Raw genomic sequence first — 54,440 nt, 5'->3', positions numbered from 1 at the left:
CGCCCGAGTCGTTGACCTTGTTGACGAGGTCACGGAACGTATCGGTCGCGGTGATCGTGACGGTGGCGGCGGTGCCTCCGGTCGGTGTCAGCGTGATCGTGCCGGCGGCGGCGACGGTATCGGCAAGGACGCCCGACCTCGTCGTCTCGGTCGAACCTGTGGCCGCGGTAAAGGCCGGACGGTTCTGGGCGGCGTCGGCCTGGGCCTGCTTGATCGTCGACTGGGCCGACTGGACCAGCTTGGTGATCGCGTCGATACCCTTCGAGGCGGCCGTGATGGTCTGGACGCCGTTCGAGATGCCGTCGAGCAGGTTGGTGAACTGGCCGGCGCGATCGTTCAGGCCGGCGGCGGTGAAGAAGTTGACCGCGTTGTCGACGGCGGAGTTGACCTTCTTGCCGGTGGCGAGACGGAACTGACCCTGCTGCGAGGCGGCGGTGGTCGAGGAGAGCGAGGAGAGCGCGTTGCGCACGCCAGCGGAGAGAGAGATCGTCGAGGCCATAATGAGAAACCCTTCTGGGATGATGCCTTCTGGCGCCGTGGCCGTTCTGGCCGCGACGAAAGGACCCTGCCGCGGCGCTTCGTAACGAGACGTAAATTTCGACGTTAGAATGCGCCGCTGACGGGGCAGCCTGCCGGTATGGTGAACGGCGGATTAAAGGCGGCGAGGGAGCCTGGAAACGACGAAGGCCCGCTTGCGCGGGCCTTGCGGGGGGCAACCGGGACGTCGTGGAGCAGGCCGGCTTCAGGCGGTCCGCTCGATCTGGTGGGCCTCGCTGGCCTCGCGCGCCTGTTCGCTGAGCTCGCGCGAATAGGCGCGGAGTTTCAGGAGGACTTCGTCCGGCAGTTGCGAGATCGTCTCGCCGGTGTGCGGGTCCTTCTTCTGCAGCACGATCGCGCGCGTCTTCGGGTCGATGATCAGCTTGCGCTCGACCGTCTCGTCGGCGGTGCGTGTGGCGGCGCGGTTGTTCCGGTCGTTGGCAAATGCCCGGCGCTCGCCATCGGCGCGGCTCTGGGCGTCGCGTGCCTCGGCGCGGACCTCGACATTGACGGCTGCGCCGGCAGAGGCGGATTGCACGGTCTTTTCGGGGGGAAGGTCCACGGCGACGCTGCCGGCCTGCGCCGTGACGTCCGAGCGGGTGACGGGCGGCGCGGCAGTTGCGGCTGCGAGCCTGGGGGCGTTGCCAAAATCCATGACCACTCCTTCTGGAGTCGTTCACGGCGCCGTTGCGCCGCTCTCGTCCGGTGCCGGGAGCAGGACGAGCCACCCGACGCTGCGAGGATTGGCAGAAAAGATTGAATCCGGCGTCAAGAAATTAGGTAAATCTTTAGGGTTTCCGGCGCAGCCGGCGCTTAAACCCTTTATATACCAAGGGGCTGGCCGTTGCTGCCATTCAGCTGGAGCCGACCTCTCCCAGCGGAAGCTGCTCAAAGCCGGCGCGAGACGACCAGCGGCCCGGAATTGGGACGGGCGAAGACACCGGCGCCGACGGTCGCGGCTGGACCGTAGCCATTGGCCCGCATCGGCCTGTTGGCATCGGCGGCGAGATCGCGCACGACCGATTCCGAGACGGCTCGCGCCGTGGCGAGCACGATCTGGTTGGTCTCGATCAGGCCCTGGAAGGCGTTGTGCGCCTCCTTCAGCCGCTTGACCTCTCCCGGCACGAAGCGGGCCAGCGCCACGGCGTTCAGCTTCACCTGCTCGACGCCGCGCATGTAGATGCCGGCGAGCTCGGTCTTGCGCGGCTCGCGGGTCATCGCTTCCGGCAGGCGGCCGGCACGGACCAGCTCGGTCTCCTCGCCGACGAGATGCGAGAGGGCACCGAGCGCCTCCAGGACCGCTTCGATCAGGGCGCGGGCACCAAGCGCGTCGGCGATGCGCGGGCGTTCGTCGAGGACAGGCTTAGCGACCGGCATTCTGGACTCCGCCCGCGGCCTGTTCCTGGAGATTGATCAGGTCGCGCATGATCTGGTTGGAGAGGCCGATGCCGCCGGCCTGCTGGATCTGCTTGGCGTATGCTTGCGTGAGCTGCGAGCGCCAGATGCCGCCGCCGGTGCCGTTCTCGCCGAGCGGGCCTTCGGTGCCTTCGCTGGCGAAGAGCTTCTCCGTCATCTGCTCGAGGAACATGGTCTCGAAATCGTCGGCCTGCTTCTTCGCCTTGGCCTTGGCCGGGTCGAGCGCATCGGCGATGCCGCTGGCGACCTTGCCGGCAACGCCGAGGGCGAGATTCGCGACGGGAAGCGCGAGGGCAGCAGTCATCACATCACCTCGATTTCGGCCTGCAGCGCGCCTGCCGACTTGATGGCCTGGAGAATGGAGATCAGGTCGCGCGGGCCGATGCCCAGCGCATTGAGCCCGTCGACCAGCTCGGCCAGCGTCACGCTTTCCTTGACCAGGGCGAGCTTGTTGCCGCCGCCGGTATCGACCTTGACGCTGGTCTGCGGCGTCACGACGGTGCGGCCGCGGGCGAAGGGCTCGGGCTGGGAGACCTGGGGCGTCTCGCTGATCGTGACGGTGAGGTTGCCCTGCGCCACGGCTACGGTCGAGACGCGGACGTCCTTGCCCATCACGATGATGCCGGAGCGCTCGTCGATGACGATGCGGGCGAGCTGGTCGGGTTCGACCCGCAACTGCTCGATATCGGTGAGCAGCTTGATCATGTTGCCCTTGAAGCGGGCCGGAATCTGCAAAGCCACGGTCGAAGGATCGGTCGGCTCGGCCGAGTCGCCGCCGACGAATTCGTTGATCGCGGCCGCCATGCGGCGAGCGGTGGTCAGGTCGGGATTGCGCAGCGACAGGCGCAGCGTCTGGAGCTTGTTCAGCGCGAAGTCGATCTCGCGCTCGACGACGCCGCCATTGGCGATGCGGCCGACGGTCGGCACGCCGCGGGTGATCTTGCTGGCCTCGCCCTCGGCCGAGAAGCCGGAAATCGCGACCGGACCCTGCGACACCGCATAGACCTCGCCATCGGCGCCGAGCAGCGGCGTGACCAGGAGGGTGCCGCCCTGCAGCGACTTGGAATCGCCCATGGCGGAGACGGTGACGTCGACGCGGGTGCCCTGGGTGGCGAAGGGCGGCAGGTTGGCGGTCACCATCACGGCGGCGACGTTGGCGGTGCGCATGTTGGCGCCGCGGGTGTTGACGCCGAGACGCTCCAGCATCGCCTGCAGCGACTGCTTGGTGAAGGGCGTGTTGTTGAGGGTGTCGCCGGTGCCGTTCAGGCCGACGACGATGCCGTAGCCGAGCAACTGGTTGGTGCGCACGCCCTCGACGGAGGCGAGATCCTTGATGCGCGAGAGCGCAAATACCGGCTGCGACGACAGGCCGACGACCACGGCCAGCAGAGCGGCCAGCGGCTTCAGCAGCGTCTTCAGGGCGGGGTTGCGGAACATGCGTCTGGCACCGGAGGTGGTTGAACTCAACCGACCCTTGCGAGGGCCATGCCAAATCGCTCGAATTTGAAAAGCCTTGTTTGTCAGTCCTTTGCAGTTCGTCTGCATGTTTGCGGAGGCTCCTGGAGCCTGCGCTTCCTGCCGGGGCGGCAGTTTTTGCCGGGTCATTTACCGGCTGTTAACCGTCTTCCGACAAGGTTTCATTAACCCTTCACGAGGCCGCCGATGATCAGGATCGACCAGCGCGCGCCCGTTTCGAATGCCGGCCCGGCCAGTTCCGCGAGGCGCTCGAGCGGCGCCGCCTTCACGCTTCCGACGCAGGATTCCGTCACCGCGACCCGCAGCAGCGGCGTCAGCGCGTCCGGGCCGCTCGATATGCTGCTCGCCGTCCAGGCGCAGGAGGATTCGCAGGAGCGCAAGCGCCGGCAGGCCAGGCGCGGACATGACCTGCTCGACGGGCTCGACCGGCTGAAGGCGGCGCTGCTCTCTGGCCGGGTGCTGCCGTCGGAACTGGAGCGGCTGCGCACGACGCTGGCGCTCAGGCGCGAGACCACCGACGACCCGCGGCTCGATGAGGTGCTGGCGCATATCGAACTGCGCGCCGCGGTGGAGCTGGCGAAGTTGAAGCGCTGAGGCGTTGGAACCGTCATGCTCGCCCTCGTGGCGAGCATCCACGGCTTGAACACCGTACGGTATCGCTGAAGACGTGGATGGTCGGGACAAGCCCGACCATGACGAAGCACTACCGAATGAACTGATCGACATAGTCCGCGCCCAACCCGTTCTGGGCGTAATGCGCGCGGCATTTGTCGATGCGGGTGAAGGTGTCGTCATAGCCGAGGCATTTGCCGTCCGGGTCGACATAGATCATCGCGCCGTTGACCTGGAACATGGTGATCATCTCTTCCGTCTCGGGATCGACCACCAGCGTGTGGGTCTCGCCGGGCGCCTCATAGACATAAGAGCCTTCGGTCGCGACCCAGTCATGCTCCAGATAGCGCCATTGCCCCTTGAGCACATAGCCGTGGACCGGCAGCGGGTGGCGATGGCGCGAGAGCACGCCGGCGCGGCGGACCTTGAGCAGGTTCATCCAGTAGCCGCGCGAGACGCAGAAGAGCAGGGGGCGGAACCAGACATTGTCGTCGACCGGAACCCAGACGCGCTCGTCGGTCGGGATCACGTTCGGGACGATCAGCTCCGGCGGCGATTCCTTCGGCTGGGGATGGCGATAGGGCGTCCAGCGCTCCTCCTGCGTGGCCGCGACGGGCATCGGGCTCGTCTTGTTCATGGCGTCTCTCCCGGGCTGATGTTCTGATTCAATGCGCTTGCAATTCGATTCAGGTTTCCGGCTCAAGTCGTTGGCCCGGAATCGCTTTCCTAGACCGCAAGATAGCCGCCATCGACCGGCAGGATCGCGCCGGTGACGAACTGGGCCGCGTCCGAGAGCAGGAAGGCGATGGCGCCGCCGACATCGCCGGGCTTGCCCCAGCGGCCCATCGGCGTGCGGGCGAGGATCGGCGCCGAGCGTTCGGCATCCTCCACCAATGGCCGGGTCAGCTCGGTCTCGATCCAGCCCGGCGCCACGGCGTTGACGCGGATGCCGTCCGGCGCCCAGGCGGCGGCGAGCGACTTGGTGAGCTGGCCGATGCCGCCCTTCGAGGCGGCATAGCCCGGCGCGAAGGGCGAGCCGTGGAAAGTCAGCATTGAGGCGATGTTGACGATGGCGCCGCCGGTCTTGTCCGCGCCCTTGGCTGCGAGCTTGTCCCTGGCGGCGAGGCACATCCGCATCGTGCCGTTGAGATTGACCTCGATGGTCAGGCGGAAGGCGTCGATCTCGAACTCCTTGCCGCCGCGCTGGATCATGCCGGCGCAGTTCACCAGCGCGTCGAGGCGCGGGCAGGTCGCAACGATGGCCGCGACCTCCGCGTCGCGGGTCACGTCGAGCCGGGCATGGCGGATGGCGGGATGGGCGGGGGCCACCGCCACCTCCTCCGCGGTCAGGCCGGTGGCAAGGACCTCGTAGCCGGCTTGTGCCAGGGCAAGCGCGGCGCCGGCGCCGATGCCGCGGGTGCCGCCGGTGACGAGAGCGAATTTGGTCGAAGTCGGATTTGTCATGGAGCGAAGCTAGAGCGCTCCGGGCCCCCGGGGAAGGCAGCATGATGCAGGCCGCCATGCGATGGCGGCCGCGCCGGTCAGTCCCATTTGTATTTGAAGGAGAGCAAGGCCCGGCCCTGCGTCTCGAAATCGCTGGCGACGAGCGGCACCTTGCGCGCCAGCGTCAGGTCGAAGGAGGTCTGCCAGGGCAGGTCGGCGAGTTTGGCGAGATCGACCGAGAGCTTCATCTCCGGCGTGAATGCCGTGTGGAAGCCGTCGCCCGGCGCGAAAACATAATTGCCAGCCATGGCGAGCCGGGAGGTCAGGGTGAGATGCGGGAACAATTCCTGCCGGTAGCCGATCACGGCCTCGCCGGTCTGTTCGGGATTGCCGTAGAGCGAGCCGCCGCCGCCGGTCGCGAGACTCCAGATGAAGCCCTTCCCGGCAACGGCCGGCTTGCCCAGCCGCCAGCGCAGTTCCGCGTCGCGCGTCGCTCCGACGCTCGCCGGATCGGAGAGCGTGGTCGAAAGCGAGAAGATGTCCCGTCCGAGCTTGAAGCCGACGGAGCGGTCCTGCGCCGCGCTGGTCATGGTTTGGCGCGCGGCGAAGCCCTTGCGGATGATGTCGACGGGGATCGGTGCCCGCGCCCGCAGATGGGCGCCGGAAGCAGCTGCCGCCCGGCCGAGTGCGGCCAGTCCCGGATCGAAGACGAGGGCATCGGGGTCATCGGCGGCAAGCGCCGGGGCCGCCATCGCGTCGGCATCGGGGTCGATCAGCGCACCGCGCGGGACCGGCAGCGGGGCGGTGGGTGTTTCCTCGGCCGTGAGCGGCGTCGAGGCCAAGGCGGGACTGAGCGTCGCCGCGAGAAGGATTGCGGCCGGCTGAAGACCGGCGCGGAGGTCGTGAATGAAGCGGAACACGTCGTTCGTCCTGTCGCTATGACGAGCGGCAGGACAGGCTAGGCCGGGAAGGTGCCGATTTTGCGGCAATGCAGCATAATCATTGTTGCATAAGATTGCCCGAAAGCCGCGCTTCCCCCGCCGGCTCTAACGAGCTAGGAAGCGACCCAGCCGCGGGCCGCGGCCAGAAGCCGGCCCCGGATCGTTCTATCTGGAGAGAACAGGGGTCATCGCATGAGCAAGATCAAGGTCGCCAACCCGGTCGTCGACATGGACGGCGACGAGATGACCCGGATCATCTGGCAGAAGATCAAGGACACCCTGATCTTCCCGTATCTGGATCTCGAGCTCGACTATTACGACCTCTCGGTCGAGAACCGCGACGCGACCGACGACCAGGTCACGATCGATGCCGCCAACGCCACCAAGAAGCATGGCGTCGCCGTGAAATGCGCCACCATCACGCCGGACGAGGGCCGCGTGAAGGAGTTCAACCTGAAGTCGATGTGGAAGTCGCCGAACGGCACGATCCGCAACATCCTCGGCGGCGTGATCTTCCGCGAGCCGATCATCTGCAAGAACGTGCCGCGCCTTGTGCCGGGCTGGACCCAGCCGATCGTCATCGGCCGCCATGCCTATGGCGACCAGTACCGCGCCACCGATTTCAAGTTCCCGGGCAAGGGCACGCTCTCGATCAAGTTCGTCGGCGAGGACGGCAACGTCATCGAGAAGGAGGTCTTCAAGGCTCCGGACGCCGGCGTCGCCATGGCGATGTACAATCTCGACGACTCGATCCGCGATTTCGCCCGCGCCTCGCTGAACTACGGCCTGATCCGCAAGTACCCGGTCTATCTCTCGACCAAGAACACCATCCTCAAGACCTATGACGGGCGCTTCAAGGATATCTTCGAGGAGATCTACCAGACCGAGTTCAAGGCCAAGTTCGACGAGCTCGGCATCACCTATGAGCACCGCCTGATCGACGACATGGTGGCCTCGGCGATGAAGTGGTCTGGCGGCTATGTCTGGGCCTGCAAGAACTATGATGGCGACGTGCAGTCCGACACCGTGGCGCAGGGCTTCGGCTCGCTCGGCCTGATGACCTCGGTGCTGATGACGCCGGACGGCAAAACCGTCGAAGCCGAGGCCGCCCACGGCACGGTGACGCGCCACTATCGCGAGCACCAGAAGGGCAAGGAGACCTCGACGAACTCGATCGCCTCGATCTTCGCCTGGACCCGTGGCCTCAGCCATCGCGCCAAGCTCGACAACAATGCCGAGCTCGCCAAGTTCGCGGCGCTGCTGGAGAAGGTCACGGTCGACACGGTCGAGGCCGGCGACATGACCAAGGACCTCGCCCTGCTGGTCGGCGCCGAGCAGAAGTGGCTCTCGACCACCGGCTTCCTCGAGAAGGTCAGCGACAACATGCGCAAGGCGATGGCCGCCTGATTTGGGGCGCATCATTGCGTGGAATGAGAAGCCCGGCCGAAAGGCCGGGCTTTTTTCATCAGCGGTGACGGCAGGACGTCATGACTTGAACCTGCCCGTCGCTGCGCGACCGGGTCAATTGACGGCGAAGCAGTAAAGGCGCCCGGCGCCGCCCGTGCCTTTCAGGGCGTCCTGGCTGCAGCCGCCGCGCGAGGCATGTGAGCTGTTCCAGGATTTCGCGGGTGGCGACTCGTCGAGCCCGGTGCGGTCATGGTGGCCCATCATCACCGCGCCCTCCGCGCCGCTTTTCGTATAGTTCCCGCAGGTGCGATCCTCGCCCGCGGCGAAGGCCGTGCCGTCGGGCTGCGAGCCCGTCAGGATGTCATGCTCGTTGGGCGTGTCGCCGCGGCCGTTGACGGCTGCGCCCTTCTCGGTGAGCGCCGTCTGCTTGGTGAGGTTCGCCGCGCCGCCATGCAGGTCCGCGACGCTGTTCGCGATCACCGCACCCTTGGCATTGCGCCAGGGGCCGGCGCCGATCCGATCGCGCGCATCGACCGCGGCGGTGCTGCCGGCTGCCTGCGTCGACAGATAGGCGTGCCAGGTCTTGCTGCCGGCGCCGGCCGCCTGGGCGAGGCGCTGGCAAATCGCATCGGCACCCGCCAGCCCGCCGAGATCAGCGCCCTTGCCGGAGCCAGCGCTCGTGATGAAAAAGGTCATATCCGAGGTCTGAGCCTGGGTGGTGCTGCCGGTTAGCGCCAGCAATCCGAAGGTCGCAGCAAGCGTGACGAATTTTGCGCTCATCGTTCGGTCTCCCTGGTCTTCTTCGCTCTTGGCTACGTTCGTTCAGCGACGCCCGCAGCCGGTGCAGGGGCAGCCTAACATGGCTTTCGGCCTGTTGGGGGCGGCCTCGGCATAGTCGCAAGGAAGTGACTGAAGGGGGGCAGTTCAGGCGGCCGGGGCGGTTTCGCTCACGCCGCATCGCGATGTGTCCGGTCATTCCACCCTGACCGGCCGCCGCGCCAGGATGCGATGCTCCGCCAGCGGCGCATGCAGGATGTAGCGCAATTCATAGACACCCGGCTGGTCCGGCGCTTCCAGCGTTGCCTCGACATTCTCCGCGGGGAAGAAGCGCGGGCCGTCCGTGTCGGCCGGCGCGTCCGGCTTCACCAGCATCACGCGGTCCTGCTCGCCATTGGGGCCGATGCCGCGCACCGGCACGCCCTGGCCGCGGCCGACACGCTCGGGCGCAGCGAGCGTCGCACTCGGCTCTGTCGTCGCGAGCGGCTGGCGCAGCAGGATCGTGGGCGCGCCGGCCTTTTCCACCGTCAGGCGCAGTTCGTAAGTCCCGACGGCGCCGGGGGTGGGGAGAGCCGGCACCGTGGTCCTGGGCTCGACGACGACGATCGCCTTGTCTGCCGGATCATCCGGGCGCGCGATGGCAAGGCGCGCGCCTTGCGGCATGCGGGTGAGGAAGACGCTGAGCGGCGCGCCGGCGACGATGGTGCGCGCCGCGGAGAGGGCGGGGGCATCGTTACGGCGTTGGGCGGGCTTCGTCTGCGCGGCGGCAAGCGCCGGCAGGAGCAGGGCGGCAAGCCCGATCAGGAAGCGGCGTTTCACGTTCATCCTCTCGCCAGCGTCCGGATGCGCTCGGCAAGCCGGGGATGGCGTGTGGTCAGTGCCCGGAAATCGATGGGGTCGAGCACCAGAAGCTTGGAAGGAGCCGTCGCTACTGCCGCTTGCGGGCAAGGCGAGTGGCTCGCGATGGCAATATCATCAAGCTGGAGTTCGCCGAAAAAATGGCCTTCGTCGAGCCGGTCGCGACTGTTGGCGAGCGCGACCTCGACCTCGCCGCTGGCGATGAAATAGAGCGCCCGGCCGGGCTCGCCCTGATGCATGATGACAGCGCCGCTGCGCACCGTCTGCGCGCGCAGGAACTGCATCACGGCAGCGATCTCGTTCGCATCCAGCGCGCCGAACAGCGGCACGCGCGCGATCATGCTCCAGGTGACGACGAATTCGCGCCGATGAATCTCCTGGGCGAAGGCGGTGGCGACGATGCCGACCGGCAAGGCGAGCATGACGAGGCCGAGCACGGCAGTGACGGCCGCTACCGCCTTGCCCGCCACCGTGACCGGAAAGACATCGCCGTAACCGACCGTGGTCAGGGTGATGATCGCCCACCACATCGCGTCGGGAATGGTGCCGAACTTGTCGGGTTGGGCCTCATGCTCGACCAGATGCATCGCGCTCGCCGCCACCAGCATCACGCCCATCAGGATGACGAAGCAGGCGACCAGCGCCTTGCGCTCGGAGGCCAATGCCGCCGCAAGCGAGGCCATGCCGGGCGAATAGCGGCCGAGCTTGAAGAAGCGCAGCAGGCGGAGCAGCAGCAGGATACGGATCTCGCCGAAGCCAAGCAGCGCAACCGCGAGCGGCAGGATCGCGAGCAGGTCGATGATGGCCGGGAAGGAGCGAAGATAGGCAAGCCGTGCGCGCGTCGCGCTGAGCCCGCGATAGCGGGCATGCTCGGGCGCGATCCAGATGCGGATGGCGTATTCGACCGTGAAGACCGCGAGCGAGATGCGCTCCAGCAGGTCGAAGGCAGGGCCGAACCGGGCGGCGAGCGCGGGAACCGATTCCAGCACGATCGCCAGCACGTTGGCGCAGATCAGGGCGACCAGCGCCCGGTGGATCACGGTGGCGACGAGATCGTCGCCGGCACCGTGATCGAACCACAGGTGAACTTGCCACCGCCAGCCCCGTCGAGGCGTGGCGGCGGCCATCTCTCGGTCAGCGCATCGCAGCCGCGACGGCATCGAGCGCGGCTTGCGCCTTGCTGCCGTCCGGCCCGCCGGCCTGGGCCATGTCACGGCGGCCGCCGCCGCCCTTGCCGCCGAGCTGCTCGGAAGCCGCGCGCACCAATGCGACAGCGTCGAAGCGCTCGGTCATATCAGGCGTGACGCCGACGACGACACCGGCCTTGCCATCATCGGCGACGCCGACGATGGCGACAACGCCAGAGCCGACGCGGGCCTTGGCCTCGTCGGCGAGGCTCTTCAGGTCCTTCATCTCGATGCCGGTGACGGCGCGTGCCAAGAGCTTGGCACCGGCGATCTCCTGAATCGGGTCCTCGGCCGCGCCGCCGCCGCCCATGGCGAGCTTCTTGCGGGCCTCGGTCAGTTCGCGATCGAGCTTGCGGCGCTCCTCGATCAGCGCGGCCAGGCGGTTGCCGGCCTCGGCTGCGGGGACCTTGAGCAGGCTCGCGAGCCCGTCGAGCAGGCGCGATTCCTCGTTGAGGCGCAGGCGCGCGCCATTGCCGGTCATCGCTTCGAGACGACGCACGCCGGCTGCGACGGCGCCTTCGCCGACGATGCTGACGAGGCCGATATCGCCGGTGCGCGAGGCATGGGTGCCGCCGCAAAGCTCGACCGAATAGGCGCGGCCGGCCGGGTTCTTGCCCATCGCGACGACGCGGACCTCGTCACCGTATTTCTCGCCGAAGAGCGCGCGGGCGCCCGAGGCGATCGCCTCGTCGACGCTCATCAGGCGGGTCGTGACCGGCTCGTTCTGGAGGATGATCGCATTGGCGATCTCCTCGACCTCGCGCAACTCCTCGGCGCTGATCGGCTTCGGATGCGAGAAGTCGAAGCGCAGACGATCGGCCGAGACCAGCGAGCCCTTCTGCGCGACATGGTCGCCGAGGACGAGGCGCAGCGCCTCGTGCAGCAGATGCGTCGCCGAGTGGTTGGCGCGGATCGCGGAACGGCGCTCGTGGTCGACGACCAGTTCGACGGCGGCGCCGAGCTTCAGCTCGCCTTCCTTGACCGTGACGCTATGGGCGAAAACGTCGCCGAGCTTCTTCTGGACATCGGAGACCTCGACCACCGTGCCCGGCGCCTTGACCTGGCCGGCATCCCCGACCTGGCCGCCGGACTCGCCGTAGAACGGGGTCTGGTTGACCAGCATGAAGCCGCTCTCGCCGGCCTTCAGCGAGGGGACCTCGACATTGTCGCGGATCAGCGCGGTGACCACGCCCTCGGCGGTCTCGGTGTCGTAGCCCAAGAACTCGGTCGCGCCGACCTTGTCGCGCAGCGGGAACCAGAGCGTCTCGGTCGCGGCCTCGCCGGTGCCGGCCCAGGCGGCGCGCGCCTTGGCCTTCTGCTGCTGCATGGCGGCATCGAAGCCCTCGGTATCGACCGTGATCTCGCGGGCGCGCAGCGCATCCTGCGTCAGGTCAAGCGGGAAACCGTAGGTGTCGTAGAGCGTGAAGGCGACGTCGCCCTTGAGGCTCTGGCCGGCGCTCAGATCCTTCGAGGCGTCGTCGAGCAGGGTGAGGCCGCGCGCCAGCGTGGTGCGGAAGCGGGTCTCCTCCAGCTTCAGTGTCTCGGTGATCAGCGCCTCGGCACGCAGCAATTCGGGATAGGCGCGGCCCATCTCGCGGGTCAGCGCCGGGACGAGCTTGTGGAGCAGCGGCTCCTTGGCGCCGAGCAACTGCGCATGGCGCATGCCGCGACGCATGATCCGGCGCAGGACGTAACCGCGGCCTTCATTCGACGGCAGCACGCCATCGGCGATCAGGAAGGCCGAGCAGCGCAGATGGTCGGCGATGACGCGGTGGCTCGCCTTCATCGGCCCGTCCGGATCGACCGAGGTCAGGTCGGCGATGGCCGTGATCAGGGCGCGGAACAGGTCGATATTGTAGTTGTCATGTGTGCCCTGGAGCACGGCCGCGATGCGCTCCAGCCCCATGCCGGTATCGATCGAGGGGCGGGGCAGGTCGGTGCGGATGCCGCCGGCCGCTTCCTCGTACTGCATGAACACGAGGTTCCAGATCTCGATGAAGCGATCGCCGTCTTCCTCGGCCGAGCCGGGCGGGCCGCCCCAGATATGGTCGCCGTGGTCGTAGAAGATCTCGGAGCAGGGACCGCACGGGCCGGTATCGCCCATCCGCCAGAAATTGTCCGAAGTCGCGATACGGATGATCTTGTCGTCGGTCAGGCCGGCGATCTTCTTCCAGAGCGCGTGCGCCTCGTCGTCCTCGGAATAGACGGTGACCGTGAGCTTCTCCCTGGGCAGGCCGAATTCGCGGGTGACCAGCGTCCAGGCGTGGTGGATCGCCTGTTCCTTGAAATAGTCGCCGAAGGAGAAGTTCCCCAGCATCTCGAAGAAGGTGTGATGGCGCGCCGTATAGCCGACATTGTCGAGGTCGTTGTGCTTGCCGCCAGCGCGGACGCATTTCTGGGCGGTGGTGGCGCGCGAATAGGGGCGCTTCTCCTGCCCGGTGAAGACGTTCTTGAATTGCACCATGCCTGAATTGGCGAACATCAGCGTCGGGTCGTTGCGCGGCACGAGCGGGCTCGACGGCACGATCTCGTGGCCCTGGGACTTGAAGTAGTCGAGGAAGGTCGACCGGATATCGTTGACGCCGCTCATCGCTCTTTTGCGCTCTGATCTTGGGCAGGAGGCCGGGCGCGCCCGGCAGGAAGGACCGGTTCTAGTCAGGCGGCTTGCCGCTGTCCAGAAAGCTTGACGCAGCGCACACCGGGCAAGGCCTTATCCGCAAACGAAAAGGGCGGCCCGAAGGCCGCCCGCGTCTTCGTCCTGGACGGTACAGGCTGTGATCAGGCCTCGCCTTCGTCGAGATCGTCCGCGGTCGGGTCCGCCTGATCGAGGATGCGGTCCGCGACGAGGCCGGAATTCTGCCGGATCGTGGCCTCGATCTTGGCGGCCAGGTCAGGGTTGTTCTTGAGGAAGGTCTTGGCGTTCTCGCGGCCCTGGCCGAGGCGCTGGCTGTCGAAGGAGAACCAGGCGCCCGCCTTCTCGACCATGCCGGCCTTGACGCCGAGATCGATCAATTCGCCGACCTTCGAGATGCCCTCGCCGAACATGATGTCGAACTCGACCTGCTTGAAGGGCGGCGCGACCTTGTTCTTGACGACCTTGACGCGGACCTGGTTGCCGGTCGCCTCGTCGCGCTCCTTCAGCGTCGAGACGCGGCGGATGTCGAGGCGCACGGAAGCGTAGAACTTGAGCGCGTTGCCGCCGGTGGTCGTCTCCGGCGAGCCGTACATCACGCCGATCTTCATGCGGATCTGGTTGATGAAGATGACCATGCAGTTCGAGCGCGAGATCGAGGCGGTGAGCTTGCGCAGGGCCTGGCTCATCAGGCGGGCCTGCAGGCCGGGCTGGACATCGCCCATCTCGCCCTCGATCTCGGCGCGGGGCGTGAGCGCGGCGACGGAGTCGATGACCAGCACGTCGATGGCGCCGGAGCGGACGAGGGTATCGGTGATCTCGAGCGCCTGCTCGCCGGTATCGGGCTGCGAGATCAGCAGGTCGTCGAGATTGACACCGAGCTTGCGGGCATAGACCGGATCGAGCGCATGCTCGGCATCGACGAAGGCGCAGACGCCACCCTTCTTCTGGGCCTCGGCGATGGTGTGCAGCGCCAGCGTGGTCTTGCCGGAGGATTCCGGTCCGTAGATCTCGACGATGCGGCCCTTGGGCAAGCCGCCGACACCGAGCGCGATGTCGAGCCCGAGCGAGCCCGTTGAAATGGTCTCGATCTCGATCGACGGCGCGTTCTTGCCGAGCCGCATGATCGAACCCTTGCCGAAGGCGCGTTCGATCTGGGAGAGCGCTGCATCGAGCGCCTTGGCCTTGTCCATCGAGGAGCCTTCCACGAGTTTGAGATTCGCCTGATTCACGGTTCGGGCTCCTTATGGCAGGGCGACGGGGACATCTCAATGCGTCTTGACATGAGGATGGTCATGCTTTGTTCTTGTTCACAAGTTCTTTTTTTGTTCTCGGTGTCAGTTTCTGTCAGGAGGGGTGTCAGGAGCTGTCACCGGGAGGGCGGCCGCAGCGGAATATGGCGCCCGGATTGTCCGGGCGCCGCCGGCCTCAGCCCATCGCCGCCTTCACGGTCTCGACGAGCTGCTTCATCGTGAAGGGCTTGGGCAGGAAGTGGAATTCCTCGCCTTCCGGCAGGTTCTTGCGGAAGGCCTCCTCGGCATAGCCGGAGACGAAGACGACCTTGGTTTCCGGGTTGCGCTTGCGGAGTTCGCCGAGCAGCGTCGGGCCGTCCATCTCCGGCATCACCACGTCGGAGACGACGAGGTCGATCTTGCCGTCGTTCTGCAGGAAGAGATCCAGCGCCTCGACGCCGGAGGCCGCTTCATGGACGGTATAGCCGCGCGAGACCAGCATGCGGGCGTTGAGCGCGCGCACCGCATCCTCGTCCTCGACCAGCAGGATGACGCCGGCGCCGGTATGATCGGCGGCGAGCTTCTTCGGCGCTTCCTTGGCCGCTGCCTCGGCGGCGATCTCCTCCGGGCTCGGGACGTGGCGCGGCAGGAAGATGCGGAAGTTCGTGCCCTTGCCGATGGTCGAGTCGACGAAGACATAGCCGCCGGTCTGCTTGACGATGCCGTAGACCATCGAAAGGCCGAGGCCGGTGCCCTTGCCGACCTCTTTGGTGGTGAAGAAGGGCTCGAAGATCTTGTCGAGATATTCCTGCGGGATGCCGGTGCCGCTGTCCTCGACCTCGAGCAGGACGTAGTCGTCGGCGGGCAGGGCGTCCTGACCGAAGGAGGCGCAGTCCTCGCGGGTGACGTTGCGGGTGCGCACCGCGAGCTTGCCGCCGTCGGGCATTGCGTCGCGGGCATTGACCGCGAGGTTGACGATGACCTGTTCGAGCTGGCCGAGATCGGCCTTGACCGGCCAGAGGTCGCGGCCCTGGCGGACGTCGAGCGTGACCTTGTCGGCGACGACGCGCTTCAGCATCAGCGAAAGATCGGAGAGCACCTCGCCGAGCTCCAGCACCTGCGGGCGCAGGGTCTGGCGGCGCGAGAAGGCGAGGAGCTGCCGGACCAGCGCCGCGGCGCGGTAGGCATTCTGCTTGATCTGCATGATGTCCGGGAAGGACGGGTCGGTCGGCCGGTGGCTCGCCAGCAGGAACTCGGAGGCGTTGATGATGACCTGCAGCACGTTGTTGAAGTCGTGCGCGATGCCGCCGGCGAGCTGGCCGACCGCCTGCATCTTGCCGGCCTGGTCCATGTTGTCGCGCAGCTTGCGCTCGGCCGTGGTCTCCAGGGCGTAGACGATGGCGCGTTCGCCGTCACCGCCTTCGGTGCCGGCGACGGGGGTGAGGTAGAGCTTGGCCGAGCGGCCATCCTCGCCGGCGAGCGCCAGATCCAGCGGGGCGCCACCCGAGCGCCCGGCGACCACCTCGGCCAGCGCCGCATCGAGGCCGGCACCGGAGGCGACGAGGTCGTAAATGGTCTGCGGCCGCAGGCCCGCCGGGATCAGGCGGGCGAAGGCGGCGTTGGAATGCAGGATGGCGCCGGCCTCGTCGATGGTGGCGATCGCCATCGGCGTCGAATGGAAGAAGCGGGCGAAGCGGACCTCGGCGTCGCTGCCGCCATCGGCGCCGGCCTCGCCCGCCGTGCGGTTGAGGACGAGGGTGCGCGAGGGGCCGGCGCGACCGTCCTGGCCGAAGGCGACCTGATGGTGCAGGCGCACGGGCAGGGGGGCGCCGTTGCGGCGCTTCAGGTCGACATCGAGCACCTCGACGCGGACATCGCCGGGCTGGCCGCGGATCGCCTGGAGCAGGGCGGCGGCGGAGGGCGTGCAGACATCGTCGAGATGCAGCCCGCCGGAGCCGAAGCGGGCAAGGTCGAAATCGAGCCAGCCTGAGAGCGTCGCGTTGAGATAGGAAATCTCGCCATCGGCATCGATCGAGATGAACCCGGCCGGCGCGTGGTCGAGATAGTCGATCGCGTGCTGGAGTTCCTGGAAGGCGTTTTCCTGGCGCTCGCGGTCGGGCGTGATGTCGGCGACCGACCAGAGCGTCGCGGTCGAGGCCTCGCGGCGGACGGGCGAGACCCGGACGCGGTACCAGCCGACCTCGCTGCGTCCGTTCAGGGCGGGCTCGAGCCGGACCTCCTCGACCAGGCGGCGATGCTCGCGGGCGGCGGTGGCGAGCCGGTAAATCGCTTCGGAGACGTCGGCGCGGCCGGTCAGCAGGCGGCCCACGGGCTTGAGGTCGTTGGCGCCTGTCGCGCCCGCCAGTGCCAGATAGGCCTCGTTGGCATAAACGATCTCGTTTTCGCTCTCGGTCACCACGATGCCGTCATCGGCGCCGTCGACGACAGCCTTGGTCAGGTCGTTGCGGGCGGCGCGGCCGGAAAACTGCACGAGTCCGATGGCGAAGGCGAAGAGCCCGAAGACGCCGACGACCGAGAGCAGGGCCAGCAGGCCGAGGATCAGCGGCTGCGCCCATTCATTGGCGAGGAAGCCGAGCGCGATGGCCGCGCCCACAAGCAGGGCGGCCACGAACAGGATGATCCCGATATGGCCGGGCTTGTCGGAGCGATCGATCGTATTGGTCGCCGTGGTGCCGCTCATTGCGGTGGAGTCCGTTCGCTTGGGGCCGCTGCGGAAACCCCGCGGCCATCCTTCCTTCGCATCCCTGCCGAGTTAGGCGCGCCGACCCTTCAGGCGCAAGACGTATCCGATGACTTCGGCGACGGCCTGATAGTGTTCGACAGGAATTTCTTCGTCGATGTCGACCGTGGCGTAAAGCGCACGCGCCAAAGGCGGGTTCTCGATGATCGGCACGCGGTGCTCGCCGGCGACCTCCCGGATCTTCAGCGCCATGGTGTCGACGCCCTTGGCGAGGCAGAGCGGTGCCGCCATGCCGGGCTCGTATTGCAGGGCGACGGCGAAGTGCGTCGGGTTGGTGATGATCACCGTCGCCTTGGGCACCGCCGCCATCATCCGCTTGCGAACGCGGCTGGCACGGATCTGGCGCAGCTTCGCCTTGACCTCGGGATTGCCTTCCGAGTTCTTGAACTCGTCCTTCATCTCCTGCTTCGTCATCTTCTGGCGCTGGTACCAGGAGAAGCGCTGCCAGCCGAAATCGCCGATGGCAATGATGGCGAAGAGGGAGAGGACCGCGCCCATCAATTGGATGGCGAGCGACAGCGTCGCCGGCATCAGCGCCTCGACGCCCATCTGCGCGAAGCCTTCGAGCCGGTCATGCTGGCCCCAGAGCGTGTACCAGACGACGACGCCGATCAGCGTCGTCTTGGCGAGGCCCTTGGCGAAGTTGACCCAGGCTTCCTTGCCGAAGAGCCGCTTGGCCCCGGCCATCGGCGAGATCCGGTTGAACTTCGGCATCAGCGGCTCGAAGGTCCAGAGCGGCTTGTGCTGGAGCATGGCGCCGGCGAGGCCGGCGCAGAGGATGAAGGCGAAGGGGAGGCCCAGCGCCATGAAGCCGGTGAGCACGCCCTGCCGGGTGACCTGCATGAAGGCAGCGCCGTCCGATGGGACCTGATGCGCGTTCATCAGGAAGGAGCGCAGCGACAGCGTCGCCTCGCGGGCAGACCAGCCGGCGGCGACAAGCAAGGCGAGCGTGAAGCCGCAGAGGACGAAGAAGGTACCGATCTCCTGCGATTTGGGGACGTCGCCTTTCTCGGTGGCGTCGTCGAGCTTTCGCTGGGTCGGGTCTTCTGTTCTGTCTTCGTTTTCGGTGTCCTCGGACATCGCGACCTCAGCCCGTGAACTGGCGCAGGAAGGCGCCGAGATCATCGATGAAGACGCTCATCATCACGCCGATCACGACGAGCAGGACCAGCATGCCGCCGAAGATCGAGGCCGGCACGGCGAGGAAGAAGACCTGCAATTGCGGCATCATCCGCGCGAGCACGCCGAGGCCGAGATTGAACAGCAGGCCGAAGACGAGGAAGGGCGCGGAGATCTGGATGGCCAAGGCGAAGCCGCGCGCCGCCGAGCGGATCGCCAGCGCCATCACGTCGGTCATATCGACGGCACCGCCCGGCGGCAGCAGGCGATAGCTCTCATGGATCGCGGCGATGGCGATGTGGTGCAGGTCCGTGGTCAGGATCAGCGTGATGCCGAGCATCGTCAGGAAGTTGCCGATCGAGGGGTTCTGCATGCCGCCGGTCGGATCGACGGTCATGGCGAAGCCCAGCCCCATGGTCTGCGCGACGAGCGTGCCGGCGGTCTGCAGGCAGGCCATCACCAGCCGGGCGCAGAGCCCGATGACGAGGCCGATCAGCAGTTCGCCGACGAGCAGGGTGACGACGCCGGAGACGTCGCCGGGCACGCGCAGGGAAGGGCGGGCGACGGGCACGATCATCAGCGCGATGAAGAAGGCGAGCGAGAGCCGCGCCCGCGAGAAGATGAAGCGCTCGCCGATGCCGGGCATCAGCATGACGAGCGTGCCGACCCGCGCGAAGACGAGCACGAAAAGGGCGCTGATCTCTGGCAGGATCGCGATCTGCATCGTGCCGCGGGCACCTTTGCGCCAAGGACTTGCACGCCAGGACGGGCGCCGCGGCCCCGCGCCGGCGAAGGCCGGCAGCAGGCGTGACGGGCTCATCCGCCCGTGGCGATTCGGGCGGCGACTCGCCCCATATAACCCGCGAGAGCGTCTCCCATGAACGGGAGAAACAGCAGCAATGCAGCAAAGACGGCGATGATCTTCGGCACGAAGACCAGCGTCTGTTCCTGGATCTGCGTCAGCGCCTGCACCAGCGACACGATGAGGCCGACCGCGAGCGCGATCAGCATCAGCGGGCCGCCGACCTTGAGAAACACGACGATGCCGTCGCGGGCGATGTCGAGAATGGCTCCGGAAGTCATGACGTCTACCCGATCTTTCAGCCGTCAGACCGGCATCCGCATGATTTCCTCATAGGCCGCGATGACCCGGTCGCGCACCGCGACCAGGGTCTCGATCGCGGCCTCGCTCTCGGCCACCGCCGTCACGACATTGACGATGTCGGCCCGCCCGCCAGCGACGCTTGCGGTCTGGGCATCGGCCTCACGTCCGGCAGTGGCGGTGGCGTCGAGCGCCTTGCCGAGCAGGGCGGAGAAATCCGGCCCGCCCGCTTCCGCGCCGCCCGCGGCGAGCGGTTTGCGCATCAGATTGCCGGCACCCATCCCCTGGATGGAGGCATAGGCGCCCGCGGCGAAACCCGGAGTGGCCATGGCGGTCTAGTCCCGTTCTGGAGGTCTGCGGTTCAGGCGCGCAGGATGTCGATGGTGCGCTGGATCATCCGGCGCGTCGAAGAGATCAGGTTGAGATTGGCCTCATAGCTGCGCTGGGCCTCGCGCATGTCGACCATCTCGACCAGCGAATTGACGTTCGGCATCTGGACATCGCCTTTGGCGTCGGCCGCCGGGTTGCCCGGATCATGCTTGACCTTGAAGGCGCTCTGGTCGCGCTGGACCTTACCGAGCGCGACGAGCTGGGCGTCGAGGGTGCGGTCGAAATGGCGCTGGAAGGTCGGGACCTTGCGCCGATAGGGCTCGGCGCCGGGACGCTCCGGGCCGGAATCGGCGTTGGCGATGTTCTCGGAGATGACGCGCATGCGCCCCGACTGACTGCGCAGGCCTGAGGCGGCGACGGCGATGCTCTTGATCAGGTCCATGATCAGCGCCCTTTCCCGATCGCGATCTTCATCAGGCCGAGGCCCTTGCTGTAGAGCGAGGCGGCGAGCTGATAATCCGACTGGTTCTGCGCGACCTTGAGCATCTCGTCCTCGAGATTCACCGCGTTGCCGTTGGGCGTGGTCTCGAAGCGCGGGGCACCAGTGCCATCGAAGCCGCCATTGGCGCTGGTCAGGCTCATATGGCCGGCATTGGTCTGGGCGACCGCTACACCGGCGCGCGCCGGGTCGACGCTCGGCGGCTTGAGGTCGACCGGGCGGAAACCGGGGCTGTCGGCATTGGCGACGTTCTCGGCGAGGATTTTCTGGCGCGACTGCTGGTAGTGCATGCGCAGTTTCAGCGCCTGCATCAGGCCGCCGCTGACGTTCAAGCCGTCGTTCGCCATGGCTCCCGCTCCCGTATTCGCCACCGGCGAGGCCGGTCTACTCGGCAAATCCTGCCGGGTGCATGGTTAATATCCGGTTAAGGAGCGGGGTTTCGCAGGTGTGGTTAACCACACGTTCACCATGTTTCCCGATAGCGAAAGCGTTATGCTATAGCCAAGGTGTTCAACCATGGGCGGGACTTAACGGCCGTCCGGGCGGCCGTCGCGTAAGAGGCAGACCTTGCAGAGCTTGTTCGGATTGGAACTCTCGACCGCGCAGAAGGTGATCGTCGCCTCTGTCGTCATTCTCGTGCTGCTCGCCCTGCTGGGCCTGTTCGTGCGGCAGATCCAGGGCGGGCGGCTCAGGCTGCGCGGCCAGGCCGGGGGGCGCCAGCGCCAGCCCCGCCTCGGCGTGGTCGATACCTACGACCTCGACCGCCAGCGTCAGCTCGTCCTGATCCGGCGCGACAATATCGAGCATCTGGTGATGATCGGTGGCGCGTCCGACGTCGTGGTCGAGACCAATATCCTGCGCAGCGGCGCTCGCGCTGCGGCGCCGGCCTATGTCGACACTGCCGCGGCGGATCGGCCGCTGCCGCCGTTCGAGACGCTGGTGCCGCCGAGCGAGCCTGCGATGCGGGCGGGCGATGAGGCGCGCCGCGCCGGTTACGCTCCCGAGGGGCCGGAGCTGCTGCCGCCTTTGCCGACCCGTCCGGCTTCGGTCCCGGTCGAGCCGGCGCCGCCGACCCCTGCGGCTGCGACCGCTGCCGCCGCAGGCGTTTCCGCCGCTCTGGGCGTTGCAGCCGCCGAAGCGGTTTCCGCCGCTGCCAAGCCTGCGGTCCCCGCGATGCCGGCGCCGCCCGTCACCTCCGGACCCGCGCCCAGCTTCGCACGCGAACATGCGCCGCAGCCCGCCGTCAGTCCTGGTGAGCTCGACGACATGACGCGCCAGCTCGAGGAGGCGCTGAAGCGGCCCTTCTCCGCCGTGCGCCCGGCCAATCTCTCCGGCGAGACAGCGGCCGAGAGCGCTGCGCCGGCCGTGGAGCCCCCTGTTCCGGCAGAGAAGCTTTTCCCGGCGCCTGTCGTCGAGGAGGAAGCGCCGCCGGTTGGAGAGGCTGCGCCCGTGGTCGAGCCGCCCGCCCCGGAGCCCGAGATCGTGCCTGAGCCCGAGCCGGTCGCTGTGCCGACTCCGGCGGCTACGCCACGCCAGAAGCCGATTCCGAGCGATGTCGAGGCCGAACTTGCCGCGGCACTCGGGCTGACGCTGGATCGCCCCCTTTCGAAAGCGCCCGAGCCCCGGCCATTCGAGGCCAAGCCGGCCGAGATCCATCATCCGGAACCGGAACCTGCGCCCGAACCCGAATCGATCGCCGAGGAGGAGCCCGCTCCCGCGGAGCCGGCCCCTGCCGCCAGCCCGGACGAGCCGGCCCCGGCCGAGAGCCCCAAGGCGCAGCCCGAGCCGGAAAAGCCGGCCGAGTCGGCTGCGAAGGAGATCGATCCCTTCTCGGTCGACGCGATCGAGGCTGAATTCGCCCGGCTGCTCGGCCGCGACCCCAAGGCCAAATCCTGAGGCGGCAAGCCGCAGCCTGATGGCGGCGCCCTGACGGCGGCCGACCATCAACAGGATACTCGGCCATCCCGGCTCATCGACGCCGCGCATCGGTTGCGCGGCGTTTTCGCATCGGTAGCCTCGGTGCGCCCGGTCGGTTGAGTCGGGCATTGGCGGCGCGCGTGAACTTCAGCAGCAGACGAACGAGACGGTTTCGAAGCGGGCGCACCCTGGCGGCGGCCGTGCTGCTGCTCGCACTTCAGACGGTGCCGGCGCTGCCGCAGACGCTGTCGCTCGATCTCGGGCAGGGCGGTGGCGTGGCGGAACGGGCGCTGCAGCTCATCGCCGTCATCACGGTGCTGTCGCTGGCGCCGTCGATCCTGATCATGGTGACGTCGTTCACCCGGATCGTCGTGGTGCTGTCGCTGCTGCGCTCGGCGCTGGGCACGCAGACCGCGCCGCCGAACGCGGTGATCCTCGGGCTCTCGCTGTTCCTCACCGGCTTCGTCATGGCGCCGACACTGCGCGAGGCCTACACGACGGCCGTCCAGCCGCTGGTCGCGGGCCAGATCCAGCCGCAGGAGGCCTATAACCGCGGCGTCGTCCCGTTCAAGACCTTCATGCTCAAGCATGTCAGGGAGAAGGACCTGGAGCTGTTCCTCGACATGTCGCAGGCGCCGCGCCCGCAGCAGCCGCAGGATGTCGGCGTCGAGATCCTGGTACCGGCCTTCATGATCTCGGAACTGCGCCGGGCTTTCGAGATTGGCTTCCTGCTGTTCGTGCCCTTCCTGATCATCGACCTCGTCGTCGCCTCGATCCTGATGTCGGTAGGCATGATGATGCTGCCGCCGGTGACGGTGGCGCTGCCGTTCAAGCTGATCTTCTTCGTGCTGGTCGACGGCTGGGGGCTGGTCGCGGGATCGCTGGTGAAGAGTTACGGCAGCGGGTGAGGCCTTAAACAGCTAAGCGAGGCCTTAAACAGCTAAGCGAAGATTGCGCGGGAACCCTCTCCTGTAAGGAGAGGGTAGGGTGAGGTGTAGGCCGTTGGACGTTTGGCCGGAGCCTAACCGCTATCGCGGTCGCTACGAGGCGCTTCGCTGGTCGAGGGCCTACACCTCACCCCTGCCCCTCTCCTTACAGGAGAGGGGTTCCCCGCGGCCTTATGGATGCAGGCAGAGTTTCACCCCACGACCACCCGGCCGCGCTGGATGCGCAGGCTGAGCGAGCCGTCCTTGAGCGCCAATGCCTTCTCGCCGAAGACGCTGCGACGCCAGCCCTGCAGGGCCGGCACCTCGGCAAGGTCATCGGAGGCGATCGCCTCGAGATCGTCGGTGGAGGCGATGATCTTGGGCGCGACGCGCTCGGCATCGGCGACCGCCTTGAGCAGCACCTTGAGCAGATCGAGCACGGCGGCGCTGGTCGGCCGGCCGCGCTCGCGCTCCAGGCGAGGCAGGGTCTTCGGATCGATGGCGGCGGCGCGCTCGATCGCGGCGAGGACCTCGGCGCCGTTGCGCGAGCGCTCGAAGCCGTTGGGGACGGAGCGCAGCTCCGCCAGCGCTTCGACCGAACGCGGACCGCGCTGGACGATATCCATCAGCGCGTCGTCCTTGAGCACGCGCTGGCGCGGCACGTCGCGAGTCTGCGCCTCGCGCTCGCGCCAGGCGGCGATCTCCATCAGGTTCGGCAGTTCGCGCGGCTTGCGGATGCGGCCCTTGAGGCGCAGCCAGGCATTCTCCGGCTTGACCTCGTAGGTCCCCGGCGAGGTCAGCACGGACATTTCCTCGGCAACCCAGCTCTCGCGGCCGCTGGCGTCGAGATCGGCCTTCAGGGCGAGGTAGATGTCGCGCAGATGGGTGACGTCGGCCTCGGCATAGACGAGTTGCGCCTCGTTGAGGGGACGGCGCGACCAGTCGGTGAAGCGCGAGGACTTGTCGATGCGCGCCTTGGCGAGGTCGTTGGCGAGCTGTTCATAGCCGACCGAGTCGCCATAGCCGCAGACCATGGCCGCGACCTGCGTGTCGAAGAGCGGCGTCGGCAAGACACGCCCGAGCAGCCAGACGATTTCGAGGTCCTGCCGGGCGGCGTGGAAGACCTTCACGACGGCGTCGTTGACCATCAGCCCGAAGAAGGGGGCGAGGTCGAGATCGGGCGAGAGCGGGTCGACCAGCACCGCCTCGTCCGGCGAGGCGAGCTGGATCAGGCACAGCTTCGGGTAATAGGTGGTCTCGCGCAGGAACTCGGTGTCGACCGTGACGAAGGGGTGGGTCGCGAGGCGGTCGCAAGCGGCGGAGAGCGCGGCGGTATCGGAAATGAGATGCATGGCTTCGGCTTAGCGGAGAAGGGGGAGCGGCGTCGAGTCGGATCAGTCTCAGCGACTGATCCGACACCGCCCCCAGAGCTCGCCCTTATAGGCAGGGCTCGCGGGGGCGGACCAGTAGTCGCGGCGCGGGCCGGGTTTCAGCTGGGCGTGCTGGGCGAAGATCCGCGCATAACAATCCGGGTTCGCGTAGTTGCGCTTTTGGGCGATCAGCAGGCCCGTGGCGTAGGCGCTTCTCGGCTCTGGCCGGGCCTCGGCGCAGTCGATCGAAGATCCGAATGCGATCATCGCCGCCGATGCTGCAAGACAATGGACAAAAGGTCGGCTGGTCATGGTGGGCTCGCTTGGGCAGGCCGGGCTGAACGTCACGATCGTAGCGGCGGCAACAGCTGATGTCGCGGGCGTTCTTGACATTTCGGGCGCGCGCGTGTGCTTAGCCGCAAGCTGCGGCTGGTCCTACGGACCGGCCTTTGACGTATTTCCGAAAGACCGATCCCGTGACCCTGCATCGCTATCGTTCCCATACCTGTGGCGCACTCCGTGACAGCGATATCGGCCAGAATGTGCGCCTGTCCGGCTGGTGCCACCGCATTCGCGACCATGGCGGCGTGCTCTTCATCGACCTGCGCGACCATTACGGCATGACGCAGGTGGTGATCGACCCCGATTCGCCGGCCTTCGCGGATGCCGAGACGCTGCGCTCGGAATGGGTCGTGCGCATCGACGGCAAGGTCAAGGCCCGCCTCGAAGGCACCGAGAACGCCAACCTGCCGACAGGTGCGGTCGAGGTCTTCGCGACGGCGATCGAGGTGCTCGGCCCGTCGGCCGAACTGCCGCTGCCGGTTTTCGGCGATCTCGAATATCCCGAGGATACCCGCCTCAAGTACCGCTTCCTCGACCTGCGTCGCGAGAAGCTGCACAACAACATCATGCTGCGCACCAAGGTCATCGACTCGATGCGCCGCCGCATGAAGGATTCCGGCTTCTCCGAGTTCCAGACGCCGATCCTGACCGCGTCCTCGCCGGAAGGCGCGCGCGACTTCCTGGTGCCGAGCCGCCTGCATGCCGGCAAGTTCTACGCGCTGCCGCAGGCGCCGCAGCAGTACAAGCAGCTCCTGATGATGGCGGGCTTCGACCGCTACTTCCAGATCGCGCCCTGCTTCCGCGACGAGGACCCGCGCGCCGACCGTCTGCCGGGCGAGTTCTACCAGCTCGACGTCGAGATGAGCTTCGTCGAGCAGGAGGACGTGTTCGCGACGATGGAGCCGGTCATCACCGGCGTGTTCGAGGAATTCGCCGAGGGCAAGACAGTCGCGCGCAACTGGCCGCGCATTCCCTATGCCGAGGCGATCGCGAAATACGGCTCCGACAAGCCGGACCTGCGCAACCCGCTGATCATGCAGGATGTCTCCGAGCCTTTCCGCGGCTCGGGCTTCAAGGTCTTCGCCCGCATCCTCGAAGGCGAGAAGAACCGCGTCTGGGCTATCCCTGGGCCCAAGGGCGGTTCGCGCGCCTTCTGCGACCGGATGAACTCCTGGGCGCAGGGCGAGGGACAGCCGGGCCTCGGCTACCTGATGGTCAAGGAAGACGGCGAGGGCCAGGGGCCGATCGCCAACAACATCGGCCCGGAGCGCGTCGCCGCGATCATCAAGCAGATGGGGCTGAAGGGCGGCGATGCCTGCTTCTTCGTCGCGGGTGATCCGGACAAGTTCTACAAGTTCGCGGGCAGCGCCCGCAACAAGGTCGGCCAGGATCTCGGGCTGATCGACGAGAACGCATATGCCTTCGCCTGGATCGTCGACTTCCCGATGTTCGAGTACAACGAGGACGAGAAGAAGGTCGATTTCTCGCATAACCCCTTCTCGATGCCACAGGGCGGCCTGAAGGCGCTCAACGAGGAAGACCCGCTCTCGCTCAAGGCCTTCCAGTACGACATCGCCTGCAACGGCTTCGAGCTCGCCTCCGGCGGTATCCGCAACCACCGCCCCGAGGCAATGGTGAAGGCGTTCGAGATCGCCGGCTATGGCGAGGAGACGGTGATCGAGCGCTTCGGCGGCATGTATCGCGCCTTCCAGTACGGCGCGCCGCCGCATGGCGGCATGGCGGCGGGCGTCGACCGCATCATCATGCTGCTGGCCGGTGCCACGAACCTGCGCGAGGTCGCGCTGTTCCCGATGAACCAGCAGGCCGTGGATCTCCTGATGGGCGCCCCGGCGGAAGCCTCGCCCAAGCAACTGCGCGAGGCGCATCTGCGCGTCAATCCGCCCGAGAAGAACGGCTGACCACCATGCCTTCCCTGCCTGCCGGGCGAGCCCTCTCGCTCGCCTGCTTCCTGACGCCGCTGCTCGGCGCCTGCGTCGCCCATGGCGAGAGCAGCAGCGGGCGTGCTTCGGCGCTGGCGACGACCGTGTCGCGCGCCATCACCTGCAGGGCGGGCTCGCCGCAGCGCACGACGCTCGACCGCTTCCTCGCGGCCGAAAAGGCGCGCGGCGCCGACGATCAGCAGATCGCGGCAGCGCGCTCGGCCTATATCGGCGTCTCCGAAGCCGAGATGGTCAACCAGGGCGTGCGGCCGCAGGCCTGCACGGCCGAAGAACGGGCCGAACTGAAGGCACGGATGGGCCGCATTCGCGCCGGGGATTTCAACACGCTCTGAGCGCCCAATGCCGATGCCTTCGATCCCGAAGCTTGCCGCCACGGTGACCCTGTTCTCGGCGCTCGGCGCCTGCACGGTTGCCGGACCGGTTCCGGGCACGGTGGAATATGCCGCCGCGACGGTCTCGCGCGCCTATGATTGCGGCCTGCGCGTCGATCGCGGCCGCATCATCGCGCGGCTCGACGGGCGGGATCGGCAACGGTTCATCGCGGCCAATGCCGGCTATGCCGTGAAGTCCTACAAGGCGCCGCATCGCTGCGAAGCGAGCGAGCGCGAGCGGATCAGGGGCGAGATCGGCACGCTCGCGCGTCGCTGAAATCGCTTGCTTCCGGCCCCCTGGCATGGCCACAAGGCGGCAATGCCCGCCGCCGCCATCACCGCCATCGTCGTCAGCTATGACAGCGCCGAGGTCCTGCCCGCCTGCCTCGATGCGCTGGCCGGGGAGGGCGTACCCGCCATCGTCGTCGACAATGCCAGCAGCGACGACAGCCGCGCGATCGCGGAGGCGAAGGGCGCGCGCGTGATCGCGAATGCCCGCAACGAGGGCTATGGCCGGGCCAACAATATCGGCGTGGCGGCGGCCGAGACGCCCTATGTGCTGATCGTCAATCCGGATCTGGAGATTGGGCGGGGGGCCGCAGCAGCCTTGCTGGAAGCGGGAGAGCGCTATCCCGACGCCGGGATGCTGGCGCCGCGTATCGTCGAACCCTCGGGCCGCATCTTCCTGCAGCCGCGCTCGCTGCTCTCGCCACCGCATCTCAATCGCTCCGGCACGATGGCGATCCCCGAGGGCGATGCCTGCCTGCCTTTCCTGTCGGGAGCGTGCCTGCTGATCCGGCGCGATCTCTTCGTCTCGCTCGGCGGCTTCGATCCGGCGATCTTCCTGTTCTACGAGGATGACGACCTGTGCCGGCGGATGCGCGATGCCGGCCATGCGCTCATTCATGTCCATGGCGCCGAGGCGCGTCATGGCAGGGGCCGTTCTACGGCGCCGTCGCCGCAGCGACGCTTCAAGGCGCGCTGGCACCTCGCCTGGTCCGAACATTACATCGCCCGGAAATACGGGCTCGCCGGGCCGGGGCCGATCCGGATGCTGGAGAATATCGGCAAGGCTGCGGGCTACGGGCTGCTGTTCCGGCGCGAGAAGATGTTCGCGCATGCGGGCTCCGCCGCCGGCGCCCGCGCCTGGCGGCGCGGCAAGACGGCATTGGCGCATGAAGGGCTGGGGGAGATGCCATGAGCCGGGCCCGGTCCACCGTCGCCGAGGCGCTCGCCAACCCGCACAACAATTTCGGCCTGCTCCGGTTGGTGATGGCGCTCGCCGTCGTCGTCTCGCATGCCTTCAGCGTGACCGATGGACGAGTCGAGCAGGAGCCCTGGTTCCAGACGACCGGCTTCACGCTGGGCGAGCACGCGGTCAACGGCTTCTTCGCGATATCCGGCTTCCTCGTGACAATGAGTTTCATGCGGCGCGGCTGGCGCGACTATGCCGTCGCGCGCTTCCTGCGAATCGCGCCGGGGCTGATCGCGGCGACCCTGGTCGTGGCGCTCGTGCTGGGCGGGCTGATGACGACGCTCGACGCTTCCACCTATTTCAACGACCCGCGTTTGTGGCGCTTCATCACGGGCACGCTGACCACCTTCAAGAGCGCTGCGGCGCTGCCGGGTGTCTTCGAGGGCAATCCGCTGCCGTTTCCGCTCGGGACGGTCTGGACGCTGAAATACGAGACGCTGTGCTATATCGGCGTGCTGGTCGCCGGCCTCGCCGGGATTTTGGCACGGCCGCGCCTCGCGCTCGCGGCGCTGCTGGCCCTGACGCTTGCCGTCGTCCTGCGCGAGGTCATGGCGCCGCATGGTTCCAAAGGCACCGAGACGGCGCTGCGCCTGCCCCTGATCTTCCTCGCCGGTGGCGTCGTCTATCTCTACCGCGAGAAGGTGCCGCTTTCGCTGCCGCTGCTGGCTGTGGCCCTCCTGGCGCTGGTGCCGCTGTCCTTCACGCCGCTCTACAAGGCGGCGCTCTATCTCGTCACGGCCTGGGGCGTCCTCGTGCTGGCGCTGGCGCCGGCCCTGACGCGGCGCTCGGTCGAGCCGCCGGCCGATCTCTCCTACGGCGTCTATCTCTATGGCTGGCCGGTGCAGCAGGCGCTGCACGCGCTCCACCCGTCGCTCGGCGCGGTAGCGCTGCTCTGGCCGTCGCTGGCGGCGACGGTCGTCGTCGCGGCGCTGTCCTGGTACCTGATCGAGAAGCCGGCGCTGGGGCTCAAGCGCCGATTGATGGGCGCGTCCTGAGCGCTTCCAGCAGGTCGTCGATCCGCCCGGAGAGCAGGAGCGGGATCAGATGCTCGATCTCGGCGCGGGGGCGGCTCCACCAGGCGGTTTCGAGCAAAGCCGCGATCCGGGGCTCGTCGAAGCGCAACCTGACAACCCGTGCCGGATTGCCGGCGACGATCGCATAGGGCGGCACGTCGCGCGTGACCACAGCGCGCGCCGCGACCACGGCGCCATGGCCGATCGTGACGCCCGACATCACCATGCATTGCGAGCCGAGCCAGACATCGTGGCCGATGACGACATCGCCGCGGGTCGTGTCATGGCCAGTCATCCCGGCAGCGGGAGGCCAGAGCCGGGGCAGGGCGGGGAACGGGTAGGTCGTCGCCCAGTCGAGCCGGTGATTGCCGCCGAGCAGGATCTCGACGCCATCGGCGATCGAGCCGTAGCGCCCGATCACGAGCCGGGCCCCGCTTTCGGGGAAGCGTACCTTCGGGCGGCCATAGGTATAGGGGCAGATGGTGAATTGCCCCGGCCGCCGCGCGACGAGCTTGGCGAGATGCAGCCGGGTCTGGTTGTCAGGGTTCAGCCGTTTGCGCAGCCAGCCGCGGGGAACCTGCGGCAGGCCTGCCCACCAGGCCTGAAGGCCTGACGGGCGCCAGTCGCTGTCCTCGGGCGCAGCCGCGCCCTGATCCCTATTGAGCATCGGCCTTGAGGTCGATCTTGTCGAAGATCTCCGTCGGCTCCGTCATGGTGATGACGTCGGCGAGGCCGAGACCGGTCGTCGACTTCGCATTGGCGGAGACCGTCAGCGTGCCGGGCTTGGCGACGAAGCGGGAGGCAGCGCCCGCCACGGCCTTGGCTCCGTCGGAGGGGCCGAGAATGGCGGCGAGGCCAAGGCTTGCGACCATCGTGAATTGCTGGCGGACATCCTCGACCTTGCGCTTGGACTTGCGCGCCTCGTTCGCGATCAGCTTCTCGACCAGCCCGAAATTCTGCAGCTTGACCTGCAGGTTGCGGGCGGTGGCGCCGAGCGCGGCCACCTGGGCCAGCGCGAGATCGCTGGCGAACAGGTCCTTGGTGACGTTGCCGAGCGTGCCGGAGGCTTCGATATGGGCGAGGCCGGCGCTGCCGAACGACAGTGTCCGAATGGCGATCTCGTTCTTCGCGGCTTCCCAGGCGAGGTCGAGCTTGGCCGAGAGATCGAGCGAACGGATGCCCATCGCGATCATGTCCTTGGCGGCCGGATTGCCGGTGGCTTCGGAGATCGGCGTGACGAGCTTGTCGATCGTCAGCGCGAGGCTGGTCGGGATGCCGTTGAGCTGCTCGCCCGCCTTGATCTCGAAGGTGCCGAGCGAAATCTTGATCGGCTCCTTGCCGGTGATGATCGCCGGCGCGTCGATCGAGATGCCGGCGAGGCGGATGGTGCCGAGCGTCGGGATGAAGCGGCGGAAATCGATCTCGTCCATCGGCTTGTCCGGTTCGGCCAGCGCTGCCCGCAACTCGCGGATGACGGAGCCGAAGGCGAAGCCAGAATAGGCGATCGAATCGATGCCGCCCTTGGCTTCGCCCGAGCGGAACTGGAGGCCTTCCAGGGCGAAGCCGGATTTCGCCGGGGTGTTCTCGCCGAAGGCCATGCGGGCGATCCGCATGTCGACCGCGTCGACCTTGGCGCCGGCCTTCGGCGGCGGGCTAACATTCATCACGAGATCGCGGGCCTCGCCGCTGCCGTATTCGAACATGTCGAAGAGCGCGAGCATGGAGAGGCCGAGCTGCCGTTCCGCCTCGGTCTTGCCCGGCGGCGTGTCGGCGTCGGTGTTCTTGTCGTCCTGCTTGCGCTCGACTTCCTCGCTCGCCTTGGCCAGGCGCGAGACCACGTCGAGGAGCGGCTCGGGGCCGACCCTGGCGGCAAAGCCGCGCGCCGTCGTCTTGCCGAGCGACATCTTGCCGGCCTTGCCCATGTCCAGGTTGTAGCCGTCCTGCTCGAAATTCCCGATGACCGGAAGCATCGGCTCGCTGGCGCCGGGCGCGGCCTTCTCGGTCAGCACGCGCGTGATCTGGCGCAGGTCGAAGGCGTCGAAGGCGGTGCGCTTCAATCCGCCCTTCATCGGGCCTGTGGCGGCGCCTTCGGCGGTGATGCTGGCGCTCGCCGATTCGCCATGGCCGATCTTGCCCTCGCGGATATCGGTCAGGCGGATGTCGCGATAGACCGTGGTCTGCTTCTGGTCGCCGACCGTCTGCACCAGCGACAGTTCGGGCGCGCTGATCTCGGCGGCGTTCAGGCGTGCAGCCCTGGCCGAAGCGGATTCGCTGGCGGAGGCGCCGGTGAACAGCGCCAGGAACGCGTCCTTTTCCAGCGTCGAGCCCTTGATCGCGATCTTCGGCGCGTTGATCACGAGCTTGCCGAGGTCGATCCTGACATTGTCGAGCTGGAAATCGGCGGCCCAGGCGGAGGAGGCGAAGGACATCAGGACGGCCACCAAGGCCGTGCCGGCAAGGTGCGTCGTCCGACGAGGGCGCGCAACGATCATGGATATCTCCTGCTTCAATAGCCCGGCGAAACTGCCGCAAGCGGATGACGAAAGAAAGCCGTCAGGCGACGCCGCGTGGCATCCCGCATTCATATGATGACGAAAGGCTTGACCGAAAGGCGGCGAAGGCGGCCATCTGCCGAAGATTTGCCATCGGCCCCTTCTAGAGCGCAAGGGGCCATGGCCGCCACGGAGTCCAAAGCGATGCATGCCCTCAGAACCGCTCTCGCCGCCTTCGCGCTGGCGCTGTTCGTATTGGCGCCGGCCGGGCTGCAGGCGCAGGGCCAGCCCGCTGCTGCCGGCGGCGCGGGCCTCGAATCGCTCGTCATCGTCAGCGGCGGCACGCGCCATGCCTTCCAGGTCGAGGTCATGCGCACGCCGGAGCAGCGGGCCAAGGGCCTGATGTTCCGCAATTACATGCCGGCCGATCGCGGCATGCTGTTCGATTTCGCCGCCACCGAGCCGGTGGCGATGTGGATGCAGAATACCTATATCTCGCTCGACATGCTGTTCATCCGGGCGGACGGCACGATCGCGCGCATCGCCGAGCGTACCGAGCCGCTTTCGACGCGGACGATTCCCTCGGGCGAGCCGGTGCTGTCGGTGCTGGAGATCAATGGCGGCGTCAGCAAGCAGCTCGGCATCAAGCCGGGCGACAGGGTCGAGCACGCACTGTTCAAGCGCTGAGGCCGTCAGCGGCACCTCCCTGCACAAGCGGATGCGTTGCGATTGGCTTTCGCTTGCGGGTTGCGCCTGTGGCATGATAGCGAACCGCAACGCTTGGATTGCTTCGTCGGGGTATAGCGCAGCCCGGTAGCGCATCTGCTTTGGGAGCAGAGGGTCCCAGGTTCGAATCCTGGTGCCCCGACCATCAATCCATGCGTGTATAGGAAGCGGTTCGCGTCGCGAACTGCACAGGTTTGGTGACGGCAGAGCGCTTTCATGACCGCACGCATCTATCGCCCGGCCCGCACGGCCATGCAGTCCGGCACGGCCAAGACCGAGCGCTGGCTGCTCGAATACGAGCCGGAGGCTCCGCGCCAGATCGAGCCGCTGATGGGCTGGACCTCGTCGTCGGACATGAAGAGCCAGCTCAAGCTCTGGTTCGACAGCGAGGCCGAGGCCGTCGCCTATGCCACGCGTAACGGCATCGCCTATCGCGTCGAGCAGCCGAATGAGGCGAAGCGCCGTTCGCTGTCCTATTCCGATAATTTCAAGTTCTCGCGCGTCGGTCAGTGGACGCATTGAAGCCGACAGGCGAGGGGCATCCTCGCTTTCGGGCCCGTAGCTCAGATGGATAGAGCAGCAGCCTTCTAAGCTGCTGGTCGCTGGTTCGAATCCAGCCGGGCTCGCCATTTTATTCAGAAATCCCAGGTGCTTGCGCGTTCTGGCATCTGGGATTGCTACCGAGATGCCAGGTCGGGGTAGCGCTCAGCTGCTGGCTTCTTCGGACTGCTGATCCTCCCATTCGATGACCGCGCCGGCTGACAGCGAGCGCGTCTCCGCCGCCGGCAAGAGTCTCGCCGTGTCGTCAGTTTGAAGGATGCCCGACGCCGTCAGCGGTTCCTATCCTGCTTGGCGAGACAACACAGAACCACTGCCGCCCGTGCATGTCGACATCCGGGTTTCGCAGAAGAGGATGTGCGGTTCGGGGAAGGCGAAAAGCGATGCTTCGAACGACCTTCATGCCGGCGATCCAAGGTTATCACTTCAGCAACAGCGACATAAAATGGGAGCTGCATCCCGGCGGGCCGCACGGAGAGAATCTGTGCGGCGGGATGGTCTACAGCGCGCTCGATCATCATTACGCGCGGAAACCCATCCCAACGGATTCCGATCCTCCGCCGGTTCGTACGCCGCTCAACGCGCATATCTACTCGCGCCAGGTCAGCGCCCATTTCTACACGGTGCCCCGCCTGACCCGCAGCACGATCTTTTTCATGTTCCAGCAATTGTATGTCGACAGCGTCGCCAGCGAATACGACTTGATCCGGCGCTCGATCGCCGCCAACCGGCCGGTGCCTCTCTTCCTGATCAAGCTCGGCGCATTCACAGGCCACCATGTCCTGGTCAGCGCCTGCAAAAGCTCGCCATCGCTAGGCGGGCCGATCCTCGAGCTCTACGATCCCAATAACGAGAACACGACGACCTTCATCTACTCGCACCCGGCAGCGAAGCGCTTCACGATCAGCGCATTGAACGCGACCGACTATCAGATCCGCGGATTCTTCGTGGACCGGAACTACAGCTTCAAGCCGCCGCCGACCTTCCCCAAGCCGGCTCCGCCTCCCGGCCCTCCGCCCACGCCGCCGCCACCAGGCCCGCAGCCGCCGCCCAGCCCGCCGCCTCTGCCAGGTCCGGTATCGAGGACGCACACGGTTCAGCGAGGTGAAAACCTCAGCATGATATCCCAGAAATATTATGCGACGCAGTCGAAATGGTCGGTGATCTACGCTGCGAACAGGGCGGTCATCGGCAACAATCCGAACCTCATCAAGCCGGGGCAGGTGCTGACGATCCCACCCTGATCGCGGCCTCGCCGCTGCAATCCACGCCGAGCCGCCTGACCTGATTCCGAAACGTGTCGCAGCTCCGCATCGGTCCGGACTGGAAGCCGGTGGTGAACCATTTCATGCGCAGCGACGAGGAGCGCCGTTCGGCGCTCGCGTGCCAGCCGCTTGCCGCGACAATTCGGGTCGCTGGCGAGCATGGCCCGGGAACTATCCCGGGATCGTGATCAACCTGTGTGGCTACCACCGGCGGCAAGGGACGCCGCCGCAACCGGGCTTCGCCGGCTTGAGCCGAGGCCACGATTGCGGCTAGGCCGATCCCTGGAGGGCAGAGGTTACACCGCGATGCATGGCAATCTCCTTTTGCTTCAACGACTGAAGCACGCCGAAGCATACGCAGGTTGAATGGAATTGTTCTCCTGCGTCGTCCATTCCCTTCGCTTCCATCCGACGGAACAGGCGACCTTCACCCCCGTTATAAGGAGCGGGGGCCGATGCGGAGCACAGCCATGTTGCGGTTCGTCGCCATCACCGCCCTCGCGGCGGCTCTTTCGTCCCCGGCTCTCGCGGAGCCGGGTTTCGTCAAGACGGTGAGCCTGGCCCCGCTCGGCCCCTCGTACGGGGTCGCTCCGAGGGCAGCGTGCGAACTGCCCGTTGATCTGTCGCCCCTTACAGCCCCGGTGGCGCCGGCAACGAGTCAGGCCATGACCTTGTCGCCGCGGATGATTCAGGCAATTCGAATCGGCGAAGTCGCGTCCGACGATTGACGGCCTGCGTCAGCCTCGCTGCCCCGCCATGCTTGCCGACCCTTCCCCGGCAGCGTAAACCCGCGCGGCCTCGCCTTGATCGCGCCCGAAAGGCCCGCCATCGGGCGAGAGTCGACTTTCAGGACAGGTGCGGCCGGGCCGCCGCGGGGATGGATGATGTTTTCGCTCACGCCAGCGATCGACCGGGTCAAGGCTGCGGCCTCCGCCAGCCATCTGCGCGCCTGCATCTTCCTCCTGCTCCTGTCGCTCGCCGCCTTCCTGCCCGGTTTCAGTACGCTCCAGCCGCTCGATCGCGACGAGCCGCGCTTCGCGCAGGCGAGCAAGCAGATGCTGGAGACCGGCGATTTCGTCGATATCCGCTTCCAGGACGAGGCGCGCCACAAGAAGCCGGTCGGCATCTACTGGCTGCAGAGCGCGGCGGTGCGGGCCGGCGAGGCTGTCGGCATCCCCGAGGCGCGCACGCAGATCTGGCTCTATCGCATTCCCTCGCTCGTCGGCGCGATCGCGACGGTACTGCTGACCTATTGGGCGCTGCTGGCCTTCCTGTCGCCGCCGCTCGCCCTGCTCGGCGGGGCCTTGATGGCGGCCGCCGTGCTGCTCGGCGTCGAGGCGCGGATCGCCAAGACGGATGCGCTGCTGGCGGCCTGCGCCGTCGCCACCATGGGCGCCCTGGCGCGGACCTGGCTCGACTGGACGCGCTCGCTCGCCTTCGTGCCGGACCGGCGCAACTGGCTGGTGTTCTGGGCTGCGACCGCGCTCGGCTTGCTGATCAAGGGGCCGATCGTGCCGATGGTCTGGGGCCTCGCCATTCTCGTTCTGAGCGCGAGCCAGCGCTCCTTCCGCTGGCTGAAGCCGCTGCGCTTCGGCGCCGGGCTGCTGCTCTGCCTCGTCGTTGCCTTGCCCTGGTTCGTCGCGATCATGGTGAAGACCGGCGGCAGCTTCTTCGCCGAGAGCGTCGGGCAGGACATGCTCGGCAAGGTCGCCGAGGGGCAGGAGAAGCATTGGGGGCCGCCCGGGCTCTACCTGCTGTTCTTCTTCGCCACCTATTGGCCGGCGGCGGCCTTCGCCGCGATGGCGGTGCCCTTCGCCTGGGTCAGGCGCAAGGAGCCGCAGATCCTGTTCCTGATCGCCTGGATCGTGCCGTCCTGGCTGGTCTTCGAGGCGGTGCCGACCAAGCTGCCGCATTACGTGCTGCCGCTCTATCCCGCGATCACCGCGCTGCTGCTGCTGGCCGTGCTGAACGGCGGAATCGACCGCCATCGGCGCGGCGCGGTGCTGACCGCCTGCCTCGTCGTGATCGTGCCGCTGGCGCTGATGGCGACGATCCTGTTCGGCAACTGGACGCTCGACCGGGCGGTGCCGTGGCTTGCGTTGCCGCTGTTCGTGCTCGTCCTGCTCATGGGCATCAGCGTCGTCGCGGCCTTCCGGCGGCTTGATTTCGAAGGCGCGCTCTGGCGCTGCGTGCTCGCGAGCCTGCTGCTGACGATCGCGGTCTATCCCTTCGCCATCGAGAGCCTGCGCTCGCTGAAGCTGTCGCCGCGTCTGGCGGAGACGCTCAAGGCCGCCGGCTGCGCCGATCCGGCCGTGGTGACGCTCGGCTATCGCGAGCCGAGCCTCGTTTTCCTGACCGGGACGAAGCTCGCGATGGCTGCAAGCGGCGCGGACGCGGCGGCCTTCCTGAATCAGCCCGGCTGCCGTGTCGCCTTCGTCGAAAGCCGCTTCGCCGACGATTTCAAGGCGGCCCTGGCGAGCCAGCCGGCGAAGCCGCGCCTGGTGACCACGATCAACGGCTTCAACCTCAATGGCGGGCGCAAGCTTGAGATCGCCGTGTTCGCCCGTTCGCCCGGTTGAGGCACCCTTGCTCTCGAAGCTCTTGCCCTATTCGCCGCGCTGACGCAGTTTGCGGGCCGTTTTTCCGGATGATGCCCCTTTGACCGAAACCTCTTCCCATCCGCTGCTCAGCGTCGTCGTGCCGGTGCGCAACGAAGTCGGCAACATCGCGCCGCTCGTCGCCGATATCGAGAAAGCCTGCGCGGCGATCGGCCTCTTCGAGGTCGTCTATGTCAATGACGGTTCGACCGACGGGACGGCGACGGCGCTGGCCGAGCTCGCCGCGACGCGGCCCTGGCTGCGCGTCGTCACTCACGCCCAATCCTGCGGCCAGAGCGCGGCGGTCCGCAGCGGCGTGCGCCATGCCCGTTCGGCCATCGTCGCGACGCTTGACGGCGACGGCCAGAACGATCCCGCTTTCCTGCCGGCGATGGTCGAGGCCTTGCAGAAGGGCGGGCTCCAGGCCGGGATGGTGCAGGGGCAGCGCGTCGGGCGCAAGGATACCGGCTTCAAGCGCTGGCAGTCGAAGGTCGCCAATGGCGTGCGCGTGCGGGTGCTGAAGGACGATACGCGTGACACCGGCTGCGGGCTGAAATGCTTCCGGCGCGAGGCCTATCTCGCCTTGCCGTATTTCGATGCGCTGCACCGCTTCATGCCGGCGCTGATGGCGCGCGAGGGGCACAAGGTCCTGCATGTCGACGTGCGCGACCGGCCGCGGCTGACCGGCGTCTCGAATTACGGTTTCTTCGATCGGCTCTGGGTCGGCATCCTCGACCTGGCCGGCGTGTGGTGGCTGATCCGCCGGCGCAAGCGCGTGCCGCAGATCGTCTCGGAGACGATGTGATGCTGATCGACCTGCAGCAGACCATCGGCCGTTATTTCCACGATGTGTTCGTCAACAATGTCGACTGGTGGGTCCTGCTCGGCGTGGTCGCGCAGGGGCTCTTCACCATGCGCTTCGTGGTGCAGTGGTGGGCGAGCGAGAAGGCCCAGCGCTCGGTCGTGCCGATGACCTTCTGGTGGTTCTCGATCGGCGGCGGCCTGCTGCTGCTGATGTATGCGCTCTACCGGCGCGACCCGGTCTTCATCCTCGGCCAGGGCTTCGGCGTCTTCGTCTATATCCGCAACCTGCAATTCGTCCTGCGCGCCAGGGCGCGCGGCGAGGATACGAATTCCGGGCCGGGCTAGGAGCTAGAGGATCGGACTGAATGTCGTATTCAGTCCGATCCTCTAGCTCTTTGATCTTGCATCGGCTTTGCCCGAAAACCGCACTCCACTTTTCGGGCCGATGCTCTAGCTCCGCGAGGGCGGCGCCGCAGGCTCGGCCGCGGCACCGTCGGCGGGCGAGGGCAGCGTCTCGGCTGCGGGCGGCTGCGGCTTGCGCATCGCGGCGGAATAGGCCGGGTAGCGCTCGCGATAGGCCTTCAGGAATTCCGAAAGCGTGTCGGCATTGGCGGTTGCGCGCGCCATCTCGCGGATGTCGGAGGCGCGCGTCCGGTCGGCCCCGGTGATGAAGGCGAAGGTCCTTGCATCGGCGCCGCGGGCCATCTTCGGGGCGAACTTGCTGCGCAGCCGGTCGAGCGACAGGCTCTCGCTCGCCATCACATAGGAGACACCGGCCCGCATCACGTCGGCGCGCTCGCCGTCGCCGAGCGCGTCGTCGCCGCGCCAGCTTTCGCCGAGCAGGCGTTCATAGGCTTCGCCGGCCTCGCGCCAGCGGCGCCCGGTCCAGTAGATGTCGGCGCGTAGCCTGTCGATCTCGGGGCCGCGCTCGCCTTCCAGCATCTCCAGCGCCTGGTCGGTACGCGAGAGATCGGAGAGCGCCTTGGCTTCGAGTAGCAGGCGCGCCCGCTTGACGTCGGCGGGCAGTTCGACGAGCCGGGTGGTGTTGAGCGCGCGGATCGCATCGGCGGGCTTGCCGTTCATCAGGTCGATCATGGCAAGCCGGGCGGCGACCGTGGAACGCGCCGCGCCGGTGAGACGCCGGTCCATCTGGTACTTCAGGATCTCCGAGGCCTGGTCGAGCAGGTCGAGCTCGACCAGGCGATCGGCGAGCAGGCGGGTGATCTCGTCGCCGCGCCGGCCGATCGGCAGGAATTCCTTGAAATCGTAGAACAGGGCCAGCGCCTCGATGCGCGGCAGCTTGCCGAGCCCGCTGCCGCTGAACAGCTCTGCAAAGCGCTGGGCGGTCTCGTCATGCATGCGCCGGGTCAGCGGATCGTCGGGGAAGTTCTCGTTGGCGCGGCGCGCGACCATGAAGGCGTCGCGCCAGCGCTGCTGATCGGCATAGAGCCGGCCGAGCTCGGCCAGGGCCTCGATCTCCAAGCGGCCGCCGCGCCAGATGACGGAGACCGTCTCCAGCCGGGCGATAGCTTCCTCCGGCTTGATGTCGGTGCGCTTCTCGGTGTCCGCGAGCTTGACCGCGCGCAATTGTGCTTCCGCCGCGATCGGGCGGCTCTTCGCCTCGAAGAGCGGCTTGTAGCCGTTCATCGCGGCTTCCGGGCGGCCGCCGACATCGTCGAGCCGCGCCTGCAGCAGGGCGAGATGCTCCTGGTCGAAGCTGCCGCGCGGCATGTCGGCCAGCGCCTGGATCTGACGCTCGGCGACGCCGATATCCTGCTGGGTCAGCGCCGCGCGGGCCATCGCCTCGCGAAACTCGCCCTGGAGGTCGGCCGGGTAGCGGTCGAGCACGGCCTCGGCGCGACGGAAGCCGACGAGGGCCTGGGCGTTGCGGTTCAGGCGTTGCTCGATCAGCGCCCGCCAAAGTCCGGTCTCGGCATCGTCCTTGATCGGGGCGGCATCGAAGGCGGTCAATGCCTGCTGGTCCCGGTGCATCCCGGCGGCGGTGACGCCCTTGAGGAAGAGCACCTCGCGGTTGCCGCGCATGGCGGCATCGTCGGCGAGAAGGGCATTCAGCGGGCCGGCCGCCTCGGGCATCAGGCCGTTGGCGGCATAGAAACGGGCGAGCGCCAGCCGGGCTTCGGATTTGCGGCTGCGCGAGGCATCGGTGACGTCGAGCAGCAGCGCACGGGCGCGGTCGCGCGGGTTGCCGATGCGCAGCTTGGCCCAGGCATCGGCGTCGAGCAGCGGCGCGGCGTCCTGTTTCCCGGCCTTTTCCTCGGCCTTCTCGCCGGGCTCGCCGATATCGAGGGAGACGTTGAGCCCGCCATTGCGTCCGATCCGGACCTGCTCGGTGCCGGCGCGGACGGCGACATCGTCGGCATGCGGCTGGATCGCCAATCCCTGCGCGGTCTGAAGCAGACCGAATTCGACGAACTGATAGGGCTTGGGCGTCAGCCTTGTCGGGCCTGTCGCGGTAGCGACGGCCACGGGCAGGCCGGCCGGGCCTGATTCGAGCCAGTGAATGCCGGTCAGGCCGGCGAGCGGTACGGCGACGATGGTCTGGCCGCGATCGTCCATGCTGCGCTGCGGCTCGACCGGAGCGGCGGGCCGGCCCGCATCCTCGCCGAGGTCGAGCGACCAGGCGGGGCCGTTGTCGAAGATCCGCGTCAGCGGCTGACCGGCGAGCCTGAGCCTGACCAGCGTGACCTTGCCCTCGCGGGTCACCGTGCTGTCCTCGATCAGCTTGGGCATGAGCCCGACGAGCTTGGCGGGGTCGATGGTGTCGCGGGTGTCGAAGACCAGCGTCATCACGCCGGCATCGAGGAAGGCAGCCGCGCCGGTCGGCCGGGTGAAGCGAAAATCGAGGCGCTTGCCCTCGACCGTAATCGCGACCGGGCCCGGCGGCACCTCGGGAGCGGCAGGAGTTGCGACGGCGGCTTGAGTGACGGGCTCTGCCGGCTTGACCACGGGCGCAGTTGCCGCGGGCTTGGCGGGGGGCTCCACTGCTGCCGGCGTTGTGCCCGGGGCGGAGGCCGGTGGGGGAGACGGCTTGCTCAGATCGGCGAGCGAAAGCGCTTCCTGCTTCACCGGCCGGAGCAGGTCGACCACCAGCCCGGTCTCGTCGCTGAAGCTGCGGGCCTGCCAGTCCCTGGGCAGAGTCAGGGCGAGGCTCAGCGCCTCCTTGCCGGCATCCAGCCCGGCGAAGCCGATATCGGCGGGCAGGGCGCTGCGGATGGCGCCGACCTCGACATTCATCGGCCGGTCGAAGACCAGCTTCAGCGTTCCGTCCGACAGGTCGCTGGTGAGCTTCGTCTCGGCGGGGGTGGTGAAGATCAGGCGCTCCAGCGTCGGCAGGCTGGCCGCGCGCATCGTCAGCACCGCCGGAGGGGCGGCCGGCTGGCGGGCGGCTTCCCTGGCGCGGGCTTCAGCAAGGCGCAGGCGCTCGGTGAGTTCGGCTATGGCTTCCGGCGGCGGGCCCGGCATGACGCCGGTCCAGGTCTGCGGCAGCAGATCGATGAAGGCCTTGTCGCCGGCCTCGATCAGATTGGCCTTGTAGGCTTGCGTCAGCGCGAAGCGCATGCCGCGCCCGTCGGGGTCGACGCGGGCAATGGAGATGTAATTGGGCAATTCGCGGGCGATGCGTGCGGCATCGACCTGGACCTGGCCGCCGAAGGCGACGATCAGCACGCCGCTAGAGACGCGGATGCGGGTCTGGATCGGCTCGTCGAAGGTGAGGGACAGGCGGCCGAAGCCGGCCGGCATGGCCTCGCCGCGCAGTTTCGCGCCGGCCGCAAGGGCACGCGTATCCAGGCCGGCGGCGAGCGCGAGAGCGGCCAGCCCGATACCGAAGGCGAGGGAGCGCGACAGACGCAAACCGTGATACTCGACCCAACGCGACACTGGGCCTCGCCACGCCCAGAGAACGCGGCGGCCCTCCGGCACGCTAGCGCGTCAACCATAATAGCGTCTTAACGGAACGGGCGTCGGCAGGCCGTTTTCAGCGCTGCGGAGCGGGCGCGATCGCCGGGAGTTCGTTGCCGGGCAGGGGGGCCTCGTTCGCCACGCGCTCGATGCCGGCGCCGCGCCCGCCCGTCGCGAGCGCGACGGTCAGCTTCTCGGCGCGGTCGGGCGACATCGCCGCCATCACCTCTGACATCTTGCGCGGATTCATCTGCTGGACCACCGGCACGAGGACGTCGAGGCCGAGCCGGTCGAAGACGCGCGCGGCGTCCTTCGGCTTCATCGCTTCGTACATGATGACGAGGTTTTTGATCGCCTTGGCTTCCTCGACAGCGGGCTTGCCGGCCGCGCCGCCGGCCTTCTCTTCGAGGACCTTGAGATCGCCGACGCGGCCGTCGAGCTTCTTCTCGGCGGAGTTCAGCAGGCGCTCGCGCATCTCGAGCTCGCGCATCCGGCCTTCCAGCTCCTCGCGCCGCTCGCCGAGGCGTTCCAGGATCGCCTTCTCGGCCGGCGAGACCGGCTGGACCGAGCCGTTCATGATGCCGGCCTTGTTGTTGGGATTGGCGGCGCGTGCGGCTTCGGCCTTGGCCTCGGCTTCCTTCTTCTCCTGCTCCTTCTTCGGATCGGGAGCAGGCACGGAGCCGGTCGTCTCGGGATCGAAGACGTCGGGCGCATGGGCCCGCGCGATGATCTTGGCGAGGCCCCAGATCTTGGGATCGTCCTTGGCCGCAGGGGCTTGCGCCATGAGCGGCAGATCGACCGGAATGTGGCCGGGGGCGGGCTCCGCCGTCCAGGCAAGCAGCTTCAGCGCCAGGAGACCCATGGCGCCGAGAATCACTGCCGGCAGGAGGCGGGGCCGTTCGATCACGCAGCCTGTTCCTCGAGGCGGCGGGCGGCGCGGGCGCGGATGGCGGCGGCGGACTGGGCCGCGCTCTCAAGGCGGGAGATCGGCGCAGGAGCGGCGGGCGCCTCGACCGGAACCTCCTTGGCGCCGACGAGGGTCGCGGCGCTGACGATCTGGCCGATGCGCTCCATCACCGCCTGGCCGGCTTCGACCTGGGCGGCGAGATCGGCGGCGTAGCGCTCGGCCGTGCGCAGGCGCTCCTCAAGGGTACGGTCGCAATCGCCCAGCGTCGACTTGAGGCCGGCGATGGCGCGCTCGGCATTGTCGGTTGCGGTGATCAGCGCGCCGACGGTCTGGCGCATGCCGGCCTCGTCCGCCTTCAGGCGCTCGATGCGCCTGGTCAGGATGAAGCAAGTGACGATGGTGGCGACGAGGAGGCTGGCGACAAGCACGTCGGCGATGAGATTGATCGTCATATGTCCTCTTCAGGTCGTGGCGCCGAGATGGCTGGCGAGACTGTCGAAAGCGGCGATGGTGGTCTTGGAGCGGCGCAAGGGGCTGACGACCTGGACGGCGATCTTGCCGTCGACCCGGCCGATGCGGCCTTCGGTGACGATGAAGTCGCCGCAGCGCAGCGAGACGGTGGCATCCGGGCGGGCGTCGAACATCAGGGTATCGCCGATTTCGAGCTTCATGACGCGCTTGAGCGGCATCCGGGTCTCGTGCAGCACGCAGGTGACGTCGACATCGGCCTGCCAGACCTCGGTCGCGAGATGGTTCTCCCAGGTCGGATCGCGTCCCAGCTTCTCGCCCATGAAGCTTTCGAGCAGCAATTCGCGGATCGGCTCGATCGTGGCGTAGGGCAGGACGATGTGCAGCGCACCGCCGCGGCCTTCCATGTCGAACTTGAGCTCGACGCGGATCGCGGCATTGGCCGGGCGGGAGATCGAGACGAAACGCGGATTGGATTCGACGCGGTCGACGTTGAAGCGCACCGGCGAGAGCGGCTTGAAGGCGGCCTCGGCATCGCCCAGCACCAGCTCGATGACACGGCGGATCATGCGGATTTCGATGGAGGTGAAGGGGCGGCCGTCGATGCGCGGTGCCGGCTGGCCGCGCTTGCCGCCGAACATCGCGTCGAGGACCGAGTAGATCAGCGACGATTCGATGGTGATCAGGCCGAAATTGTCCCATTCCTCGGCCTTGAACACCGAGAGCAGCGCCGGCTGCGAGATCGAGTTGACATAGTCGCCGAAGCGCACCGAGCGGATGCTCTCCAGCGTGACCTCGACATTGTCCGTGAAGAAGTTGCGCAGGCTGGTCGAGAGCAGGCGCACCAGACGCTCGAAGATGATCTCGAGCATTGGCAGGCGCTCATAGGCGACCGAGCCGGAATCGACGATCGCCTGGATGCCGTTGCGGCCGTCCTTCTCGTCGCCGCTGGAGAAACCGAGCATCGTGTCGATTTCGTCCTGCGACATCAGGCGGTCGGTACCGCCTTCCTGTTCGCCGTCGTCCTCCACCATGTCGGGCATGGTGGTCCAGCCGGCCGCCATCCCTTCCGGGGTCAGCGGCTCGTCGCTCGGTACGGAGGTGTCGCGTTCGGTGCTCATCGTTCCGCCGTCATCTCGGTGCGGTCAGCCGGTTCCGGCTCACTGGACCAGCAGTTCCTTGAACAGCACGGCGTCGACCTTGGCCGGATAGACGGTCAGGTTGACGCGACGCAGAAGCTCTTCCTTGAGGCGGTACATGCCGGCCGAGCCTTCGAGATCGGACGGCCGCAATTCGCGCATGAAGACCTGGAAGGCGTCCTCGACGCGCGGCAGCAGCGGCTTGACCTGGTCGGCCGCCTTCGCATCGGCGATCTCCAGCACGACCTTGATCTTCATGATCGGCTGGCGGTCCTGCTGGCCGCCATTGGACATGCCGATCATCATGTCCTTCATGTCCAGGAAGGCGACTGGATTCTTGGCCTTCGCCGCGGCTTCGGCGGCTGCGATCTGTTCGGGCGAGGGCTTCTTCAGAAAGAACCAGCCGCCACCGCCGGCCGCCGCCAGCAGCACGACGCCGATGATCATGAAGAGCTTCTTCCTGCTCTTCGGCGCCTCGTCACCGGAGGCGCCTTCCTCTTCCGTCTTGGCTTTCTTCGCCATCTCGTCACGCGCCCCGGCAGCCGGGCCGCGTTCTGCCGCCCGTTCGGTCACCTTCGTGGGTTACGGTTAACGCGTCGTTAAGGGCGGCAGAATTTGCCGGGCTGTTCTTGCCGCTTCAGCAGCATGTGCCGGGCCATGACGGAAGGCGCCGCCCGATCTGCATTCAATGATATCAATATCTTGCCGGAATTAACCATGTTGGCACGCCGCTTGCCGGTACTGGGCCGTGGCGACTGCGCTGGGGAGCGTCGAGGTCGCCGCGGGACATGATCGGGAGATAAGCCGTGGAGAACGCGCTTCTCATCGGCCTGTCGCGTCAGGTGGCTCTGGCGCGCGAGCTGGACGTCATCGCCAACAACGTGGCGAATGTCGGCACCAATGGATTCAAGGCGCGCAGCGCCCGCTTCACTGAATTCCTCATGCCTGTCGCGAAGGCCGACGCCTTCAAGCCGGCCGACCGGCCCTTGTCCTATGTCGTCGACAAGGGCACGCCGCTCGACCTGTCGCAGGGCATGGTGGAGCTCACCGGCAATCCGCTCGACGTCGCGCTGAAGGGCGACAATTATCTCGTCGTGCAGACGCCGAACGGCGAGCGCTATACCCGCGCTGGCTCCCTGAGCCTCGACCGGCAGGGCCGGCTCGTCACGCAGACCGGCCTGCCGGTGATGGGCGAGGCCGGGCCGATCGTCTTCGGTTCCAGCGAACATTCCATGCGCATCGCCGCCGACGGCACCGTCAGCAGCGACCAGGGCACGCGCGGCAAGCTGCGGCAGGTGCGCTTCGCCGATCCGGCGGCTCTGGCGAGCGAAGGCACCAACCTGTTCTCCTCGGCCACGCCGCCCCAGGCGGCGGGCGTCGAGGCGCGGCTGGAGCCGGGCGCGATCGAGCGCTCCAACGTCAAGGCCGTGGTCGAATTGACCCGCCTGATGGAGGTGCAGCGCAACTACCAGAGCGTCGCCAACATGATGAGCAAATCCGATGAGCTGCGCAGCCGGGCGATCTCGCGCCTGGCGGACCAGCAGGCCTGATAGGGAGCGAGCACCATGCGCGCCATGCAGACAGCCGCGACCGGCATGATGGCCCAGGAGATGAACGTCCAGGTCATCTCCAACAACATCGCCAACGTCCGGACCACCGGCTACAAGCGCCAGCAGGTTCATTTCCAGGACCTGCTCTACGAGAATTTCCGGCGCGCCGGCTCGGCCACCTCGGACCAGAACACCCAGGCCCCGGCCGGCACCTTCATCGGCTCCGGCGTCAAGACGGTCTCGACCGGCCGCGTCATGACCCAGGGCAATATCAGCCCGACGGAGAAGCCCTACGACGTCGCCATCCGCGGCGAGGGCTTCTTCCGCATCCGCATGCCCGATGGCCGCACCACCTATAGCCGCGACGGTTCCTTCGACCTCGACGCGCAGGGCCAGCTCGTCACCCGCGACGGCTACCAGGTCGAGCCCGGCATCACCGTGCCGAACAACGCCTCCAGCGTCAGCATCAACGCGCAGGGCATCGTCGAGGCGATGGTGCCGGGGCAGACCGCTCCGCAGCAGCTCGGCCAGATCCAGCTCGTGCGCTTCGTCAACAAGGTCGGCCTCGAGTCGATCGGCGACAACCTCTATATCGAGACTGCGGCCTCGGGCCAGCCGATCGACGGCTTCGGCGGCGGCGAAGGCTTCGGCACGCTGCAGCAGAACTATCTCGAAGAAGGGAATGTCCAAGCGGTGACGGAGCTTTCCTCCCTCATCGCCGCGCAGCGCGCCTACGAGATGAATTCCAAGGTCATCACCGCCGCCGACCAGATGATGTCGGCGACGACGCAGATGTTCCGCGGCTAAGGGGCGCGCATCATGATCCGCCTCTCCCTGATCGCCCTGGCTCTCTCCGGCACCGCCGCTCTGGCCGCGCCGCAGCAGGCTCAGCCCGCGCCGGTCGCTGTCGCCTCCGCCGTTGCGGCTCCTGCGGTCGCAGCGCTGCCGTCCAGGCTGCAATTGCGCTCCGAGGTCAATCTCGGGCGCGATCTCGTCACCTTCGGCGATCTCATTCCCGGCCTCTCCGGCGAGGCTGCGGCGACGGCTGCGTTCCGGGCGCCGGCGCTGGGCGAGACCGGCACGATCCAGGTCGCCCGCATCGTCGAGGCCGCCCGTGCGGCCGGCATCGTCCACGATGCCAACGAGCTCCGGAGCCAGGGTTTCGCGCAGGTGGTGGTGACGCGCTCGGCTCGCCGCATCACCGCGATGGACCTCGAGGCCGCCGTGAAGGCCGGGCTGCAGGAGCGTTTCGGCGTCGATGCCCGCATCTTCGCGCTGGCGATCGATGGCGGGGCACCGAGCATCGCCGTCGAGCCCGAGCTGACGGGCGACGTCGCCGTGGTCGAGCTCTCCTTCGACGCCCGCTCGCGGCGCCTGCAGGCCCGGCTCGCGGTGCCCGGCAGCGCGGCGATGCGGCTGAAGCCGCTGCGCATCTCCGGCCAGCTCGTCGAGACCATGGAGGTCGTGGTGCCCCGGCGCCTGATCGCCCGTGGCGAGACGCTCGGCAAGGACGATGTCGTCATCGAGCGCCGCCAGCGCGAGGGGCAGGGCGGCGAGGTCATCGGCGATATCCGCGCCGCCATCGACAAGGTCGCGCGCCGCGCCCTGCTCGCCGGCGTGCCGCTGCGCGCAAGCGACGTCCAGCGCGAGGAGATCGTCGGCAAGGGCGATCTCGTCACCATCGTCTACGAGACGCCGGGCCTGCTGCTGACGCTGCGCGGCCGGTCCAACGAGGCCGGCGCGATGGGCGATGTCATCTCCATCACCAATCCCCAGTCCAAGCGCGTGCTGCAGGGCAAGGTGAGCGGTCCCGGGCGGGTTTCCGTCCAGCCTTCCGCCGCCGGCCGCGTCGCCAGCGCTCAGTGATCTCCATGGAAAGAGCCATGTTCGCCAACCGCCTCGCCAAGCTCTCCGGCCTCCTGCTGCTGACCGCCTCGCTCGGTGCCTGCGGTATCGGCGACCGCCTCGCCAATGTCGGCCAGGCGCCGACGCTGTCGCCGGTCGAGGACCCGACCGCCGCCAAGGGCTACAAGCCGGTGCAGATGCCGATGCCGGAGGTGTCGCACGCCTCCTATGCGCCGAACTCGCTCTGGCGCACCGGCTCGCGCGCCTTCTTCAAGGATCAGCGCGCGCGCAGGGTCGGCGACCTCGTCACCGTCAAGGTCAAGGTCACCGACAAGGCCCAGCTCAACAACACGACCAAGCGCAGCCGCAAGAACGGCGAGGATCTCGGCGCCGAGAACGCCTTGGGCTTCGAGAACAAGCTCGACGCCTTCCTGCCCAACGGCGCCAAGGCCTCCTCGCTGCTGAAGCTGGAATCCGACGGGTCCAGCGAGGGCGCGGGCTCGGTCAACCGCTCCGAGACGCTGGCGACCAATGTCGCCGCCGTCGTCACCCAGAACCTGCCCAACGGCAATCTGGTGATCGAGGGCAAGCAGGAGATCCGCGTCAATTTCGAGGTGCGCGAACTGATCGTCGCCGGCGTGATCCGGCCGGAGGATATCGAGTCCGACAACACGATCGATTCGACCAAGATCGCCCAGGCCCGCATCGCCTATGGCGGCCGCGGCCAGATCACCGATGTCCAGCAGCCGCGCTACGGCCAGCAGGTGATGGATATCCTGCTGCCCTTCTGACCCGTCCGTCCGCCCCTTCTACTCCGGCGGCCGTCTGAAGCAATTTTCTGCGCTTCCGGTGCTCACGGACATCAGTCCGCTGCGCTCCGGTTCTCGAAAACCGCTCCAGCCGACTCACCAGAGCGAGGAGACGAACGGACGGCTTCCACGAAATCCCGGACGGCGCGGAACGCTCCCCCTTGTCTCCGCGCCGACCGGCCGGCGGTCTCTCCCGAGCCGCCACCATCCCGGCCGCCTGCCACGCTCCCCAAGCCTTACAAGGCCGGCGGCCAGAAGCCCCGCGTCCTCCCGACGCGGGGCTTTTCGCGGTTCCCAAAAGGCGCCCCTCGCGCGGATAACCCCCTTCCAGCGCGGCTCTCCCTGAACCCGGCTATGACATCGCCCGGCGAGTTGACCTTCCGATATGCTTGAGCTGTGATGACGGTGGATCTGCTGCCGCGACAAGGTTTTGGCGGAGGCGCGCAGCCGGTTTTGTTATGCTTTGCGCGAGAGGAGTCCCGCCATGACGGCAGCCGTTCATCCCGCTGCTCCGCACGCGCTCCCATCCTTTATCACCGCGCCCGGCGAAACCGACGTCCTGATGGTGCTTGCGGGCCTCCTTCTTGTCGGAGCGATACTGGGCGTCGGCCTGCTCTTCCTGCGGCTGCACACCTTGCCGGAGCGCATGGCGCATAAGTCGGACAAGCTTCAGGTCGAGATCGTGGCGGTGCTCGGACTGCTTGCGCTGTTCACGCATATCCACCTGTTCTGGGTGGCCGGACTTCTGCTCGCCCTGATCGACCTTCCCGATTTTTCCGGAACGTTCGGCCGGATGGCCAGGGCCCTGGAGACGATCGCGGGCAAGGCTCCGGACGAAAGCGAGGAAACTGGCGCGCTAGTAGCGGAGGCGGCCGTCGCGGAGCCACCGGGGAGCTCGGAGTCCGCTGTCACGGAGAGCAAGGAGAAGGGTCATGCTTGAGCTTCTCATCTGCGCGCTCTTCACGATCTTGCCCGACTATCTCTATCGCCGGTACGGTCAGGGCAAGCGCTTCGGCCGCGAGATCACGCTGTTCTCGGTCTGGTTCGAACTGCGCTGGGGCATCGTGACCTGCGTCATGCTGACGGTGGCCCTGATCACGGTGATCTTCTACTACCATCCGTCGACGACGAGCGCGACGGTCTTCTTCCGGACGGTTCCGATCATCCCGGAGGTCAATGGCCGCGTCGCCGCAGTGCATGTCGGGCCCAGCCAGGCGGTCGCCAAGGGCGACCTCATCTTCACATTGGACAACAAGACCCAGGCCACGGCCGTCGAGGCGGCGCGCCGCAAGATTGCCGAAGCGGAAGCCGCACTCGTGGTCGCGAAGGCGGATATCCTCGCCAACGAGGGCAAGATCCAGGAGGCGAAGAGCTCCCTGCAGCAGGCCCTGGACGAAATACGGACCAAGACCGAGTTGCAGCGGCGCAATGAGAACGTGGTCGCCGCTCGCGAGATCGAGCGCCTCGAGAACATCGTTGCGGGGCGCGAGGCCGCGCTGCTGTCAGTGACGGCCGCAAGGGATGCCGAGCAGACCCGAATCGCGACGCTGCTCCCTGCCCAACGCGCCAGCGCCGAGGCCGCGCTGGCCCAGGCGGAGGCCGAACTGCAAAAGACGGTGGTGCGGGCCGGCTTCTCCGGGCGGGTGGAGCAGTTCACGCTTCGGGTCGGCGATGTCGTCAACCCGTTCATGCGCCCGGCCGGCATCATGATCCCCGAGGAAGCGGGGCGGGGACGGCTCCTGGCCGGGTTCAACCAGATCGAAGCGCAAGTGATGAAGATCGGCATGGTCGCCGAGGTCACCTGCATCTCGAAGCCCTGGGTGATCATCCCGATGGTGGTCACGAGCGTGCAGGACTTCATCGCCGCGGGCCAGGTCAGGAGCGGCGAACAGCTCCTCGATGCGCAGCAGGTGGTCCGGCCCGGAACCATTCTGACCGTGCTGGAGCCGTTGCATCAGGGCGGGCTCGATGGCGTGACGCCCGGCAGCAGCTGCGTCGCCAATGCCTATAGCAGCAACCACGACATCATCGCCGCCAAGGAAACCGGCACGCTGCGCCGCATCGCACTCCACGCCGTCGACGCGACCGGGGTGGTTCACGCCGTGCTGTTGCGCATCCAGGCGCTGGTGCTGCCGGTCAAGTCCCTCGTCTTCAGCGGGCACTGAAGGCGGGAGGCTCCGCATCCAGCGTTGCGGGGGCTCTGCATCGCTTCGCGGCAGTGGCTTTCAATGGCCTGCCGCGAGCTTTCCGTCGCTCTTGTCGTGGACGGCGAGGCGCTCGACCATGGTGGCGCTCGCCTGGTTCATGCCGATGATCTCGACGGCGATGTCGTGGTGCCGGAACTTGAGCACGACGCGATCGAGGGCGTTGATGGCCGTGATGTCCCAGAAATGCGCGGCACTCAGGTCGATGACGACGCTCTTCACCTCCTCCTCGCGGAAGTCGAAAGCGGCGTGGAAGGCTTCGGCCGTGGCGAAGAAAATCTGCCCGCCGACGCGGTAGATGCGCTTCTCGCCGGCGCGCTCCGAGGCGACGGCGAAGAAGCGCGTGACCTTATGGGCGAAGAACAGCCCGCTCAGCACGACGCCGAAGAGCACGCCCTTGGCGAGGTCATGCGTGGCGACGACGACCGCGACCGTGCCCAGCATGACGAAGCTGGAGCTTTTCGGATGGATCAGCAGCGTTTTCAGCGAGCGCCACTGGAAAGTGTTGATAGAGACCATGATCATCACCGCGACGAGGGCTGCCATCGGGATCTGGGCGACATAGGGGCCGAGCACCACGATCAGGAACAGCAGGAAGCCGCCGGCCCACAGGGTCGAGAGGCGGCCGCGACCGCCCGACGAAACGTTGATGACGGACTGCCCGATCATGGCGCAGCCCGCCATGCCGCCGAAGCAGCCGGCGGTGATGTTGGCGAGGCCCTGGCCGGCGCATTCGCGGTTCTTGTCGGAGGTCGTGTCGGTCATCTCGTCGACGATCGCCGCGGTCATCAGGCTTTCGAGCAGGCCGACCATGGCGAGCGTCAGCGCATAGGGCGTGATGATCTTCAGGGTCTCGAGGGTGAGCGGGACCTGCGGGAGCGCGAAGAAGGGCAGTTCGCTGGGCAGCGCCCCCATGTCGCCGACGGTGCGGATACCAAGGCCGAAATACATCGAGATCGCGGTCATCACGATGATCGTGACCAGCGGCGACGGCACCGCCCGGGTCAATCGCGGCAGCAGGTAGATGATCGCGAGGCCGGCCGCCGTCATGGCGTAGACGATGGGGCCGCGCCCCAGCAATTCGGGCATCTGGGCCAGGAAGATCAGGATGGCGAGCGCATTGACGAAGCCGGTCACGACCGAGCGCGAGACGAAGCGCATCAGGTTGCCGAGCTTCAGGATGCTGGCGATGATCTGGAAGAGGCCGGTCAGGAGCGTTGCCGCCAGCAGGTAATCGAGGCCGTGCTGCTTCACCAGCGTGGTCATCACCAGGGCCATCGCGCCGGTCGCGGCCGAGATCATGGCCGGGCGCCCGCCGGCAATGGCCGTGATGACGGCGATGCAGAAGGAGGCATAGAGCCCGACCTTCGGATCGACGCCGGCGATGATCGAGAAGGCGATGGCCTCCGGGATCAGGGCGAGCGCGACGACGGTGCCGGCGAGGAGCTCGCGCGTGATATTCGGAGCCCATTCGCTCCGCAGATGAGAGATGGTCATGACGCAGGTTTCCCGCCCGGCAAGGCCGCAGCCTCCGGGCAAACAGAATCGGCCGCGGTTGAGCGGCAGCGAATGAGGGAAGCCGGCGCCTAGGGCGGGCTCAGGCGCGTGCGGAAGAACCTGATGAGCGCGATCATGCCGCGAGGCATAGCAAATTCATGCGGCAGAGCAACGACGCTGGGCGCGTGAGGGCTATGCGGGCTTCTGCGAGCCGGCGCCCGGGAACAATGTTTCGGCCTGTTCCCGGCTGCATTCGGTGAGGTCGCCATTCGCGGTCTTGTGCGTGTGGCAGCGCACATCGTCGCGGGCGCAAGCCGAGATCGTGAGCATCAGGAACAGGCTGGCGACCAGATTCCGCCACATGATCGATAGTTCTCCGTTAGCCCTCGGAGCGGCCTGCGGCATCGCGGTTGCGTTCGTATCGCTTCGTCAGCGGGAAGGGCGGAAGCCAGGCTTCGCGACGGATGGTCCAGAGTTCGTAGGTCGGCACGAACTGGTCTGGCGCATCCAGCGAGCCGAGATTGATCTCCACCTCGTCGCCGCTGCGTCCGAAGACCGTGGATCCGCAGCGGGGGCAGAAGAAGCGGCCGTCATAGTCGCGGGCTTCGCCCTCGATCGTCACCGCGTCCTGTGGGAAGATCGCCGACGCGTGGAAGAGGGCGCCGTGATATTTGCGGCAATCGAGGCAATGGCAGAGGCCGACCCGGTAAGGGCGCCCCGACGCCACGACCCGCAGGTCGCCGCAGCGGCATCCACCTGTGAAACGATCCATGCAGCGTCTCCTCCTCGATCGGCGGTTGTCGCCGCGAGGTTAGGGCAGGCCGCTTCCTGAAGGAACGGGTCGTCGAAGCACGGCGTTCACGCAAAAGGCCCCGCGCCTGCCGGCGTGGGGCCTTTCGAAAAGCTGGGCAGGTTCGCCGCGGCTCAGTCGTCGCGGAAGACACGCTCGTTGCGCTCGTGGCGCTCCTGCGCCTCCAGCGAAAGCGTCGCGATCGGGCGGGCTTCCAGGCGCTTCAGCGAGATCGGCTCGCCAGTCTCCTCGCAATAGCCGTAGGTCGCGTCGTCGATCCGGGCGATGGCCGCGTCGATCTTGGCGATCAGCTTGCGCTGCCGATCGCGGGCGCGCAGCTCGATGGCGCGGTCGGTTTCGGACGAGGCCCGGTCGGCGATGTCCGGGTGATTCTCGCTCTCTTTCTGCAAGGTCAGCAGGGTTTCCCTCGCTTCCCGCAGGATCTCGTCCTTCCAGGCGAGGAGCTTGCCGCGGAAATACTCGCGTTGACGGTCGTTCATGAACGGCTCGTCATCGCTCGGCCTGTAATCCGCCTCGAGGATGATCTGCTTCGACATGGGCGCTCTCTCAGTTGTCGACTCGCGCACCCATCGGCTGTGCCGCGGGAGGGGAGCCGATTTGGCGCCCTTATAGCGATCCGTTTCAACTGGAACAATCGCTTCCGACAGGGCTTCAACGGCTTCGTGAAAACATGCGGTCTGGCGCCGATTTTCGACGAAAACGGCGGGATTCAGATCAATTCAGCTTGCGGATCGCCTCGGCGATGTCGGCTTCGACCAATCTGGCGATCGGTTGCCGATAGTGACTATGGTCGAAGAACAGCTTGGGATCGCGCAATTCAGGCCTGTCGACCCGCCAATCGACCAGCGCCGTGCGCGGGCGGCGGGCCGCCAGATCGGCGAAGGCCTTGCGGCAGGCCGCATCGGCTGCGGCATCGCGCGTGCCGGGTTTCGAAAGGGCGGTGACATAGACCGGCGGGCGCAGGAGAATCAGCGCGGTCTCGGCGGGGGCCGCCTTCATCAGCTCTTCCAGCCCCGTCACGGCCGGGAACGGGCCGTCGACATTGCCGCCGCCGGCCTCGATCGGCTTCTGCAACCGGGCGATGATCTCCGGATTGGTGCCGTAACGCTGCACGCCGTAGTCCGATTCGTAGTCCCAGTAGCCGTCCGGGCGGGCGCGCTCGGCCTTGCGCGAGGTCAGGTAGGAGATGCGGCGTGGCAACTCCTCCAGCAGGTCGAAGCGCATCAGTCCGCCGACATACTCGGACAGGCTGCGGCTCATGAGCCAGAAGGGGAAGGGCTTCTCGTTGGGCAGGGCCGGGTTCGCCGTGCACCAGTAATTGTCGATGCCGACCACGATCGCCTTCGGCGGCGTCGCGCGATGA

Annotated in this window: 56 protein-coding genes and 2 tRNA genes (2 of these 58 running past the window's edge); 24 read left to right on the top strand and 34 right to left on the bottom strand. The window is 67.2% G+C overall.

The window, feature by feature from the left end; translation table 11 throughout:
- The 5 genes from ACWIEX_RS14625 to ACWIEX_RS14605 all read right to left on the bottom strand — a co-directional run.
- On the bottom strand, window positions 1–499 hold the beginning of the coding sequence (locus ACWIEX_RS14625) for a flagellin N-terminal helical domain-containing protein (protein ID WP_454033754.1). It extends 653 nt beyond the left edge of the window; only the first 499 of its 1,152 coding nucleotides appear in the window; the start codon lies at window positions 497–499; its stop codon lies off the left edge, out of view.
- A gap of 243 nt (window positions 500–742) precedes the next feature.
- A complete protein-coding gene (locus tag ACWIEX_RS14620) occupies window positions 743–1,192 on the bottom strand; it encodes a hypothetical protein (protein ID WP_454033753.1) in 450 nt (149 codons plus the stop codon).
- A gap of 233 nt (window positions 1,193–1,425) precedes the next feature.
- Window positions 1,426–1,914: a hypothetical protein gene (locus ACWIEX_RS14615; protein WP_454033752.1), complete on the bottom strand. Its 489-nt coding sequence runs from the start codon at window positions 1,912–1,914 to the stop codon at window positions 1,426–1,428.
- Window positions 1,901–2,257 carry a rod-binding protein gene (locus tag ACWIEX_RS14610; RefSeq protein WP_454033751.1) on the bottom strand — a complete coding sequence of 119 codons (357 nt, stop codon included), beginning with the start codon at window positions 2,255–2,257 and terminating at the stop codon, window positions 1,901–1,903. The genes ACWIEX_RS14615 and ACWIEX_RS14610 overlap by 14 nt, the downstream gene beginning before the upstream one ends.
- On the bottom strand, window positions 2,257–3,390 hold the full coding sequence (locus ACWIEX_RS14605) for a flagellar basal body P-ring protein FlgI (protein WP_454033750.1): 1,134 nt from the start codon (window positions 3,388–3,390) through the stop codon (window positions 2,257–2,259). Before ACWIEX_RS14605 ends, ACWIEX_RS14610 begins: the two co-directional genes overlap by 1 nt.
- Window positions 3,391–3,615: 225 nt before the next feature.
- Between ACWIEX_RS14605 and ACWIEX_RS14600 the strand changes: the two genes are divergently transcribed.
- Window positions 3,616–4,023 carry a flagellar assembly protein FliX gene (locus ACWIEX_RS14600; RefSeq protein ID WP_454033749.1) on the top strand — a complete coding sequence of 136 codons (408 nt, stop codon included), beginning with the start codon at window positions 3,616–3,618 and terminating at the stop codon, window positions 4,021–4,023.
- Window positions 4,024–4,132: 109 nt separating this feature from the next.
- On the opposite strand, the gene ACWIEX_RS14595 is transcribed toward ACWIEX_RS14600, so the two are convergent.
- From ACWIEX_RS14595 to ACWIEX_RS14585, 3 genes are all read right to left on the bottom strand, one after another.
- On the bottom strand, window positions 4,133–4,678 hold the full coding sequence (locus ACWIEX_RS14595) for a 2,4'-dihydroxyacetophenone dioxygenase family protein (protein ID WP_454033748.1): 546 nt from the start codon (window positions 4,676–4,678) through the stop codon (window positions 4,133–4,135).
- 89 nt (window positions 4,679–4,767) lie between these two features.
- Window positions 4,768–5,505 carry an SDR family NAD(P)-dependent oxidoreductase gene (locus ACWIEX_RS14590; RefSeq protein WP_454033747.1) on the bottom strand — a complete coding sequence of 246 codons (738 nt, stop codon included), beginning with the start codon at window positions 5,503–5,505 and terminating at the stop codon, window positions 4,768–4,770.
- Between the two features lie 77 nt (window positions 5,506–5,582).
- Window positions 5,583–6,404 carry a hypothetical protein gene (locus ACWIEX_RS14585; RefSeq protein WP_454033746.1) on the bottom strand — a complete coding sequence of 274 codons (822 nt, stop codon included), beginning with the start codon at window positions 6,402–6,404 and terminating at the stop codon, window positions 5,583–5,585.
- Between the two features lie 213 nt (window positions 6,405–6,617).
- Here ACWIEX_RS14585 and ACWIEX_RS14580 point away from each other — a divergent pair, with 213 nt between their 5' ends.
- Complete coding sequence (locus tag ACWIEX_RS14580) at window positions 6,618–7,832, top strand: NADP-dependent isocitrate dehydrogenase (protein ID WP_454033745.1); 1,215 nt, start codon at window positions 6,618–6,620, stop codon at window positions 7,830–7,832.
- A gap of 114 nt (window positions 7,833–7,946) precedes the next feature.
- On the opposite strand, the gene ACWIEX_RS14575 is transcribed toward ACWIEX_RS14580, so the two are convergent.
- From ACWIEX_RS14575 to ACWIEX_RS14520, 12 genes are all read right to left on the bottom strand, one after another.
- Window positions 7,947–8,612, bottom strand: a complete 666-nt coding sequence (locus ACWIEX_RS14575; RefSeq protein ID WP_454033744.1) for a hypothetical protein — start codon at window positions 8,610–8,612, stop codon at window positions 7,947–7,949.
- Between the two features lie 192 nt (window positions 8,613–8,804).
- Window positions 8,805–9,434 (bottom strand): hypothetical protein, encoded by a 630-nt coding sequence (locus tag ACWIEX_RS14570; protein WP_061966884.1) that lies wholly within the window; start codon window positions 9,432–9,434, stop codon window positions 8,805–8,807.
- A complete protein-coding gene (locus tag ACWIEX_RS14565; RefSeq protein WP_454033743.1) occupies window positions 9,431–10,594 on the bottom strand; it encodes a cyclic nucleotide-gated ion channel in 1,164 nt (387 codons plus the stop codon). The genes ACWIEX_RS14570 and ACWIEX_RS14565 overlap by 4 nt, the downstream gene beginning before the upstream one ends.
- Window positions 10,595–10,601: 7 nt before the next feature.
- Window positions 10,602–13,244 (bottom strand): alanine--tRNA ligase, encoded by a 2,643-nt coding sequence (alaS, locus tag ACWIEX_RS14560; protein WP_454033742.1) that lies wholly within the window; start codon window positions 13,242–13,244, stop codon window positions 10,602–10,604.
- Between the two features lie 188 nt (window positions 13,245–13,432).
- Complete coding sequence (gene recA / locus ACWIEX_RS14555) at window positions 13,433–14,479, bottom strand: recombinase RecA (RefSeq protein ID WP_454034796.1); 1,047 nt, start codon at window positions 14,477–14,479, stop codon at window positions 13,433–13,435.
- 235 nt (window positions 14,480–14,714) lie between these two features.
- Window positions 14,715–17,219, bottom strand: a complete 2,505-nt coding sequence (gene cckA / locus ACWIEX_RS14550; RefSeq protein ID WP_454033741.1) for a cell cycle histidine kinase CckA — start codon at window positions 17,217–17,219, stop codon at window positions 14,715–14,717.
- A 72-nt stretch (window positions 17,220–17,291) separates the two neighbouring features.
- Window positions 17,292–18,359 (bottom strand): flagellar biosynthesis protein FlhB, encoded by a 1,068-nt coding sequence (gene flhB, locus ACWIEX_RS14545; RefSeq protein WP_454033740.1) that lies wholly within the window; start codon window positions 18,357–18,359, stop codon window positions 17,292–17,294.
- A gap of 7 nt (window positions 18,360–18,366) precedes the next feature.
- Window positions 18,367–19,122, bottom strand: coding sequence for a flagellar biosynthetic protein FliR (fliR, locus tag ACWIEX_RS14540; protein ID WP_454034795.1), 756 nt, complete (start codon window positions 19,120–19,122; stop codon window positions 18,367–18,369).
- A gap of 92 nt (window positions 19,123–19,214) precedes the next feature.
- Window positions 19,215–19,481 carry a flagellar biosynthesis protein FliQ gene (fliQ, locus tag ACWIEX_RS14535; RefSeq protein ID WP_454033739.1) on the bottom strand — a complete coding sequence of 89 codons (267 nt, stop codon included), beginning with the start codon at window positions 19,479–19,481 and terminating at the stop codon, window positions 19,215–19,217.
- A 24-nt stretch (window positions 19,482–19,505) separates the two neighbouring features.
- Window positions 19,506–19,829, bottom strand: a complete 324-nt coding sequence (gene fliE, locus ACWIEX_RS14530) for a flagellar hook-basal body complex protein FliE (protein ID WP_454033738.1) — start codon at window positions 19,827–19,829, stop codon at window positions 19,506–19,508.
- Between the two features lie 32 nt (window positions 19,830–19,861).
- Window positions 19,862–20,272 (bottom strand): flagellar basal body rod protein FlgC, encoded by a 411-nt coding sequence (gene flgC, locus ACWIEX_RS14525; protein WP_454033737.1) that lies wholly within the window; start codon window positions 20,270–20,272, stop codon window positions 19,862–19,864.
- A gap of 2 nt (window positions 20,273–20,274) precedes the next feature.
- Window positions 20,275–20,676 carry a flagellar basal body protein gene (locus tag ACWIEX_RS14520; RefSeq protein ID WP_454033736.1) on the bottom strand — a complete coding sequence of 134 codons (402 nt, stop codon included), beginning with the start codon at window positions 20,674–20,676 and terminating at the stop codon, window positions 20,275–20,277.
- 220 nt (window positions 20,677–20,896) lie between these two features.
- Between ACWIEX_RS14520 and ACWIEX_RS14515 the strand changes: the two genes are divergently transcribed.
- Window positions 20,897–22,225 carry a hypothetical protein gene (locus ACWIEX_RS14515; RefSeq protein ID WP_454033735.1) on the top strand — a complete coding sequence of 443 codons (1,329 nt, stop codon included), beginning with the start codon at window positions 20,897–20,899 and terminating at the stop codon, window positions 22,223–22,225.
- 221 nt (window positions 22,226–22,446) lie between these two features.
- The gene (fliP, locus tag ACWIEX_RS14510) at window positions 22,447–23,154 is read left to right on the top strand and encodes a flagellar type III secretion system pore protein FliP (RefSeq protein WP_454033734.1); all 708 of its coding nucleotides are present in this window, start codon (window positions 22,447–22,449) and stop codon (window positions 23,152–23,154) included.
- A gap of 230 nt (window positions 23,155–23,384) precedes the next feature.
- On the opposite strand, the gene rnd is transcribed toward fliP, so the two are convergent.
- The gene (rnd, locus tag ACWIEX_RS14505; RefSeq protein WP_061966896.1) at window positions 23,385–24,524 is read right to left on the bottom strand and encodes a ribonuclease D; all 1,140 of its coding nucleotides are present in this window, start codon (window positions 24,522–24,524) and stop codon (window positions 23,385–23,387) included.
- A 48-nt stretch (window positions 24,525–24,572) separates the two neighbouring features.
- Entirely contained in the window at window positions 24,573–24,854 is a 282-nt protein-coding gene (locus ACWIEX_RS14500; protein WP_454033733.1) for a hypothetical protein, read from the bottom strand.
- A 170-nt stretch (window positions 24,855–25,024) separates the two neighbouring features.
- Between ACWIEX_RS14500 and aspS the strand changes: the two genes are divergently transcribed.
- Genes aspS through ACWIEX_RS14475 form a run of 5 tightly spaced genes read left to right on the top strand, consistent with a single transcriptional unit; the run spans window position 25,025 to window position 29,466 of the window.
- Window positions 25,025–26,803, top strand: a complete 1,779-nt coding sequence (gene aspS / locus ACWIEX_RS14495; RefSeq protein WP_091856677.1) for an aspartate--tRNA ligase — start codon at window positions 25,025–25,027, stop codon at window positions 26,801–26,803.
- A 5-nt stretch (window positions 26,804–26,808) separates the two neighbouring features.
- Window positions 26,809–27,177, top strand: coding sequence for a hypothetical protein (locus ACWIEX_RS14490; protein WP_454033732.1), 369 nt, complete (start codon window positions 26,809–26,811; stop codon window positions 27,175–27,177).
- A gap of 7 nt (window positions 27,178–27,184) precedes the next feature.
- Entirely contained in the window at window positions 27,185–27,493 is a 309-nt protein-coding gene (locus ACWIEX_RS14485; protein WP_454033731.1) for a hypothetical protein, read from the top strand.
- 42 nt (window positions 27,494–27,535) lie between these two features.
- On the top strand, window positions 27,536–28,417 hold the full coding sequence (locus ACWIEX_RS14480; RefSeq protein WP_454033730.1) for a glycosyltransferase family 2 protein: 882 nt from the start codon (window positions 27,536–27,538) through the stop codon (window positions 28,415–28,417).
- Window positions 28,414–29,466 (top strand): acyltransferase family protein, encoded by a 1,053-nt coding sequence (locus ACWIEX_RS14475; RefSeq protein WP_454033729.1) that lies wholly within the window; start codon window positions 28,414–28,416, stop codon window positions 29,464–29,466. The genes ACWIEX_RS14480 and ACWIEX_RS14475 overlap by 4 nt, the downstream gene beginning before the upstream one ends.
- On the opposite strand, the gene ACWIEX_RS14470 is transcribed toward ACWIEX_RS14475, so the two are convergent.
- A complete protein-coding gene (locus ACWIEX_RS14470) occupies window positions 29,438–30,151 on the bottom strand; it encodes a CatB-related O-acetyltransferase (protein WP_454033728.1) in 714 nt (237 codons plus the stop codon). The two genes, ACWIEX_RS14475 and ACWIEX_RS14470, sit on opposite strands and share 29 nt — an antisense overlap.
- Window positions 30,141–31,976, bottom strand: a complete 1,836-nt coding sequence (locus tag ACWIEX_RS14465) for a hypothetical protein (RefSeq protein ID WP_454033727.1) — start codon at window positions 31,974–31,976, stop codon at window positions 30,141–30,143. The genes ACWIEX_RS14470 and ACWIEX_RS14465 overlap by 11 nt, the downstream gene beginning before the upstream one ends.
- Window positions 31,977–32,180: 204 nt before the next feature.
- On the opposite strand from ACWIEX_RS14465, the gene ACWIEX_RS14460 reads away from it, so the two are divergent.
- The 9 genes from ACWIEX_RS14460 to ACWIEX_RS14420 all read left to right on the top strand — a co-directional run bounded on the left by ACWIEX_RS14460 (window position 32,181) and on the right by ACWIEX_RS14420 (window position 38,271).
- Window positions 32,181–32,663: a DUF192 domain-containing protein gene (locus ACWIEX_RS14460; protein WP_454033726.1), complete on the top strand. Its 483-nt coding sequence runs from the start codon at window positions 32,181–32,183 to the stop codon at window positions 32,661–32,663.
- A 107-nt stretch (window positions 32,664–32,770) separates the two neighbouring features.
- Window positions 32,771–32,847, top strand: a tRNA-Pro gene (locus ACWIEX_RS14455).
- A 71-nt stretch (window positions 32,848–32,918) separates the two neighbouring features.
- Window positions 32,919–33,224, top strand: a complete 306-nt coding sequence (locus tag ACWIEX_RS14450) for an ETC complex I subunit (RefSeq protein WP_061966904.1) — start codon at window positions 32,919–32,921, stop codon at window positions 33,222–33,224.
- A 30-nt stretch (window positions 33,225–33,254) separates the two neighbouring features.
- Window positions 33,255–33,331 (top strand) — tRNA-Arg (locus ACWIEX_RS14445).
- A 312-nt stretch (window positions 33,332–33,643) separates the two neighbouring features.
- Entirely contained in the window at window positions 33,644–34,504 is an 861-nt protein-coding gene (locus ACWIEX_RS14440) for a LysM peptidoglycan-binding domain-containing protein (protein ID WP_454033725.1), read from the top strand.
- Window positions 34,505–34,995: 491 nt separating this feature from the next.
- A complete protein-coding gene (locus ACWIEX_RS14435) occupies window positions 34,996–35,253 on the top strand; it encodes a hypothetical protein (RefSeq protein WP_454033724.1) in 258 nt (85 codons plus the stop codon).
- Window positions 35,254–35,406: 153 nt separating this feature from the next.
- Window positions 35,407–37,104, top strand: a complete 1,698-nt coding sequence (locus tag ACWIEX_RS14430; RefSeq protein ID WP_454033723.1) for an ArnT family glycosyltransferase — start codon at window positions 35,407–35,409, stop codon at window positions 37,102–37,104.
- Between the two features lie 79 nt (window positions 37,105–37,183).
- Window positions 37,184–37,927, top strand: a complete 744-nt coding sequence (locus ACWIEX_RS14425; protein ID WP_454033722.1) for a glycosyltransferase family 2 protein — start codon at window positions 37,184–37,186, stop codon at window positions 37,925–37,927.
- Window positions 37,927–38,271: a lipid-A-disaccharide synthase N-terminal domain-containing protein gene (locus tag ACWIEX_RS14420; protein ID WP_091856542.1), complete on the top strand. Its 345-nt coding sequence runs from the start codon at window positions 37,927–37,929 to the stop codon at window positions 38,269–38,271. Before ACWIEX_RS14425 ends, ACWIEX_RS14420 begins: the two co-directional genes overlap by 1 nt.
- Window positions 38,272–38,376: 105 nt before the next feature.
- Here ACWIEX_RS14420 and ACWIEX_RS14415 read toward each other — a convergent pair whose 3' ends face one another.
- From ACWIEX_RS14415 to fliL, 5 genes are all read right to left on the bottom strand, one after another.
- Window positions 38,377–41,826, bottom strand: coding sequence for a tetratricopeptide repeat protein (locus ACWIEX_RS14415; protein ID WP_454033721.1), 3,450 nt, complete (start codon window positions 41,824–41,826; stop codon window positions 38,377–38,379).
- Between the two features lie 97 nt (window positions 41,827–41,923).
- On the bottom strand, window positions 41,924–42,754 hold the full coding sequence (locus ACWIEX_RS14410; RefSeq protein ID WP_454033720.1) for a MotE family protein: 831 nt from the start codon (window positions 42,752–42,754) through the stop codon (window positions 41,924–41,926).
- Entirely contained in the window at window positions 42,751–43,206 is a 456-nt protein-coding gene (locus ACWIEX_RS14405; RefSeq protein WP_454033719.1) for a DUF6468 domain-containing protein, read from the bottom strand. Before ACWIEX_RS14405 ends, ACWIEX_RS14410 begins: the two co-directional genes overlap by 4 nt.
- Window positions 43,207–43,215: 9 nt before the next feature.
- A complete protein-coding gene (gene fliM / locus ACWIEX_RS14400; protein ID WP_454033718.1) occupies window positions 43,216–44,343 on the bottom strand; it encodes a flagellar motor switch protein FliM in 1,128 nt (375 codons plus the stop codon).
- Between the two features lie 39 nt (window positions 44,344–44,382).
- The gene (gene fliL / locus ACWIEX_RS14395) at window positions 44,383–44,883 is read right to left on the bottom strand and encodes a flagellar basal body-associated protein FliL (RefSeq protein ID WP_454033717.1); all 501 of its coding nucleotides are present in this window, start codon (window positions 44,881–44,883) and stop codon (window positions 44,383–44,385) included.
- A 284-nt stretch (window positions 44,884–45,167) separates the two neighbouring features.
- On the opposite strand from fliL, the gene flgF reads away from it, so the two are divergent.
- The 6 genes from flgF to ACWIEX_RS14365 all read left to right on the top strand — a co-directional run bounded on the left by flgF (window position 45,168) and on the right by ACWIEX_RS14365 (window position 50,730).
- Window positions 45,168–45,911 (top strand): flagellar basal-body rod protein FlgF, encoded by a 744-nt coding sequence (gene flgF / locus ACWIEX_RS14390; RefSeq protein WP_454033716.1) that lies wholly within the window; start codon window positions 45,168–45,170, stop codon window positions 45,909–45,911.
- A 15-nt stretch (window positions 45,912–45,926) separates the two neighbouring features.
- A complete protein-coding gene (gene flgG / locus ACWIEX_RS14385; RefSeq protein WP_061966919.1) occupies window positions 45,927–46,718 on the top strand; it encodes a flagellar basal-body rod protein FlgG in 792 nt (263 codons plus the stop codon).
- A gap of 12 nt (window positions 46,719–46,730) precedes the next feature.
- Entirely contained in the window at window positions 46,731–47,777 is a 1,047-nt protein-coding gene (gene flgA, locus ACWIEX_RS14380; RefSeq protein WP_454033715.1) for a flagellar basal body P-ring formation chaperone FlgA, read from the top strand.
- Window positions 47,778–47,794: 17 nt separating this feature from the next.
- A complete protein-coding gene (gene flgH, locus ACWIEX_RS14375; protein WP_454033714.1) occupies window positions 47,795–48,547 on the top strand; it encodes a flagellar basal body L-ring protein FlgH in 753 nt (250 codons plus the stop codon).
- A gap of 502 nt (window positions 48,548–49,049) precedes the next feature.
- A complete protein-coding gene (locus ACWIEX_RS14370) occupies window positions 49,050–49,505 on the top strand; it encodes a hypothetical protein (RefSeq protein ID WP_454033713.1) in 456 nt (151 codons plus the stop codon).
- Window positions 49,498–50,730, top strand: a complete 1,233-nt coding sequence (locus ACWIEX_RS14365) for an HlyD family secretion protein (RefSeq protein ID WP_454033712.1) — start codon at window positions 49,498–49,500, stop codon at window positions 50,728–50,730. Before ACWIEX_RS14370 ends, ACWIEX_RS14365 begins: the two co-directional genes overlap by 8 nt.
- A 60-nt stretch (window positions 50,731–50,790) precedes the next feature.
- On the opposite strand, the gene ACWIEX_RS14360 is transcribed toward ACWIEX_RS14365, so the two are convergent.
- From ACWIEX_RS14360 to ACWIEX_RS14340, 5 genes are all read right to left on the bottom strand, one after another.
- A complete protein-coding gene (locus ACWIEX_RS14360) occupies window positions 50,791–52,266 on the bottom strand; it encodes a SulP family inorganic anion transporter (protein WP_454033711.1) in 1,476 nt (491 codons plus the stop codon).
- Window positions 52,267–52,458: 192 nt separating this feature from the next.
- Window positions 52,459–52,629 (bottom strand): hypothetical protein, encoded by a 171-nt coding sequence (locus ACWIEX_RS14355; RefSeq protein WP_454033710.1) that lies wholly within the window; start codon window positions 52,627–52,629, stop codon window positions 52,459–52,461.
- Window positions 52,630–52,645: 16 nt separating this feature from the next.
- Window positions 52,646–53,038, bottom strand: a complete 393-nt coding sequence (locus ACWIEX_RS14350) for a GFA family protein (protein ID WP_454033709.1) — start codon at window positions 53,036–53,038, stop codon at window positions 52,646–52,648.
- 152 nt (window positions 53,039–53,190) lie between these two features.
- Complete coding sequence (gene dksA, locus ACWIEX_RS14345; protein WP_454033708.1) at window positions 53,191–53,613, bottom strand: RNA polymerase-binding protein DksA; 423 nt, start codon at window positions 53,611–53,613, stop codon at window positions 53,191–53,193.
- Window positions 53,614–53,791: 178 nt separating this feature from the next.
- On the bottom strand, window positions 53,792–54,440 hold the 3' portion of the coding sequence (locus tag ACWIEX_RS14340; protein WP_454033707.1) for a hypothetical protein. It continues 383 nt past the right edge of the window; the window shows 649 of its 1,032 coding nt (coding positions 384–1,032); the start codon falls outside the window, past its right edge — the gene reads right to left on this strand; it ends in the stop codon at window positions 53,792–53,794.

The sequence above is a fragment of the Allobosea sp. NPDC055353 genome (assembly GCF_053644975.1).
This window is presented reverse-complemented; position numbering and strand designations above follow the sequence as displayed.

What these genes read in the sequence shown, in the direction of transcription:
- fliR (WP_454034795.1), bottom strand. Translation starts at nt 19,122, where the DNA reads ATGCAGATCGCGATCCTGCCAGAGATCAGCGCCCTTTTCGTGCTCGTC.
- fliM (WP_454033718.1), bottom strand. Translation starts at nt 44,343, where the DNA reads ATGAGCACCGAACGCGACACCTCCGTACCGAGCGACGAGCCGCTGACC.
- flgH (WP_454033714.1), top strand. Translation starts at nt 47,795, where the DNA reads ATGTTCGCCAACCGCCTCGCCAAGCTCTCCGGCCTCCTGCTGCTGACC.
- ACWIEX_RS14595 (WP_454033748.1), bottom strand. Translation starts at nt 4,678, where the DNA reads ATGAACAAGACGAGCCCGATGCCCGTCGCGGCCACGCAGGAGGAGCGC.
- alaS (WP_454033742.1), bottom strand. Translation starts at nt 13,244, where the DNA reads ATGAGCGGCGTCAACGATATCCGGTCGACCTTCCTCGACTACTTCAAG.
- ACWIEX_RS14490 (WP_454033732.1), top strand. Translation starts at nt 26,809, where the DNA reads ATGCCTTCCCTGCCTGCCGGGCGAGCCCTCTCGCTCGCCTGCTTCCTG.
- ACWIEX_RS14565 (WP_454033743.1), bottom strand. Translation starts at nt 10,594, where the DNA reads ATGGCCGCCGCCACGCCTCGACGGGGCTGGCGGTGGCAAGTTCACCTG.
- ACWIEX_RS14365 (WP_454033712.1), top strand. Translation starts at nt 49,498, where the DNA reads ATGCTTGAGCTTCTCATCTGCGCGCTCTTCACGATCTTGCCCGACTAT.
- rnd (WP_061966896.1), bottom strand. Translation starts at nt 24,524, where the DNA reads ATGCATCTCATTTCCGATACCGCCGCGCTCTCCGCCGCTTGCGACCGC.
- ACWIEX_RS14405 (WP_454033719.1), bottom strand. Translation starts at nt 43,206, where the DNA reads ATGACGATCAATCTCATCGCCGACGTGCTTGTCGCCAGCCTCCTCGTC.
- ACWIEX_RS14500 (WP_454033733.1), bottom strand. Translation starts at nt 24,854, where the DNA reads ATGACCAGCCGACCTTTTGTCCATTGTCTTGCAGCATCGGCGGCGATG.
- ACWIEX_RS14430 (WP_454033723.1), top strand. Translation starts at nt 35,407, where the DNA reads ATGATGTTTTCGCTCACGCCAGCGATCGACCGGGTCAAGGCTGCGGCC.
- recA (WP_454034796.1), bottom strand. Translation starts at nt 14,479, where the DNA reads ATGGACAAGGCCAAGGCGCTCGATGCAGCGCTCTCCCAGATCGAACGC.
- ACWIEX_RS14575 (WP_454033744.1), bottom strand. Translation starts at nt 8,612, where the DNA reads ATGAGCGCAAAATTCGTCACGCTTGCTGCGACCTTCGGATTGCTGGCG.
- fliQ (WP_454033739.1), bottom strand. Translation starts at nt 19,481, where the DNA reads ATGACTTCCGGAGCCATTCTCGACATCGCCCGCGACGGCATCGTCGTG.
- fliL (WP_454033717.1), bottom strand. Translation starts at nt 44,883, where the DNA reads ATGGCGAAGAAAGCCAAGACGGAAGAGGAAGGCGCCTCCGGTGACGAG.
- ACWIEX_RS14450 (WP_061966904.1), top strand. Translation starts at nt 32,919, where the DNA reads ATGACCGCACGCATCTATCGCCCGGCCCGCACGGCCATGCAGTCCGGC.
- ACWIEX_RS14470 (WP_454033728.1), bottom strand. Translation starts at nt 30,151, where the DNA reads ATGCTCAATAGGGATCAGGGCGCGGCTGCGCCCGAGGACAGCGACTGG.
- ACWIEX_RS14370 (WP_454033713.1), top strand. Translation starts at nt 49,050, where the DNA reads ATGACGGCAGCCGTTCATCCCGCTGCTCCGCACGCGCTCCCATCCTTT.
- ACWIEX_RS14615 (WP_454033752.1), bottom strand. Translation starts at nt 1,914, where the DNA reads ATGCCGGTCGCTAAGCCTGTCCTCGACGAACGCCCGCGCATCGCCGAC.
- ACWIEX_RS14460 (WP_454033726.1), top strand. Translation starts at nt 32,181, where the DNA reads ATGCATGCCCTCAGAACCGCTCTCGCCGCCTTCGCGCTGGCGCTGTTC.
- dksA (WP_454033708.1), bottom strand. Translation starts at nt 53,613, where the DNA reads ATGTCGAAGCAGATCATCCTCGAGGCGGATTACAGGCCGAGCGATGAC.
- flhB (WP_454033740.1), bottom strand. Translation starts at nt 18,359, where the DNA reads ATGTCCGAGGACACCGAAAACGAAGACAGAACAGAAGACCCGACCCAG.
- fliE (WP_454033738.1), bottom strand. Translation starts at nt 19,829, where the DNA reads ATGGCCACTCCGGGTTTCGCCGCGGGCGCCTATGCCTCCATCCAGGGG.
- ACWIEX_RS14485 (WP_454033731.1), top strand. Translation starts at nt 27,185, where the DNA reads ATGCCGATGCCTTCGATCCCGAAGCTTGCCGCCACGGTGACCCTGTTC.
- ACWIEX_RS14605 (WP_454033750.1), bottom strand. Translation starts at nt 3,390, where the DNA reads ATGTTCCGCAACCCCGCCCTGAAGACGCTGCTGAAGCCGCTGGCCGCT.
- ACWIEX_RS14480 (WP_454033730.1), top strand. Translation starts at nt 27,536, where the DNA reads ATGCCCGCCGCCGCCATCACCGCCATCGTCGTCAGCTATGACAGCGCC.
- ACWIEX_RS14600 (WP_454033749.1), top strand. Translation starts at nt 3,616, where the DNA reads ATGATCAGGATCGACCAGCGCGCGCCCGTTTCGAATGCCGGCCCGGCC.
- flgA (WP_454033715.1), top strand. Translation starts at nt 46,731, where the DNA reads ATGATCCGCCTCTCCCTGATCGCCCTGGCTCTCTCCGGCACCGCCGCT.
- flgG (WP_061966919.1), top strand. Translation starts at nt 45,927, where the DNA reads ATGCGCGCCATGCAGACAGCCGCGACCGGCATGATGGCCCAGGAGATG.
- ACWIEX_RS14435 (WP_454033724.1), top strand. Translation starts at nt 34,996, where the DNA reads ATGTTGCGGTTCGTCGCCATCACCGCCCTCGCGGCGGCTCTTTCGTCC.
- ACWIEX_RS14440 (WP_454033725.1), top strand. Translation starts at nt 33,644, where the DNA reads ATGCTTCGAACGACCTTCATGCCGGCGATCCAAGGTTATCACTTCAGC.
- ACWIEX_RS14620 (WP_454033753.1), bottom strand. Translation starts at nt 1,192, where the DNA reads ATGGATTTTGGCAACGCCCCCAGGCTCGCAGCCGCAACTGCCGCGCCG.
- ACWIEX_RS14355 (WP_454033710.1), bottom strand. Translation starts at nt 52,629, where the DNA reads ATGTGGCGGAATCTGGTCGCCAGCCTGTTCCTGATGCTCACGATCTCG.
- ACWIEX_RS14360 (WP_454033711.1), bottom strand. Translation starts at nt 52,266, where the DNA reads ATGACCATCTCTCATCTGCGGAGCGAATGGGCTCCGAATATCACGCGC.
- ACWIEX_RS14590 (WP_454033747.1), bottom strand. Translation starts at nt 5,505, where the DNA reads ATGACAAATCCGACTTCGACCAAATTCGCTCTCGTCACCGGCGGCACC.
- ACWIEX_RS14350 (WP_454033709.1), bottom strand. Translation starts at nt 53,038, where the DNA reads ATGGATCGTTTCACAGGTGGATGCCGCTGCGGCGACCTGCGGGTCGTG.
- ACWIEX_RS14520 (WP_454033736.1), bottom strand. Translation starts at nt 20,676, where the DNA reads ATGGCGAACGACGGCTTGAACGTCAGCGGCGGCCTGATGCAGGCGCTG.
- ACWIEX_RS14475 (WP_454033729.1), top strand. Translation starts at nt 28,414, where the DNA reads ATGAGCCGGGCCCGGTCCACCGTCGCCGAGGCGCTCGCCAACCCGCAC.
- ACWIEX_RS14465 (WP_454033727.1), bottom strand. Translation starts at nt 31,976, where the DNA reads ATGATCGTTGCGCGCCCTCGTCGGACGACGCACCTTGCCGGCACGGCC.
- ACWIEX_RS14420 (WP_091856542.1), top strand. Translation starts at nt 37,927, where the DNA reads ATGCTGATCGACCTGCAGCAGACCATCGGCCGTTATTTCCACGATGTG.
- cckA (WP_454033741.1), bottom strand. Translation starts at nt 17,219, where the DNA reads ATGAGCGGCACCACGGCGACCAATACGATCGATCGCTCCGACAAGCCC.
- flgC (WP_454033737.1), bottom strand. Translation starts at nt 20,272, where the DNA reads ATGGACCTGATCAAGAGCATCGCCGTCGCCGCCTCAGGCCTGCGCAGT.
- ACWIEX_RS14570 (WP_061966884.1), bottom strand. Translation starts at nt 9,434, where the DNA reads ATGAACGTGAAACGCCGCTTCCTGATCGGGCTTGCCGCCCTGCTCCTG.
- ACWIEX_RS14610 (WP_454033751.1), bottom strand. Translation starts at nt 2,257, where the DNA reads ATGACTGCTGCCCTCGCGCTTCCCGTCGCGAATCTCGCCCTCGGCGTT.
- ACWIEX_RS14580 (WP_454033745.1), top strand. Translation starts at nt 6,618, where the DNA reads ATGAGCAAGATCAAGGTCGCCAACCCGGTCGTCGACATGGACGGCGAC.